The organism is Ruegeria sp. SAZD013 (assembly GCF_059612525.1).
The window spans coordinates 173,014-230,684 of the sequence record NZ_JBXWQT010000038.1; the positions used below are offsets into that span (position 1 = coordinate 173,014).

50 protein-coding genes (2 of these 50 only partly in view) are annotated in these 57,671 nt (G+C 57.8%); 33 read left to right on the forward strand and 17 right to left on the reverse strand.

Going from position 1 to position 57,671, the window contains the following annotated elements:
• The 4 genes in view from AC2FLU_RS19340 to AC2FLU_RS19355 are tightly spaced (at most 1 nt apart) and all read left to right on the forward strand, a layout consistent with a single transcriptional unit that may run on beyond the window.
• Positions 1-374 carry the 3' portion of a tripartite tricarboxylate transporter TctB family protein gene (locus tag AC2FLU_RS19340; protein ID WP_496809425.1) on the forward strand. 109 nt of this gene lie to the left of the window's left edge, so only the last 374 of its 483 coding nucleotides appear in the window; the start codon falls outside the window, past its left edge; its stop codon occupies positions 372-374.
• 1 nt (position 375) lies between these two features.
• On the forward strand, positions 376-1,887 hold the full coding sequence (locus AC2FLU_RS19345; RefSeq protein WP_480477308.1) for a tripartite tricarboxylate transporter permease: 1,512 nt from the start codon (positions 376-378) through the stop codon (positions 1,885-1,887).
• Positions 1,880-3,064, forward strand: a complete 1,185-nt coding sequence (locus AC2FLU_RS19350) for a CaiB/BaiF CoA transferase family protein (RefSeq protein WP_480520536.1) — start codon at positions 1,880-1,882, stop codon at positions 3,062-3,064. The genes AC2FLU_RS19345 and AC2FLU_RS19350 overlap by 8 nt, the downstream gene beginning before the upstream one ends.
• Positions 3,061-3,828 (forward strand): citryl-CoA lyase, encoded by a 768-nt coding sequence (locus tag AC2FLU_RS19355; protein ID WP_496809426.1) that lies wholly within the window; start codon positions 3,061-3,063, stop codon positions 3,826-3,828. The genes AC2FLU_RS19350 and AC2FLU_RS19355 overlap by 4 nt, the downstream gene beginning before the upstream one ends.
• Here the strand turns inward: AC2FLU_RS19355 and AC2FLU_RS19360 are convergent.
• The 5 genes from AC2FLU_RS19360 to AC2FLU_RS19380 all read right to left on the reverse strand — a co-directional run bounded on the left by AC2FLU_RS19360 (position 3,825) and on the right by AC2FLU_RS19380 (position 11,716).
• On the reverse strand, positions 3,825-5,021 hold the full coding sequence (locus AC2FLU_RS19360) for an acetate/propionate family kinase (RefSeq protein ID WP_480520532.1): 1,197 nt from the start codon (positions 5,019-5,021) through the stop codon (positions 3,825-3,827). The genes AC2FLU_RS19355 and AC2FLU_RS19360 overlap by 4 nt on opposite strands.
• A gap of 304 nt (positions 5,022-5,325) precedes the next feature.
• Positions 5,326-7,503, reverse strand: a complete 2,178-nt coding sequence (locus AC2FLU_RS19365) for a Tex family protein (protein ID WP_496809427.1) — start codon at positions 7,501-7,503, stop codon at positions 5,326-5,328.
• Positions 7,504-7,603: 100 nt separating this feature from the next.
• Positions 7,604-9,817, reverse strand: a complete 2,214-nt coding sequence (locus AC2FLU_RS19370) for a hybrid sensor histidine kinase/response regulator (protein ID WP_496809428.1) — start codon at positions 9,815-9,817, stop codon at positions 7,604-7,606.
• A 3-nt stretch (positions 9,818-9,820) separates the two neighbouring features.
• The gene (locus tag AC2FLU_RS19375) at positions 9,821-10,990 is read right to left on the reverse strand and encodes an FIST N-terminal domain-containing protein (RefSeq protein ID WP_480520526.1); all 1,170 of its coding nucleotides are present in this window, start codon (positions 10,988-10,990) and stop codon (positions 9,821-9,823) included.
• Between the two features lie 45 nt (positions 10,991-11,035).
• Positions 11,036-11,716: a response regulator gene (locus AC2FLU_RS19380; protein ID WP_480484332.1), complete on the reverse strand. Its 681-nt coding sequence runs from the start codon at positions 11,714-11,716 to the stop codon at positions 11,036-11,038.
• Positions 11,717-11,897: 181 nt separating this feature from the next.
• On the opposite strand from AC2FLU_RS19380, the gene AC2FLU_RS19385 reads away from it, so the two are divergent.
• The 4 genes from AC2FLU_RS19385 to AC2FLU_RS19400 all read left to right on the forward strand — a co-directional run bounded on the left by AC2FLU_RS19385 (position 11,898) and on the right by AC2FLU_RS19400 (position 16,285).
• Complete coding sequence (locus tag AC2FLU_RS19385; RefSeq protein WP_480520524.1) at positions 11,898-12,446, forward strand: SRPBCC family protein; 549 nt, start codon at positions 11,898-11,900, stop codon at positions 12,444-12,446.
• Between the two features lie 28 nt (positions 12,447-12,474).
• A complete protein-coding gene (locus AC2FLU_RS19390) occupies positions 12,475-12,957 on the forward strand; it encodes a (2Fe-2S)-binding protein (RefSeq protein ID WP_496809429.1) in 483 nt (160 codons plus the stop codon).
• 80 nt (positions 12,958-13,037) lie between these two features.
• Positions 13,038-15,398, forward strand: coding sequence for a xanthine dehydrogenase family protein molybdopterin-binding subunit (locus tag AC2FLU_RS19395; protein WP_496812082.1), 2,361 nt, complete (start codon positions 13,038-13,040; stop codon positions 15,396-15,398).
• 95 nt (positions 15,399-15,493) lie between these two features.
• Positions 15,494-16,285: an FAD binding domain-containing protein gene (locus tag AC2FLU_RS19400; protein ID WP_496812083.1), complete on the forward strand. Its 792-nt coding sequence runs from the start codon at positions 15,494-15,496 to the stop codon at positions 16,283-16,285.
• A gap of 195 nt (positions 16,286-16,480) precedes the next feature.
• On the opposite strand, the gene AC2FLU_RS19405 is transcribed toward AC2FLU_RS19400, so the two are convergent.
• A complete protein-coding gene (locus tag AC2FLU_RS19405) occupies positions 16,481-18,307 on the reverse strand; it encodes a BCCT family transporter (protein WP_480606824.1) in 1,827 nt (608 codons plus the stop codon).
• Positions 18,308-18,723: 416 nt separating this feature from the next.
• Positions 18,724-19,668 (reverse strand): PDR/VanB family oxidoreductase, encoded by a 945-nt coding sequence (locus tag AC2FLU_RS19410; protein WP_496812084.1) that lies wholly within the window; start codon positions 19,666-19,668, stop codon positions 18,724-18,726.
• A gap of 140 nt (positions 19,669-19,808) precedes the next feature.
• Here AC2FLU_RS19410 and AC2FLU_RS19415 point away from each other — a divergent pair, with 140 nt between their 5' ends.
• The 4 genes from AC2FLU_RS19415 to AC2FLU_RS19430 all read left to right on the forward strand — a co-directional run bounded on the left by AC2FLU_RS19415 (position 19,809) and on the right by AC2FLU_RS19430 (position 24,921).
• A complete protein-coding gene (locus AC2FLU_RS19415; RefSeq protein ID WP_496715853.1) occupies positions 19,809-20,714 on the forward strand; it encodes a LysR substrate-binding domain-containing protein in 906 nt (301 codons plus the stop codon).
• A gap of 102 nt (positions 20,715-20,816) precedes the next feature.
• Positions 20,817-21,974 carry an aromatic ring-hydroxylating oxygenase subunit alpha gene (locus tag AC2FLU_RS19420; protein WP_480477339.1) on the forward strand — a complete coding sequence of 386 codons (1,158 nt, stop codon included), beginning with the start codon at positions 20,817-20,819 and terminating at the stop codon, positions 21,972-21,974.
• Positions 21,975-22,109: 135 nt separating this feature from the next.
• Complete coding sequence (locus AC2FLU_RS19425; RefSeq protein WP_209597175.1) at positions 22,110-22,349, forward strand: hypothetical protein; 240 nt, start codon at positions 22,110-22,112, stop codon at positions 22,347-22,349.
• Positions 22,350-22,500: 151 nt separating this feature from the next.
• Positions 22,501-24,921: a GcvT family protein gene (locus tag AC2FLU_RS19430; RefSeq protein ID WP_496812085.1), complete on the forward strand. Its 2,421-nt coding sequence runs from the start codon at positions 22,501-22,503 to the stop codon at positions 24,919-24,921.
• Here the strand turns inward: AC2FLU_RS19430 and AC2FLU_RS19435 are convergent.
• The 3 genes from AC2FLU_RS19435 to AC2FLU_RS19445 all read right to left on the reverse strand — a co-directional run bounded on the left by AC2FLU_RS19435 (position 24,918) and on the right by AC2FLU_RS19445 (position 28,189).
• Positions 24,918-26,162 (reverse strand): molybdopterin molybdotransferase MoeA, encoded by a 1,245-nt coding sequence (locus tag AC2FLU_RS19435; protein WP_496809434.1) that lies wholly within the window; start codon positions 26,160-26,162, stop codon positions 24,918-24,920. The genes AC2FLU_RS19430 and AC2FLU_RS19435 overlap by 4 nt on opposite strands.
• Positions 26,163-26,346: 184 nt before the next feature.
• Positions 26,347-27,357 carry a D-cysteine desulfhydrase family protein gene (locus AC2FLU_RS19440; RefSeq protein ID WP_480555366.1) on the reverse strand — a complete coding sequence of 337 codons (1,011 nt, stop codon included), beginning with the start codon at positions 27,355-27,357 and terminating at the stop codon, positions 26,347-26,349.
• A 139-nt stretch (positions 27,358-27,496) separates the two neighbouring features.
• Positions 27,497-28,189 carry a Crp/Fnr family transcriptional regulator gene (locus AC2FLU_RS19445; protein ID WP_480477349.1) on the reverse strand — a complete coding sequence of 231 codons (693 nt, stop codon included), beginning with the start codon at positions 28,187-28,189 and terminating at the stop codon, positions 27,497-27,499.
• A gap of 185 nt (positions 28,190-28,374) precedes the next feature.
• Here AC2FLU_RS19445 and hemA point away from each other — a divergent pair, with 185 nt between their 5' ends.
• A complete protein-coding gene (gene hemA, locus AC2FLU_RS19450; protein WP_496716505.1) occupies positions 28,375-29,598 on the forward strand; it encodes a 5-aminolevulinate synthase in 1,224 nt (407 codons plus the stop codon).
• A 52-nt stretch (positions 29,599-29,650) separates the two neighbouring features.
• Here hemA and AC2FLU_RS19455 read toward each other — a convergent pair whose 3' ends face one another.
• From AC2FLU_RS19455 to AC2FLU_RS19480, 6 genes are read right to left on the reverse strand one after another with little or no spacing between them, the layout of a single operon-like run.
• Positions 29,651-29,938: a cytochrome C oxidase subunit IV family protein gene (locus AC2FLU_RS19455; protein ID WP_496809435.1), complete on the reverse strand. Its 288-nt coding sequence runs from the start codon at positions 29,936-29,938 to the stop codon at positions 29,651-29,653.
• Positions 29,939-29,943: 5 nt separating this feature from the next.
• A complete protein-coding gene (locus tag AC2FLU_RS19460; protein ID WP_480477355.1) occupies positions 29,944-30,492 on the reverse strand; it encodes a cytochrome c oxidase subunit 3 in 549 nt (182 codons plus the stop codon).
• Positions 30,489-32,411 (reverse strand): nitric oxide reductase activation protein NorD, encoded by a 1,923-nt coding sequence (locus tag AC2FLU_RS19465; protein ID WP_496809436.1) that lies wholly within the window; start codon positions 32,409-32,411, stop codon positions 30,489-30,491. The genes AC2FLU_RS19460 and AC2FLU_RS19465 overlap by 4 nt, the downstream gene beginning before the upstream one ends.
• A 9-nt stretch (positions 32,412-32,420) precedes the next feature.
• Positions 32,421-33,230, reverse strand: a complete 810-nt coding sequence (locus AC2FLU_RS19470) for a CbbQ/NirQ/NorQ/GpvN family protein (protein WP_480477359.1) — start codon at positions 33,228-33,230, stop codon at positions 32,421-32,423.
• A 5-nt stretch (positions 33,231-33,235) separates the two neighbouring features.
• The gene (locus AC2FLU_RS19475) at positions 33,236-34,603 is read right to left on the reverse strand and encodes a cbb3-type cytochrome c oxidase subunit I (protein ID WP_480477361.1); all 1,368 of its coding nucleotides are present in this window, start codon (positions 34,601-34,603) and stop codon (positions 33,236-33,238) included.
• Between the two features lie 16 nt (positions 34,604-34,619).
• The gene (locus AC2FLU_RS19480) at positions 34,620-35,069 is read right to left on the reverse strand and encodes a c-type cytochrome (protein ID WP_209597154.1); all 450 of its coding nucleotides are present in this window, start codon (positions 35,067-35,069) and stop codon (positions 34,620-34,622) included.
• A 266-nt stretch (positions 35,070-35,335) separates the two neighbouring features.
• Here AC2FLU_RS19480 and AC2FLU_RS19485 point away from each other — a divergent pair, with 266 nt between their 5' ends.
• A complete protein-coding gene (locus AC2FLU_RS19485; RefSeq protein ID WP_496812086.1) occupies positions 35,336-36,442 on the forward strand; it encodes a Hint domain-containing protein in 1,107 nt (368 codons plus the stop codon).
• 27 nt (positions 36,443-36,469) lie between these two features.
• Here the strand turns inward: AC2FLU_RS19485 and AC2FLU_RS19490 are convergent, their stop codons facing one another.
• Positions 36,470-37,666: an NnrS family protein gene (locus AC2FLU_RS19490; protein WP_496812087.1), complete on the reverse strand. Its 1,197-nt coding sequence runs from the start codon at positions 37,664-37,666 to the stop codon at positions 36,470-36,472.
• Positions 37,667-37,909: 243 nt separating this feature from the next.
• Here AC2FLU_RS19490 and AC2FLU_RS19495 point away from each other — a divergent pair, with 243 nt between their 5' ends.
• The 19 genes from AC2FLU_RS19495 to AC2FLU_RS19585 all read left to right on the forward strand — a co-directional run.
• A complete protein-coding gene (locus AC2FLU_RS19495; protein WP_480477367.1) occupies positions 37,910-39,586 on the forward strand; it encodes a cytochrome D1 domain-containing protein in 1,677 nt (558 codons plus the stop codon).
• A 124-nt stretch (positions 39,587-39,710) separates the two neighbouring features.
• Positions 39,711-41,498 carry a NapC/NirT family cytochrome c gene (locus AC2FLU_RS19500; RefSeq protein WP_496809438.1) on the forward strand — a complete coding sequence of 596 codons (1,788 nt, stop codon included), beginning with the start codon at positions 39,711-39,713 and terminating at the stop codon, positions 41,496-41,498.
• 54 nt (positions 41,499-41,552) lie between these two features.
• Positions 41,553-41,954 (forward strand): cupredoxin domain-containing protein, encoded by a 402-nt coding sequence (locus AC2FLU_RS19505; protein ID WP_496812088.1) that lies wholly within the window; start codon positions 41,553-41,555, stop codon positions 41,952-41,954.
• 200 nt (positions 41,955-42,154) lie between these two features.
• Positions 42,155-42,916, forward strand: a complete 762-nt coding sequence (gene cobA, locus AC2FLU_RS19510; RefSeq protein ID WP_480520492.1) for a uroporphyrinogen-III C-methyltransferase — start codon at positions 42,155-42,157, stop codon at positions 42,914-42,916.
• Positions 42,917-42,962: 46 nt separating this feature from the next.
• Entirely contained in the window at positions 42,963-43,292 is a 330-nt protein-coding gene (locus AC2FLU_RS19515) for a c-type cytochrome (protein WP_480477375.1), read from the forward strand.
• Positions 43,289-44,434 carry a cytochrome D1 domain-containing protein gene (locus AC2FLU_RS19520; protein ID WP_480555372.1) on the forward strand — a complete coding sequence of 382 codons (1,146 nt, stop codon included), beginning with the start codon at positions 43,289-43,291 and terminating at the stop codon, positions 44,432-44,434. Before AC2FLU_RS19515 ends, AC2FLU_RS19520 begins: the two co-directional genes overlap by 4 nt.
• Before the next feature lie 3 nt (positions 44,435-44,437).
• Positions 44,438-45,427, forward strand: coding sequence for a siroheme decarboxylase subunit beta (gene ahbB / locus AC2FLU_RS19525; protein ID WP_480520490.1), 990 nt, complete (start codon positions 44,438-44,440; stop codon positions 45,425-45,427).
• Complete coding sequence (locus tag AC2FLU_RS19530; protein WP_480520488.1) at positions 45,424-45,873, forward strand: Lrp/AsnC family transcriptional regulator; 450 nt, start codon at positions 45,424-45,426, stop codon at positions 45,871-45,873. The genes ahbB (AC2FLU_RS19525) and AC2FLU_RS19530 overlap by 4 nt, the downstream gene beginning before the upstream one ends.
• Positions 45,870-46,352: a siroheme decarboxylase subunit beta gene (gene ahbB, locus AC2FLU_RS19535; protein WP_480494078.1), complete on the forward strand. Its 483-nt coding sequence runs from the start codon at positions 45,870-45,872 to the stop codon at positions 46,350-46,352. The genes AC2FLU_RS19530 and ahbB (AC2FLU_RS19535) overlap by 4 nt, the downstream gene beginning before the upstream one ends.
• 4 nt (positions 46,353-46,356) lie before the next feature.
• On the forward strand, positions 46,357-47,571 hold the full coding sequence (nirJ, locus tag AC2FLU_RS19540; protein WP_496715975.1) for a heme d1 biosynthesis radical SAM protein NirJ: 1,215 nt from the start codon (positions 46,357-46,359) through the stop codon (positions 47,569-47,571).
• A gap of 76 nt (positions 47,572-47,647) precedes the next feature.
• Positions 47,648-49,171: a cytochrome D1 domain-containing protein gene (locus AC2FLU_RS19545; protein ID WP_480520481.1), complete on the forward strand. Its 1,524-nt coding sequence runs from the start codon at positions 47,648-47,650 to the stop codon at positions 49,169-49,171.
• Entirely contained in the window at positions 49,128-49,391 is a 264-nt protein-coding gene (locus tag AC2FLU_RS19550) for a hypothetical protein (RefSeq protein ID WP_480494072.1), read from the forward strand. The genes AC2FLU_RS19545 and AC2FLU_RS19550 overlap by 44 nt, the downstream gene beginning before the upstream one ends.
• 544 nt (positions 49,392-49,935) lie before the next feature.
• The gene (locus tag AC2FLU_RS19555) at positions 49,936-52,113 is read left to right on the forward strand and encodes a 4Fe-4S binding protein (protein ID WP_496809439.1); all 2,178 of its coding nucleotides are present in this window, start codon (positions 49,936-49,938) and stop codon (positions 52,111-52,113) included.
• Positions 52,114-52,127: 14 nt separating this feature from the next.
• A complete protein-coding gene (gene nosZ, locus AC2FLU_RS19560; RefSeq protein WP_480484303.1) occupies positions 52,128-54,035 on the forward strand; it encodes a TAT-dependent nitrous-oxide reductase in 1,908 nt (635 codons plus the stop codon).
• Positions 54,036-54,037: 2 nt separating this feature from the next.
• Positions 54,038-55,294 (forward strand): nitrous oxide reductase family maturation protein NosD, encoded by a 1,257-nt coding sequence (locus tag AC2FLU_RS19565; RefSeq protein ID WP_496809440.1) that lies wholly within the window; start codon positions 54,038-54,040, stop codon positions 55,292-55,294.
• Entirely contained in the window at positions 55,284-56,177 is an 894-nt protein-coding gene (locus AC2FLU_RS19570) for an ABC transporter ATP-binding protein (protein WP_480559916.1), read from the forward strand. The genes AC2FLU_RS19565 and AC2FLU_RS19570 overlap by 11 nt, the downstream gene beginning before the upstream one ends.
• Positions 56,174-56,995 carry an ABC transporter permease gene (locus AC2FLU_RS19575; RefSeq protein ID WP_480625442.1) on the forward strand — a complete coding sequence of 274 codons (822 nt, stop codon included), beginning with the start codon at positions 56,174-56,176 and terminating at the stop codon, positions 56,993-56,995. The genes AC2FLU_RS19570 and AC2FLU_RS19575 overlap by 4 nt, the downstream gene beginning before the upstream one ends.
• Complete coding sequence (locus AC2FLU_RS19580; protein WP_480625443.1) at positions 56,992-57,507, forward strand: nitrous oxide reductase accessory protein NosL; 516 nt, start codon at positions 56,992-56,994, stop codon at positions 57,505-57,507. The genes AC2FLU_RS19575 and AC2FLU_RS19580 overlap by 4 nt, the downstream gene beginning before the upstream one ends.
• Positions 57,504-57,671 carry the 5' end (the start) of an FAD:protein FMN transferase gene (locus AC2FLU_RS19585; protein ID WP_496715861.1) on the forward strand. The gene runs 726 nt beyond the window's last position, so only the first 168 of its 894 coding nucleotides appear in the window; the start codon lies at positions 57,504-57,506; its stop codon lies beyond the right edge, outside the window. The genes AC2FLU_RS19580 and AC2FLU_RS19585 overlap by 4 nt, the downstream gene beginning before the upstream one ends.

Genomic DNA, 57,671 nt, shown 5'->3' on the forward strand with positions numbered 1-57,671 from the left:
ATCCCATCTGGCCAAGCACTTTTCCCAAAGTGCTGTCGATTCTGGGCATCATCACGGCCACGATCATTCTGCTGGGCTTTGAAAAGGCTGAACCCAGCGAACCTGAAATCGATTATCGGCGGTTGGGCGATTACCATCTTGGTCAGGCGATCATGCTGCTGGTTCTGATGGTCGTCTACGCATTGTGCCTGCGCCCTGTTGGGTTTCTGATCTCAACCTCGGCCTTCCTAATCTTAGGATCATTTATATTGGGCGAACGCAAATGGCATCTCATGTTTCTCGTCGCCCTGATTGCCACCGGTACAGTCTGGTATCTGGTTCAGGAAGTCCTTGGCATTTACATGCGCCCCTTGCCCGGCATTTTCGGAGGCTGACATGCTTGAAGGACTTCTGATTGGCCTGCAAACGGCATTCTCACTGCAAAACCTGCTGATGGTCGTCGCAGGCTGTCTGATCGGCACATTCATCGGAATGCTTCCGGGTCTGGGCCCGATGTCGATCATCGCCATCATGATCCCGGTGGCAATTTCCATGGGTGACCCGTCGGCCGCGCTGATCCTGCTGGCCGGCGTGTATTATGGCGCCATTTTTGGTGGCTCGACCTCTTCTATTCTGCTGAATGCCCCGGGGGTCGCGGGTACCGTCGCGTCCAGCTTTGACGGCTACCCGATGGCCCGTCAGGGCAAAGCGGGCAAAGCCTTGACCATTGCCGCAATTGCGAGCTTTGCAGGTGGCACGTTCGGTGCGTTGCTGTTGATGGTCTTCGCTCCTGCCCTGTCCTCTGTTGCGTTGCTTTTCCACTCGGCCGAGTATTTCGCGCTGATGGTTGTCGGCTTGTCCGCCATTGCCGCTTTCGCGGGAACAGGTCAGGTTGCCAAGGCTATCATAATGACAATCCTTGGATTGATTATGGCAACCGTCGGCGAAGGCGCGCTGTTCAACATGCCCCGCTTCACAATGGGCATCATGGATTTGCAGTCGGGTTTTGGCTTTATCACACTTGCAATGGCCATGTTCGCCTTACCCGAAGCTCTGTTTCTTGTTCTCAAACCCAAGGACCTTAAGGGCGAAGAAGGCGAAATCAAGGACCTGCGCATAAGCAGGGAGGAAGCCAAAGCCATTGCTCCGGTGATTGGCCGCCAGTCTATCCAAGGGTTTTTCATCGGCGTTCTGCCGGGTGCCGGTGCAACGATTGCCAGTTTTCTGGGCTATGCGGTCGAGCGTAACATCGCCCCAAAAGCCGAGCAGGACGAATTCGGCAAAGGGTCAATCAAAGGGCTGGCCGCGCCTGAAACAGCAAACAACGCCGCCTGTACCGGCTCGTTCGTACCGCTGCTGACCCTGGGCATTCCCGGATCGGGTACGACGGCGATCCTGCTTGGCGCATTGATTGCGCTGAACGTGACGCCGGGCCCACGCCTTATGCTGGACGAGCCGCAGATCTTTTGGGCGGTCATCATGTCCATGTTCATTGGCAATCTGGTGCTTCTGATCCTGAATCTGCCGCTGATCCCCTACATTGCCAAAGTTCTCTCGGTGCCGCGCAACTATCTGATCCCCTTTATTTTGTTCTTTACTCTGATGGGGGCCTATATCGGGCAGAACAATGCAACCGAACTGCTGATACTGGTAGGTTTTGGGGTATGCGCAACGGCGTTGAAATTCGCTGATTACCCATTGGCACCACTGCTGATTGGTTTCATCCTCGGCGGCATGATGGAAGACAACTTCTCACGGTCCATGCAGTTGTACGATGGCATCGCCTTTATCTGGGAACGCCCGATGACGCTGGGTCTGCTGGTTATCGCGGCGCTTCTGGTGCTCCTGCCCAGCTACCGCGCGCGCCGTGCACAGGCCCGGGCGGAAGGGGTTGCCGAAGGTGACTGACCCGCTGGCGGGAATACGGGTTCTCGATCTGACCAATGTCCTCGCGGGTCCGTATTGCTGCTACCAACTGGCATTGATGGGTGCCGACGTGATCAAGGTCGAACGCCCCGATGGTGGCGACCTTGCTCGCGTTCTGGGAGCCGATCCTGCCAGAAACAAGGCGGGGATGGGGATCAGTTTTCTGGCGCAGAATGCCGGGAAAAAATCTGTCACGCTGGACATGAAATCGGAAAAGGGCAAGGCGCTGCTGAAACGCCTTGTCCAGTCAGCCGATGTTCTGGTGGAAAACTTCCGGCCCGGAGTAATGGATCGTCTTGGTCTTGGTTACGAAGTTCTGCGCAACGTCAATTCCAACCTGATCTATTGCGCCATCAGCGGGTTCGGGCAGGATGGCCCCCGGCGCGGCGATCCGGCTTATGACCAGATTGTGCAGGGTATCAGCGGCGTGATGTCAATCACCGGCGCCCCCGACACGGCACCTTATCGCGTCGGCTATCCGTTGGCAGACACGGTCGGGGGGATGACGGCTGCCTTTGCAGTCGCGGCGGCATTGAACGCCAACCCGCGCGGCGCGTATCTGGATGTTGCGATGTCCGAAGCCGTAATTTCGACGATGGGCTGGGTTGTTTCAAATTATCTTGTGGGCGGCGTAACACCCGGAGCACACGGGAATGAGAACACAACCTCGGCCCCCTCAGGGACATTTGCCACGCTGGACAGCCCGATCAACATCGCGGCCAATCGGGACGAGCAATGGCAGGCACTTGCCCGCTGTCTGGGGCGGGATGATCTTCTGGACAACGCTGATTACGCAACGCGCGAAGACCGCAAAAGAAACCGCCACGCCTTACGTACAAAACTGGAACGAACCCTGAAAACGAAGGCTGCGGCCGAATGGGTGAGTGAATTAAACGCTTTGGGTGTTCCAGCTGGGCAAGTTCTGACCGTACCAGAGGCCCTTGCAGACCCGCAACTTTACGATCGCGGTCTGATTGGCTCTTTACAGGTTCACGGCGAACAGATGCAGCTTGCAGGTAGTCCCGTCGTAATGGATGGCACCCGGCGAATGCCGCAAATCGCGCCACCAAAACTTGGGGCCGACAACAAGGCAGTGTGGTCTGAAATCGGATTGACCGACGCGGAAATCGACGCGCTGCGCAGAGAGGGGATCATATGAACGATGTGTCAGATTGGTGGGCAACATCCATCATCGATATGGAACCTGGCCGGATCGACCTGCGCGGAGAGCCGATTCAAAACCTGATCGGACGCCTGGGTTTCGCGGAGATGATCTGGTTCATGGTACGCGGCGACCACCCATCAAAAGCGCAGGCCCAATTGTTCGAAGCCGCGCTGGTCGCGGCAGTCGACCACGGTCCGCAGGCCCCATCGATTGCGACCGCGCGCATGGCGGTGACCTGTGGCCTGCCTCTCAACAACGCGATGGCGAGCGCCGTGAACATGTTGGGCGACATTCATGGAGGGGCTGGCGAGCAAACCGTGGAACTCTACCACTTTGTGGGCCTTTACCCTGGCACTTTGGAGCAGGCAATCAATGCGAGGATCGAAAGCCACGGAAAGATACTTCCGGGTTTTGGTCACAGGTTTCACACACCCACAGACCCTCGTGCGCCGCGCCTGATGGAACTGGTCGCCGAAGCGGTGAAAACCGGTGCTTGCGATGGGCAGGTCATGCGCATTGCGCAGCAGATCGAGGCAGAGCTTGCGCGGCGTAAGGGTAAACCCGTCCCGATGAACATCGATGGCGCAACCGCAGTTATTTATGCCGAGCTTGGGTTTACGCCACCATTGGCGCGCGGCCTTTTCTGCCTGTCCCGATCAGTGGGTATTCTGGCACATGCCTGGGAGCAGATGCAGCAAGGTGGTCGCAACAAAGGGCCGACCCCACCCTCGTATCGCTGGACGTACCAGCCGGGCTAAGCACTTTTCCGATGGGATCGATTTGTCAACAGATCTGCGGCAGCACGGGCAATAACCAGCTCTTCGTTTGTCGGAATAACCATGGCCACCACACGGGACAGATTTGTCGAGATTATCCGATCATTGTCCGCGTTGGCATCGGGATCCAGTTCAATCCCCAGCCACCCCATTCCGGAACATACCCTGTCGCGTACAAGACGCGAGTTTTCTCCGATACCACCAGTGAAGATCAGGGCATCAATACCGCCCAATATTGCGGCCATTGCCCCAAGTTCGCGGCGGATGCGGAAAGTGAAATAGCTGATGGCCTGTCGGCTTTCACGGGTATCTGCTTTTTCAAGAGTGCGCATGTCGCTTGAAAGTCCGGACAGACCCAGCAAACCTGATTTGCGAAACAGAAGGTCGGAAATCTCTGAGGCGCTCAACCCTTCCTGATCCATCAGATACAACAAAACACCTGGATCGAGCTGACCGCAACGTGATCCCATCGGCAGCCCGTCCAACGACGAAAACCCCATGGTCGAACCGACGGATCGCCCCCCGATCATGGCACACATCGACGCACCGTTACCCAAATGCGCGACCACAACCCGCCCCGCGTGCAAAAGTGGCGCGGTTTTGGCCAAATGGTCCGAGATGTACTCATAACTAAGCCCGTGAAAACCATAGCGGCGGACGCCTTTGTCGTAATACTCGCGCGGCAGGGCGAATACGTCGTTCTCCCAGGGGTGATTGCGATGAAAGGCCGTGTCAAAACAGGCAATCTGGGCGGCATTTGGAAAGCGTTCCATAGCTGCCTTGACGCCAGCCAGGTTGTGCGGCTGGTGCAGAGGTGCATACGGAGAGAGCTTGTCCAACTCCTCCAAAGCAGCGGCGGTCAACGGCAATGGCGTATCGATCTCAGGTCCGCCGTGAACAATACGATGCCCAACCGCGGTGACCTCGCAACTGGGGAAGGCACGTGACAACAGGTTCAGTACCCAGTCCAGGGCGGCGGCATGATCGTGAATATCTCCTGCCGTGCCATTCGCCAGAACTCCGCCGCCAGATGACCGCGCCTTGACGGTTGGCTCAGGCTCGCCGATCCGTTCGACCACACCGGTGCACACCATGATTGGATCGTCTTCTGTCAGTTCGAACAGGCCGAACTTCATCGAAGACGATCCGGCATTCAGTGTCACGACATGTGTCATGCATACCCTCTGGTTTACGAAAAGGTGAAGCTCAGGAAGTTTACAGATCCGCATTGGGCCAAGGTTGTGCTTCAGACGTTATACAAGAGACTACGAACCAGCCCACCGCGACAACCCCGGTCTTTTCGAACTTTCAAGAAAGAAAAGATCAATTAGCACAGCCGTTTCTGTAGCGCCAACATCACCTTCATTCCGGTCGTCCCAGTCGTAATCATGGATTGAACCACGTGCAAGATACTAAGCTGACGCCCCTCAAAACGCGGTTTCAAGAAGGCAGCGCACTTCATCACGCGTCGTTTTGCGATCACGCGCGACGATGTCCGCCGCCACTTTGTTTTCGCATGGTCAACCCAATGCGCTTTCTCGGGACATCAACATCGACAACACGTACTTTAACCACCTGCCCGGTCTTAACCACGTCATGCGGATCTTTGACAAACCGGTCCGCCAGCTGGCTGACATGAACAAGCCCATCCTGATGCACACCGATATCCACAAAAGCGCCAAAAGCCGCGACGTTGGTGACTGTGCCTTCCAAAACCATTCCGGGTTTCAGATCGGTGATTTCTTCGATACCGTCGGTGAATGATGCGGTGACGAAACTGGGTCTGGGGTCGCGTCCGGGCTTTTCAAGTTCGGCAAAGATGTCCCGAACCGTCGGCAGGCCGAAATCCTGAGTTACAAATTGTTCCGCCCGCAACCCCTTTAAAGCGCCATTATGGCCCATGATGTTTCGGATATCACGGCCGCAGGCGGCAACAACCCGGCGCGCAACGTCATAGGCTTCGGGGTGTACCGAAGACGCATCCAGCGGCTCGGAACCGTCCCTGATGCGCAGGAAGCCGGCGCATTGTTCGAACGCGCGCGGTCCAAGGCGGGCGACGGACAGCAAATCCTTCCGCGATAGGAAGGGCCCATTCAGATCGCGGTGGGTGACAATCGCTTCGGCTTGCGCTGGCCCCAGACCTGATACGCGTGACAGCAAAGGGGCGGACGCTGTGTTCAGATCGACCCCGACAGCATTCACCACATCCTCGATCGCGGAATCCAGCGACTGTGACAGGCGATGCTGATCCACATCATGCTGATACTGGCCGACACCAATGGATTTCGGTTCGATTTTTACAAGCTCGGCCAAAGGGTCCTGCAATCGGCGCGCAATCGAGACCGCACCACGTAGCGAGACATCCAGATCCGGAAACTCGCGCGCAGCCAGTTCAGAGGCGGAATAGACCGAAGCCCCAGCTTCTGACACCACCACTTTTGTTGGTGCTTTCACCGTCTTGGGTAGTAGCGCAAGAGTGTCTGCAACCAATTTTTCGGTTTCACGGCTGGCAGTCCCGTTCCCGATTGCGATCAGTTCGATCTGATGAGCAGATATCAGATTGAGGATACTGGCCTGTGCGCCACGCAAATCATTCTTCGGCTGAAATGGGTACAAGGTGTCAGTGGCAACGACCTTGCCGGTCGCATCAACGACAGCAGCCTTTACGCCCGTACGAATGCCCGGATCCAGACCCAATGTCGCCTTGGCACCTGCCGGCGCGGCAAACAGCAGGTCCTTGAGGTTTCGCGAGAAGACCTGAATGGCTTCGTCCTGCGCCCGGCTGCGCAGATCGGCCATCAGTTCGACCATCATGGACAGCGAAAGCTTTACCCGCCATGTCCAGCCCGCGACTTTGCGCAACCATGCGTCTGCCGGCCCCGTGCCACGTGTCTGTAGATGAGCGGCAACAATCGTCTCGGCCCGCGCGGCACCAAATTCCGGTTCAGGCGCGATATCCAGCGTGACGATGCCCTCTTTGGATGCCCGCAGCATCGCCAATGCCCGATGCGACGGCACGTCTGCCCACAATTCGGCATGGTCAAAGTAGTCGCTGAACTTTGCGCCGTCCTTTTCCTTGCCTTCGATGACCTTTGCGCTGAGCAGGGCCTCGCGCTGCATGAAGCTGCGCAATTCGCCCAGCAGTGCGGCGTTTTCCGTCAGCCGCTCGGTCAAAATGTCCCGCGCGCCGTTCAATGCATCCCGGGTCGTCGTTACCGCCTCGGTGAGGTACGCCGCGGCCAATGTTTCAGGGTCGCAGTTGCGGTCCGCCAGAATAGCGTCAACCAAAGGTTCAAGCCCATTTTCGCGCGCAATCATAGCCTTGGTGCGCCGTTTTGGCTTGTATGGCAGATAAATGTCTTCCAACTGCGCTTTGGTTTCGGCACGCGCTATGGATTGGCTCAGATCTTCTGTCAGTTTGCCCTGATCCTTGATCGAGTTCAGGATGGTCTCACGCCGCGCTTCAAGCTCGCGCAGATAGGTCAGCCGCTCGGACAGCAGACGCAACTGGGTGTCGTCCAATCCTCCGGTTGCTTCTTTTCGATACCGGGCGACAAAAGGCACGGTTGCTCCGTCGTCCAGTAGCTTGATCGCGGCACCGACCTGCTCGGATCGTGCATTAATCTCGGTGGCGATGGTGCGGGCGATACGGTCCAATGGGGCCTCCTGAAACGACGCTGGAAGAACTTCTTAACCAGCTGTTTCGGCAAGGGGAAGACCCTTGGTTCAATCTGAACCGGTCACAGATTGACGCCGCTCAGTTGCGGCGTGCAATCGACGATTCCAGCGTTGAGCGCAGTAGTTGCGCATCTAGCGGTTTGTAGAGCAAAGGCAGATTGGCGCGCTTGCAACGCTCGGCCAGTTCAGGTGATCGGTTGGCCGAGATAATGCAGCCGGGCAGAGGGCCAAACTCGTGCGTCAGGGCATGTATCGCGTCAACACCGGTTCTATCGTGATTTAACTGAAAATCGGCAACTATTGCGTCAGGCAGAATGTCAATTTCACGAAGTAGATTGATTGCTTCGTCTTCGCTTTCGCTCTCCAGAACCTCAACCCCCCAGGATTCGATGGTCATGGTCAGTGCACTACGGAGGTTTTCATCATTCTCAATCAACAATACGACCGTGTTACCAAGGACCTTGGAGCCCGGATCGCGGGCCGCAGGGGCGCTGCTGCAAATGGTCTGCTCTTCCTGCGCCAACGGCACTTCGACCGAGAATCCAGTTCCTTTGCCTACTTCGGAATACAGCTGGATTGGATGTTGCAACAGCCCACAGGCGCGCTCCACGATTGCAAGGCCCAATCCCATACCCTCTGCGGCGCTGGCATCAGAATGCAGGCGCTGAAATTCCTGAAAGACGAGGTCTCTTTGGTCTGACGCGATACCGATACCTGTATCCCAGACCTGCAAGGCAATTGCGCCTTTGCGACGCCGCACACCGACCAGAACCTTTCCGACCTCGGTATACCTGATCGCGTTCGAAAGCAGGTTCTGCAAAATCCGACGCAAATAGCTGGCGTCGCTGGTCACGCGCGCGTTCGTGTCAACAAAAGACAGCTCAAGCCCTTTTGCCTGCGCCACCGGGCGAAACGCATCTTCCATCTGCGAAAACAGCGTACTCACTGTTATGGTCGACAAATGCGCGGTGGCCCGCCCTGAATCAAGTTTCGAGATATCCAGCAGCGCTTCCAGAATGTGTTCAACACTGTTCAGCGCACTTTCAGCCTTTCCTGCAACGGTTCTTGCGTCGTCTTTGTCCAGACCGCTGCCCAGCGATGCAACATAAAGCTTTGCCGCTGACAGAGGTTGCAACAGGTCGTGACTGGCCGCTGCCACAAATCGCGACTTGGATGCGTTTGCACGCTCGGCCTCGTTCAAAGCGTCAGCCAGTTCCATCGTGCGCGATGTTACGCGCTGTTCCAGCAATTCTTTGGCCTCATATAAGGCCTGGGCGGATTTTCGTTCTGCGGTTACATCGGTGAAGGATATCACAAAACCGCGGTCGGGCATTTCCTGCGCAAAAACAGAAAGTATCTTCGACCTTCCACGGTGCATCTGAAATTGCAGAGGACGGCGATAGGTTTGCCGCGTCACCCAGTTCAGAAGATCGGCTTCCGTTACCCCCTTCTGGAACCTGATGTTCGCGCCAAGGCGATTGGACAGCGATTCAAACCGGGTTCCCGTCTGAAACTGTGCGATTGGAATGGCCAGCAACTCGCTAGCGCGGTTGTTCCACCCGATCAGACGGTGTTTGTTGTCAAAAATGCAAACGCCCTGTTCAATATGTTCAAGCGTTGCGCGGATCAGCCTGGCCTTGTCATCCAGTATCCGGTCACGCTCCCGCCGTTCGATCCGCATGATATCGGTCACATCGGTTTGCAGAATAACAGTGCCGCCATCCGGCGTGCGGTGTTCGGACACTTGTGACCACCGATTGCCAACAAGCCGGACGTTGAACACCACATGATCGTCCGTGTGCCGATCCAGGCGGCTTTTGGCCCAGTCTGTCGGTGTCATTGTTTCAGGCAGGGACAGAAACCCTGATCGGCTGACCAGTTCGACATATTCGGCAAAGCTCAATCCCGGGCTCAGCCGCTCCTGAATGTCGGGCATATGCAGACCAAAACGGCTGTTACACAGCACCAGTTTTTCGTCGCGATTGAAAAGGGCAAACCCCTCTTGCACCGTTTCGATTGCATTGGCCAGATCCGCGCGTGCGGCTTCGGTGTCCTTGTTCGCCTGTGCCAATCTGGCATTGGAATCGTTCAGCAATTCAAGGGCACGTTCCAGATCATTCGTCCGGGCGCGGACCTCTTGTTCAAGCACGGCCGCACGCTGAAACTGCGCATAAGCTGCGCCTGACGCATCGGTGGATTCTTCTACCCGACGCATCAGCGCTTCGGCGATCTTGCGAAGTTTCTCGTTCTGGCGGTCAACCGAGTCCGACGGGTCAGTAAGATGCTCGATCATGCGTTACTCTTTCTCGGGCGGATAAATCGCAACACCCGTCAGAGTTTGGTTCACATGGATAGAGTTGTACTGCTCTCCGTAAGTTGAAAATCCGACAACGTGATTGCGGGCCAGAATGTCCGAGATTTCGCGTGTCTTTTGCTTTTCCTGCGCTTCCAGTCGGCGGAGAATGCAATCACAGCCCAGAATTGTGTCGGGTTGCCGTTTCTCGGTCAGAAGGCCGATTTCTTCCTCAAGGTGCTCTACCATGTCCCTTGGTTCGGCCAGCGTCAGCACAAGCCCTTCATCAATGGCCGAGAAAAAGACAAGGTCCCCGTTGCCCGCCACCTGCTGAATGGCGCGGACGTGATGCTGCCCACCAATCTGCACAACAACGGGGTGCGCCGCAAAGGTGAATGTCGTCAGTTGTTCCGGATCCTTGCCAAGGATACGGGCGTACTCGCGGGCGGCGGGCTCGGCATTGATCTCCTGAACGATGCGTTTTGCCGGATCCGCCTTGGTTACGACCATACGCCGGGTCGTTGGAACCAGATGATCCGTTTTGAACACCTTGATCGGGCACCGCGTACGAACCTGAGTCAGTATGGCAGCATTGCTCAGTGCCTTGCCCTGATGCAGCACATAGGTACGCCCGAACCGGGTTCCATCACCGGCCGATCCGCCAAACAATGGCACCGGCCCCAAGCCGACGGCCAACTCGGAGGTCAACGCATCCTCTTTGGTCGACAATCCGTCGATCATCAGGAACGTAAACTCATGGCTCCAGTCGGGCGCCGTGACCATCATGGCATTTCGGTTGTGGATCATCTCGTTGATGATGCTTTCCGCCTCAAAATCGTTCAGATCGGAAACTAGGACCGTACGCGTGTCGAAATGGGATTGCGGGAGGCCGATTGCGACGATCTGGTCTTCGCAATAACCGCTATCCGCAAGTTCTCCGGCGGTGGTGCAGCCAACCACCGGCGTAGGCGCAAACACCTGCTCGGCTTTGGCAATGACCGCAGCGGCGTCCGCGTTCGGACTGACGAACAATATCACCAGCGCAAGTGGCTCAGCCCCGATTTGACGTTCGAGCACCCCAAGCGCCTGCCCGGTGTCGTAACGCACGAAAGCCGTTTTGACGATGCCTGTTGCACCGGTCCGGGCTGTCGCCCACCCGACTGCTTGGTCCATCGAGCCTCCTCCCTAAAGCGCGACGATGTGGTGAGAGTATGACGCTTAGCCTTGGTCTTGCAAGACGCTGGCAAACGAAGCTTTCTTTGCAATCAGAACGGCTTGCGTCCGGCTTTGCACACCCAGTTTCCGCATGATTGCCGTGACATGCGCTTTGACCGTGGGTTCCGCAATGGACAGGTCATAGGCAATCTGCTTGTTCAGTTTACCTTCGCAGATCAGTTGCAGGATGCGGGCTTGCTGATTTGTCAGTGTCGCAAGCCGATTGACCGCGTCGGCGTGTTCATCCTCTTCAACATTGATCAGAACGCATCCTTCGGGCACAAAAACTTTGCCGGAATGCACTGTCTCGAATGCCAGGCGAAACACATCGCGTTGGCTATGCTTGGGTACATAACCCGATGCACCCGCCTGAATCACCTGACTGACAACGCGATTATCCGTCATCGAGGACACCACAATAACCGGGGCATTCGCAGCAGCCTTCAGACGGACAAGGCCGTCCAGCCCTTCCACATCCGGCAGGTTGAGGTCCAGCATGACCGCGTCCGGTTTCAGCCCCCCTGATAGAAGTTCCATCGCGCCTTCCAGTCGGTCTGCGGTATGGATTTCGCCGATCTGCGCCACGCTTTGCAAGGTCATCGACAGCGCGTCGCAAAACAGGGGGTGGTCATCGACGATCAGCACTTTCTCGAAGCCAGACCTTACAACGGAGTCAGCAAGCATTTGGTATTGCCTTTTTTCAATCAGATTGTCCCCAGCTTACCCAATCCTAACAACGAAAGTAATCTGCGCCTACTGGCCCAAAGTCGTACATAAGACCGGCTCGGCGTCACCTACACCCAAGGTCTAATAGGCAGGGCGAAAAACACCACGTAGCGTAAGAAAAAACACCTGGAGAAGAGAAATGGAGCTTAGCGACAGCCGCGTCATCGCCGCGCCGCGATCCAAGGTCTGGGATGCGCTTTTGTCGGTTGAGGTTCTGAAAGAATGCGTTCCGGGATGTCAGGAAATGACGGGCTCGGTCGATGACGGGTTCGAAGCGACGGTGGTGCAGAAAGTTGGCCCCGTCAAAGCGACCTTCAAAGGGGCCGTTACCCTTTCTGATATCGTAACGCTTGAAAGCGTGAAGCTCTCGGGTGAAGGTAAGGGTGGGGCTGCGGGTTTTGCCAAGGGTGCGGCCGATGTCAGTTTGTCTGATGTGCCCGAAGGTACTCTGCTGACCTATACCGTCGACGCACGTGTCGGTGGCAAGCTGGCCCAGCTTGGCAGCCGGGTCATTGATGGAGTCGCCAGAAAAATGGCCGACCGGTTCTTTGAAAACTTTCAGAACGCGGTCGAACCGGAAAAAACGCCCGATCCGGAAACCTCGGATCAGGTTCAAGCCGAACCTTCGGCCGAAGATGAAGAAGGCGAAGCAAAAAAAGGTTGGTTCAAGCGCGTATTGGGCGGTTGAACCGTTGGAATTCAGGGAGGAGAAAGTCATGAAAATTTCCATGACCGTGAACGGCAAGGCCGTAAGCGGCGAGGTCGAGGGCCGGACATTACTGTCCGGCTTTCTGCGCGAGCAACTGTCATTGACGGGCACGCATGTCGGCTGTGATACGGCCCAGTGCGGCGCTTGCGTTGTAAATGTGAATGGTCAGGCCGTGAAGTCGTGCAATATGCTGGCGGTCGAAGCCGACGGCGCTGATGTTGGCACCATCGAAGGTCAGGCAAATGCGGACGGTTCGCTGAACGTGATCCAGCAAGCCTTTCAGGATCATCACGGCCTTCAATGCGGGTTCTGTACTCCGGGTATGGTGATGAGCGCCGCAGCGCTGCTGAAAGACAACCCGCGCCCATCTGAGGCCGAAATCCGGAAATACCTGGAAGGCAACCTGTGCCGCTGCACAGGGTACCACAATATCGTCAAGGCGATCATGGCCGCCTCTGGCCAGGACGTCGGCAGTATCGCCGCGGAATGATGCCGCTGCGGGCGTAAATGTTGCGCCCGTGGGACAAGTGAAGGGTGCAACAGCATCCGTTTATGGGAGGAGAACAAGCAATGCCCAAAGACAGTGGCATCGGAGCCAGCTCCAAGCGGCGCGAGGACGTCCGCTTTCTGACCGGAGCAGGCAACTACACCGACGACATCAATGTACGTGGCCAGGCTTACGTATATTTCCTGCGGTCCGACATCGCGCATGGGCGGATCAATTCTGTGGATACATCAACGGCCGAGGGTATGCCCGGCGTGGTCAGGATATTCACCGGCAAAGACTTTGAAGGCGTGGGCGGAATGCCCTGTGGCTGGGAAGTGACCGACAAGCACGGCGCACCGATGCAGGAACCGCCACATCCCATTCTAGCACAGGGCAAGGTGCGCCACGTGGGCGATCCCATTGCCGCCGTGGTGGCTGACAGTCTGGAACAGGCCCGTGACGCGGTTGAGGCTATTGATCTGGATATCGAGGAACTGCCCGCCGTGATCGACATGAAATCCGCCGCGCAGGAAGGCGCGACGCTGGTTCATGACGATCTGAAAAACAACATCTGCTACGACTGGCAGCTGGGTGAGGCCGACGACGCAAAGGTGAACGACGTCTTTACCAACGCGGCGCACGTTACCAAGCTGGATCTGGTGAACAACCGGCTGGTCGCCAACCCGATGGAACCGCGCGTGGCCGTGGCGGAATACAGCCGGGGCACGGATGAATATACGCTCTATACCACTTCGCAGAACCCGCATGTCATCCGCTTGTTGATGTGCGCCTTCGTTCTGGGTTTGCCGGAACATAAAGTCCGCGTCGTGGCCCCGGATGTGGGTGGTGGATTTGGCACCAAGATATTCCACTATGCGGAAGAAGCGTTCTGCACCTTTGCCGCCAAAGCCTGCAACCGCCCAGTCAAGTGGACCGCCAGCCGGTCCGAGGCGTTCATGTCGGATGCGCAGGGTCGTGACCATGTCAGCACGATTGAACTGGCTCTGGATGCGGATAACAACTTTATCGGGCTGCGGACCAACACCTATGCCAATCTGGGCGCTTATCTTTCGACCTTCTCCAGCTCGGTGCCGACATGGCTGCACGGGACGCTGATGGCAGGCAACTATAAGACCCCGGTCATTCAGGTAAATGTGAAGGCGATGTTTACAAACACGGTGCCGGTGGACGCCTATCGCGGCGCTGGCCGCCCCGAAGCAACCTTCCAGCTGGAGCGTGTCATCGACAAGGCCGCCCGCGAGTTGGGTGTGGATCCGATCGCCCTGCGTCGCCAGAACTTTGTCACGCAGTTCCCCTATGACACGCCAGTGGCGCTGACTTACGACACCGGGGACTACAACGGGACAATGGACAAGCTTGAGGCTGCTGCCGATCTGGCAGGCTTTGCCGCCCGCCGTGCAAAAAGCGAGGCCAACGGCAAGCTGCGGGGCCTGGGTGTCAACTGCTATATCGAGGCCTGCGGTATCGCGCCGTCGAACATCGTTGGCATGCTGGGGGCCCGGGCGGGTCTTTATGATGCCGCGACCGTTCGGGTTAATGCCACCGGTTCGATCAGCGTCATGGTCGGCGCGCACAGCCATGGTCAGGGGCATGAGACGGCCTTCCCGCAGGTTGTGGCCGACATGATCGGCATCGACGAGTCGATGGTCGAGATCGTGCATGGTGACACCTCGAAGATCCCGTTTGGCATGGGCACCTATGGCTCACGCTCGCTGGCGGTTTGTGGATCGGCGATGGTCAAGGCGACCGAAAAAGTGATCGACAAGGCCAAGAAGATCGCCGCCCACCTGTTGGAAGCGTCCGAGGCGGATATCGAGCTGAAGGACGGTCAGTTCAGTGTTGCGGGGACCGACAAGTCGGTGGCATGGGGGGATGTGACCCTCACGGCTTATGTCCCGCACAACTATCCGCTGGAAGTTGAACCGGGACTGGAAGAAACCGCGTTTTATGACCCGGCCAACTTTACTTTCCCGGCAGGGGCTTATGCATGTGAGGTCGAGGTTGATCCGGACACAGGTCAGGTCACGATTGAGAAGTTCACGGCTGCGGATGACTTCGGCAATATCGTCAATCCGATGATCGTTGATGGACAAGTGCATGGCGGTATTGGTCAGGGCATCGGTCAGGCCTTGCTTGAAAACTGTGCCTATGACGAGAATGGCCAACTGCTGAGCGCGTCCTTCATGGACTACGCGATGCCACGCGCTGATGACGTCCCGTTCTACAGCGTCGATCATTCAAGCCAGACGCCCTGTACACACAATCCGCTTGGTGTGAAGGGTTGCGGCGAGGCCGGAGCGATCGGCTCACCGCCTGCGGTGGTCAACGCGGTGCTGGATGCGTTGAACTCGGGTGGAAGGGCTGTTGATCATATCGACATGCCGATGAGCCCGTCACGCGTTTGGACGGCGATGCATGGTTGAGAGGTTGGGGTGCGAGGGGTTAGCCCCTCGCGCTCCCCGGGATATTTATAGCCAGATGAAGGGCGGATCAGCGCCTTTCGGAAAGGAAGAACGAAATGTACAATTTCGAGTTTGAGAAGCCCTCGACCATTGCTGACGCGGTTGCAGCATTGGCAGCAGAGGATGCGCAGGCGTTGGGAGGCGGACAAACGCTGATCCCGACATTGAAGCAACGGTTGGCGGCACCGTCCAAACTGGTGTCGGTGAGCGGCATTGCCGAGATGCAAGGCGTCTGCGTTGATGATGACGGCTCGGTCTCTGTTGGGGGTGCAACACCTCACGCTGTCGTTGCTCGCGACGTTGCGGGGTCTTATCCCGCGCTGGCGGCATTGGCTGGACAAATTGGCGACCCGGCAGTGCGCAATCGTGGAACCATCGGTGGTTCGGTTGCGAACAATGACCCGGCAGCCTGTTATCCGGCGGGTGTGCTGGGATCGGGCGCAACCGTGGTGACCAACGCGCGTCAAATTGCGGCAGATGACTTTTTTCAAGGCATGTTCACCACAGCCCTGGATGAAGGAGAGATCATCACCTCGATCCGCTTTCCGGTTCCGCAGGCGGCAAGCTATCAAAAATTCCTGCAACCAGCATCGCGGTTTGCACTTGTTGGGGTATATTTGGCCCGTTTCACGGACGGCGTGCGCGTGGCGGTGACCGGGGCAAGTGAGGATGGCGTCTTCCGTTGGAGCGAAGCCGAGCAGGCGCTGAACAAGGAGTTTCGCCCGGACGCCTTGATGGACCTTCGGATTAACCCCGCCAACATGATAGCTGATTTACATGGCAGCAAGGAATACCGGGCGCATCTTGTGTCGATCATGACCAAACGCGCCGTTGAAGCCTGCATGTAGGAATTTCACGAAATGATGCTCAAAAGCCCCGGTTTTTACCGGGGCTTTTTCGTTGAGATATGGTTTTGGTGTCTCGCCACAGTCGGGCTGGCCAGCACCTTTTCGTTGTTTGAGGGTCGTGGCCAGTGTCTACGCAAAAAAAATCAGGCCGCCCAATTCCAGACGGCCTGATCACGTCATAAGCTAAGCATTTGCTTATTCGGCGGCTTGTGCACCTGTAGCGGCATGTTTGTCACGCTGACTGTCTCGGAACAAAGCTTTGGCCAATGCAATACACATCAAACCCATTACAGCAGTAAAGGGCAGTGCTCCGATGATCATTGCGTTTCGCAAAGCATCCATCGGGTTGTTTTCGCCCGCTGCGAGGACCAGCGCGCCAATCACAGCCGTCAGGATGACACCCCAGATGATGCGGTGCTTGATGCCCGTCTCCTGGCTGCCGCCCGACATGATGGTGTTCATCACCAGAATGCCCGAGTCTGCCGACGTGACGAGGAATGTCATGATCAGGATCACGCACATCACGTTCAGCAATGACAACAGACCTCCGTCAATCATGTAAGACAGGGTCACGAACAGCTTGTTGGTGTTTGATGCTCCGACGATCGCACCTTCTGCAGCGCCTGCCAGTTCCAGGTCGATCGCGGTGCCGCCCAAAACCGTCATCCAAGCAAAGCACACCAACGCCGGAGCGAACACGCAACCCACGATGAACTCGCGGACAGACCGTCCTTTCGAAATACGGGCAAGGAACAAGCCCACAAAGGGCGAGAACGCGATCCACCAGGCCCAGTAGAACGTGGTCCAGCCCGACTGCCAGCCGAACTGACGCCCCTGCTCACCCGCCGCATAAACGGCCGCCAGCGTTGCTTCATCCAACTCGGCTGCTGCCCCTTCCAGGCCGCTCTTGAAACCGTCAAAGCTGCCCCACGCATTGGTAGCTCCGCCCATCAGATCATTGGCATGGGCTTGTGCTTCGGCGGGCAGAGCCGCAGCGAAGGCTTCAACTGACAGTGGACCATAGGCGTTAAAGCTGAGCGACAGGATATGCAGAATATAGTCGACCATTGCTGTGCCATAAGTGGTCATGGCAAAGACGAACGAGCCGAAGACGATAAATGTGCCCAACAGGATGATCGACAATACGAGGTTCAGGTTCGACAGGTATTTAACACCACGACCAACGCCTGATACGGCCGAAATAATCGACAGACTCATGATGATGACCAGACCGGCGATCAGACCCACTTTGCTTGGGGTTGGAACTTCGCCACCCAGATCCATGACCCATTCCATACCGGTGATGGCATAAAGCCCGTCGATGAATTGGCTGACACCATAGCCGATGGTGACAGAAACACCGAGGATCGTTGCAACAACGCCCAAAACGTCAACCACATGGCCGAAGAAGCCATTGACGAAGCGGCCAAACAGGGGCGTCAGCGCCGAGCGGATGGTGAGAGGCATGTCGCGGGTATAAGCGTAATATGCCAGCGACAACCCGGTAACCACATAGATGGCCCAAGCGTGAAACCCGTAGTGCAAGAAGGTATATCGGTAAGCCGACTGCAGTGCTTCGGGTGTATTTCCCACGACCGCCTCGGACACGACTTCGGGGTTCGAACCCCACAGCCCCAACGGTTCTGCGGTTGCAAAAACCATCAGACCAACACCCAGGCCGGCGCCGAACATCATGGAGAACCATGAGAAGTTCGAAAACTCGGGCTTTTCACCGGGTGTTCCCATCACACGGCGACCCGTGGATGGAATAGCGGCGACAACGGCCAGAAAAACGAGGAACAACCCGACAATGACAATGTAGAAGCTGTTGAAAAGCTCAAGCAACCGCCCGTTCAGGCTGCCAAGCGTACCGTTTGCGTTTGCTGGGAAGATCAGTGCCCACAAAACCAGCGCGACCATGATGGACTTGCTGATCAGGGCAATTGGGACGCTGTAATTTTCGTAAAAACCGGCATCCGCCGTCTTTATCTCAACGTCCGTGAATGGATCGGGTATCGACATATTGCGTTTTCCTCCGTGTGTTCGCCATTTCTTGTTCTTCTGATTTTGGCTTGGGGTGCACCGCGCGGGACGGCGAAAATAACATGCCCAATGCACCAAACGATCAGCGAGTTGACTGCAACTCAGCTGAGACTTACGGGGAAGACCACACACCATGTGGGATCGCCCACCGCTCTTTTCCTCCCGGATTGTTCTCGCTTGCAAAAGCTGTTGGCTCGAAGTGGCAAGTCTGTCTGCCGTTGAACCTGGTTGCAGCTTCGCAAGAAGTGGTTGCGCCCTTCAATTCGGGGAAACCTATGACAGAGGTTAGGGCAGCTCACCCAAGATTCCGACCCTTATGCTACTCGAAACGACGCTCTCGGTTACTCGAAACACGTGTTAGCGAGAACAAGTAAAGGGCGTGATTGTGGTTCCTTCTACAGTTTCAATACCAGTTTGTCCGACTTGGCTCGCGAAACGCATGTGCACAGGAACTCATGCGTTTCCTGCTCTTGCGGAGTAAGTATACCGTCGCGATGATCGACTTCGCCGGAAACGACATCAATGATACAGGTTCCGCAAAGCCCTTCGGAGCAGCCGAAATCAACCTGCACACCATTGGCCTGCAAAACCTCCAGAATGGATTGGTCCTTGCCAACGGGATAGATCGCACCAGTCGACTGGATCTCGATCTGGAAATCGGCGTTCGGGGCATGTTCAATGTCCGACGCGGCGGCGAACCGTTCAAAGTGTATCGCGCCGCCGCGCAGCAAGGCACCAGCCTCCAGTACCGCATTCAGCATCGGTTCAGGGCCGCAGGTATATACGTCTGCGCCCATCGGCATCGATTGCATGACAGATCTCAGATCGAACACCCCGTCTGTGTTATCACAATGCAAATGATACCATTCATCAAGTCCAAGCGCCCGGAATTGTGCATCCATCGCCGCGTATTCTTTTGATCGAACAAGATAATAGACACGAAAATCCTGCCCTCGGTTCAGCAGCTCACGTGCCATTGCAACCAGTGGAGTGGCCCCGATGCCGCCAGCGATCAAAGTGACGTGCCGATCATGGCTTTCAAGTTTGAAGTGGTTGCGGGGGCCGCCGATTTCCACGGTCGCGCCCTCTTGCAGGTCATGCATCGCCAGTGACCCGCCTCGCCCCTTGTCTTCGCGTTTGACGGCCACGTTGATCAGGCGTCCATCCTGGCTCCAGCTCCACAGCGAGTATTGCCGTATCAGACCGTCTTCAAGATGGATGTCCACATGCGCTCCGGGCTCGAGGCTGGTGAAGCGCCCGCTTTCGATCTCGAAACAGAAGTCAGAGGTGTCGGGGCTGAGCGGCGTTTTTCGCACAAGGCGGGCGACTTGAGTATCCATCACTTGTCCTGTTCGGTCTCACGTGGCGTACATTCTGCGTCGTTCAGCAAACAACAGGAAAAAAGATAGATTTCAATTGCAAAATTTCTAACATTCGGGTGAATTGAGCTCACCCAGAGTTCAAAAGCCGACAAACCTCCATGTCTCGACGCCACTACAACCTTCCCCCTCTTACGACTTTATCGGCCTTTGAAGCCGCCGCTCGGCATCTCAGCTTCAAGGAAGCCGCGAGTGAGCTTTCCGTGACGCCGGGTGCCGTCAGTCATCAGATTAAGGCGCTGGAAGGTGAGCTGGGCGCGGCACTTTTTGTCCGAAAGCACCGCGGTGTGGAACTGACCGAGGATGGGCAAGACCTGTTTGAGGCACTCGGCGCTTCGTTCAGGCAGATTTCAAAGGTACTTGAAAAGATTCGCAGCAACGATGTCGAGAACCACGTAACCGTTGGGTCAACCACTGCCGTCGCCGCACTTTGGCTGTCACCGTCTGTCATCCGGTTCTGGCAAGATTATCCGCACGTGAAAGTGAACCAGATGGCGCAGGACAAGGCGTTCACGGACCGGCCGGATATCGACTTGTTCATCCGCTATGGCCGGGACGCGAACGCGCAACTCACGCACACGAAACTGTATCGCGATATCCTGACACCCGTTTGCAGCCCCCAGATGGCCGCGGACCTTAAAGGGGCCAGCCTTGAAGACCTCGTGCAGCGGCGGCTGATCCATCTTGAAACGCAGGACAGTACCTGGACGACCTGGTCATCCTGGTTCCACGACCTCGGGTTTTCTGGGGTTGTTCCCGTGGAATCGCGGGTGAACAGCTATGCGCTTGCCCTTCAGGTGGCGCGTAAAGGGGCGGGTCTTGCGCTGGGGTGGAAACGTCTGGTCCAGCCCATGCTCGCATCAGGGAAACTCGTCGCATTAGAGGAATTCAGCCTGCCCGCCCCGGATAATTTCTATCTTGTCGGTCGTCCGGACGATCAGCTTTCGGAAGGGGCGCTGGCTCTCAAGAATTGGTTGCTTAACGAACTGTCTGAAGGTTCGGTTTAGCCTGCCTCAATTTGCCATTAGGTTTTTTAGTATTGAACGTGGGCGGCCTCGGCCGCCAATGGATGCAGCGATAAACTCATTCAAATCACTCAGGAGTGGCCGATGAACAAGCACGCACCGCTTTCGTCTGTTCTGACACCGGTAAACACCGCAAAGGGTCTGCCGAACGAGCATTATATTGATCCCGCAGTTTTTGCCGAAGAACGGGATGCGGTCTTGTTTGCGAACTGGTCCGGCATCGGCTTTGGCAAAGACATTCCAGAGGCGGGAGATGCGTATCCGATCGATTTCCTGGGTGTGCCGCTGTTGATGGTACGCGATCGCGACGGTCAGATCGGCGTGTTCCAGAACACCTGTCGCCACCGCGGCATGATTTTGGTCGACAAGCCGCAAAAAATCCGCGGCGCGATCCGCTGCCCCTATCACAGCTGGTGCTATGGCTTGAATGGTGAACTGCGGACTGCCCCTCATGTCGGGGGCCCTGGGCAAAACACCCATGAGGATCTAGATTTCGCCGAGTTGGGCCTTATCCGCATCCGCTCGTATGTCTGGCGGGATGTTGTCTTTGTCAATGTCAGCGGCGATGCTCCGGAATTCGAAAATGTCCATGGCGAGTTGATGGAACGCTGGAAAGAATTCGATCAACCAATGTATCACGGTGGCGCTGGCGCATCGGTTTATCTTGAGTTGAACTCGAACTGGAAACTGGCTGTTGAAAACTACTGCGAAAGCTATCACCTGCCTTGGGTTCACCCCGGCCTGAACAGCTATTCGCGTCTGGAAGATCACTACAACATCAACGAACTGGGCAAGTATTCGGGTCAGGGCACCTATGTCTACCGCCAGTTCGAGGGTCACGATGGCGAAAAGCTGGATGATTTCGAGAACCTGAGTGAGCAGTGGACTGACGGCGCGGAATATATCGTCGTTTACCCGAATACCCTGCTGGGTGTTCAGCGTGACCACGGCTTTGCTTTCCTCATCGATCCGATCACGCATGAGCGTTCGAACGAACGGATTGAGCTCTACTACGCCAAAAAACCCGAAGACGCGCCCGAACACGAAGCACTGCGTGCCAAGAACGCGCAACTGTGGAAGACGGTGTTCGAGGAAGACGTCTTTGTGGTTGAAGGCATGCAGAAAGGCCGTCACGGCGTGAAATTCGATGGCGGTCGTTTCTCGCCCGCGATGGACGGCCCGACCCATTGTTTTCACCATTGGGTGGCCACGCAGATCGAAAAAGCCCGCGCTGAAGCGTAAGCAATCCTGAAAAGTCGATCTGGTCAGGCCTGACTGACCAGATCGCGGGTCGGTTGCAAACACTATAGACGGGACGGCGTTGCCGTCTTTTCTTTAGTATTGGGCAGCCGGTGTGAATTCACCGAAAGGGTCACAGTGGATCTGGACGAACTCGACAAACAACTCTTGCGGGCCCATGCGGAAAAAGATGTACCCGCATTGATCCGGCTGTATCACCAAGCGGCGATTCTGGCCGAAGAGCGCCAGCATCATGAAGCCTCGTGTTTCTACCTGACCCACGCATTTGTGTTTGCGTTGGAATATGGCGCGCCGGAAGCAGATGAGTTGAACCTAAAGCTGTTTGAACGTGGCCGCGCACACCGATTGACGTTCTGACGAATTCGTTTGCTTAAGCGTATTGCGCCGTCAGGCATTCTCCAAATTTGAGTTTAGCTGACTTCATTCGATCTCGAATTTTGTCGACATTGTCGATGGGCCAGTCTTCATGGAAGAACAAGCGCGAACGAAAACGCGCGAGATAGCCAAAATGCGAAACGAAGCTCAGGCCGTGGTCATCGGCGGAGGAGTGATCGGGTGCTCGATCCTGTATCATTTGACCAAACTGGGATGGTCCGATGTAGTTCTGTTGGAGCGGGACGAGCTGACCTCGGGGTCAACATGGCACGCAGCCGCCAACATTCACGGATTGCACGACAGTACCAATATCAGCCGCATCCAGCATTACACGATGAGCCTGTATAAAGCGCTGGAAGCTGAAACCGGTCAAAGCTGCGGCGTATTCCAGCCCGGCTCGCTATACCTGGCCCAGACAGAAGAGCGCGAACATCAGCTGAAGCTACAGGCCGCAAAGGCCAGACTGTATGGCATGAACTTCTATGAGATCAGCATCGAAGAAGCCCAAAAGCTGAACCCGCTGGTCAATTACGACGGCATCCGTTGCGTGATGTTCGAACCCGATGGCGGCAATGTGGACCCGTCGGGTGTGACCAACGCCTATGCGGTCGGCGCACGTCAACGCGGGGCGCAGATTCACCGTTTCACGCCGGTCACTGCAACCGAGCGGCAGGAGGATGGCAGCTGGATCGTCAGAACGCCAAAAGGTGACATCAGGACACGCTGGGTGGTGAACGCAGCGGGCCTGTGGGGGCGCGAGGTTGCGGCACTGGCCGGAATCGAACTGCCGCTGCAACCTACAGAGCACCAGTATTTCGTAACCGAATCCATGGCTGATGTGAAAAGCCACGGCACCCGTCTGCCATCTGTATCAGACCGGGATGGCGAGTATTACCTGCGTCAGGAAGGCAACGGCCTGCTGGTCGGCGCTTATGAGAAAGATATGAGGTTCTGGGCCGAAGAAGGCACGCCGCTGGATTTTGCCCACGACCTGTTCCCTGATGATCTGGAGCGGATCGAAGAGAACATGATGAACGCCATCGAACGCTTGCCTGCGGTTGGTGAAGCCGGGATCAAGCGTGTCATCAACGGCCCGATGATCTGGTCACCGGATTCAAATGTTCTGATGGGGCCGGTGCCTGAGGTCGACGGCTATTTCTGCTGCAACGGTATCATCCCCGGCTTCTCGCAATCGGGCGGCATGGGCCTGATGGCGGCGCAGTGGATCATCGAGGGTGAAACGGAATACGATATGTTCGCCTGGGATTTGGCGCGTTTTGACAACTGGGCCACCAAGGCGTTCACCAAAGCGCGCGTGGCAGATCAGTACAGTCATCGGTTCGCGATCCATTTCCCCAATGAAGAACGCAGCGCCGGTCGTCCGGCACGGGTTCGCCCGATCTACGAGGCGCAGAAGGCCATGGGTGCGGTTTTTGGCCTGAACGCCGGTTGGGAACATCCGCTGTGGTTTGCCGCAACGCCCGGCACCAAAGATACCAATGGCTTTACCCGTCAGAACTGGTGGGGACCGGTGGGTGAGGAATGCAGGATGTTGCGCGACCGTGCCGGGATCATCGATATCTCGAACTTCGCCAAGTATCTCTGCAAGGGTCCGGGTGCGGCAGACTGGTTGAACGCCGTCTTTGCCAATACCATGCCCAAAACCGTCGGCAGATCCTGCCTGACCCCGCTGATCTCGAAACGCGGCGGTATTGCAGGCGACTTTACAGTTACCCGCGTAGCTGATGACGAGTTCTGGGTGATTGGCTCGGGCATGGCAGAGCGGTATCACAAGCGCTTCTTCAAACAGGTTCCGCTGCCTGAGGGAACCACTTTCGAAAGCAAAACCGAAACGATGTGCGGCTTTAACGTGGCCGGCCCTAGGTCCCGCGACATCCTGCAACTTCTGACCAACACATCGCTCGCAACCGAAGATTTCCCGTTCATGCGGTCCGCCAAGATTGAGCTGGCGGGAGTTCAGGTTCTTGCCCTGCGCGTCTCCTTTACTGGCGACCTGGGGTGGGAGCTGCATTGCGCCACCCAAGATCAAGCACGACTGTACAATGCCTTGATTGAGGCAGGCAAAGAGTTCGGGGCTGGCCCTGTTGGCAGCCGGGCACTGATGTCTATGCGGGTCGAAAAGGGCTATGGGTCTTGGAGCCGCGAATACAGCCCGGAGTACTGGCCGCATGAAGTGGGTCTTGATCGCCTCTGCAAATTCGAAAAGGACTTCCTCAACAAAGCGGCTGCGCAGAAAGTGTTGCAGAACCCGGCCCGGGAACACCTGGTGGTTCTACACCTGAACGAAGCGGATGTGACAGCATCTAACGCGGATGCAACAGGTGGTGAGCCGATCTTCAAGAACGGTGAAGGGATCGGCCGAGTGACCTCGGGCACCTATGGCTACACTGTCGGAATGTCGTTGGCCTTGGGATATGTAAAAAACGCCCAGCCAGGTGATGAGGTCGAGGTTATGGTTCTGGGGCGACCGCACAGGGCCACGATCCTGCATGAACCGCCCTTTGATGCCGCGGGAAAAGCGCTTAGGGCTTAAAACCGCAATAGCTCAAGGCCTTGTCCTTCGGGGTATTCCGTCACCTCTGCCGGGATGATCGCCAATCCATCCGCTTGTGCAAGCAAAGCAACACGACCACTGTAGGACGGTTCCATCAGACGCAATCGGGGCCGTCCGTCCGGTGTGTGACCGTCAATCTGAACCGGGCGATATTCCTGACGGCCCGCGGTGCGGTGCAAGGGTTCCGACAGAACTGCCTGTACGGCTGCCTGCGGGGTGTGGTGCAGACCGGCGCGGCGCGCCATCATCTGCGATCCGATTATCTGCCAGGTCACAAAAGCAGAAACCGGGTTGCCTGGAAGGCCGATGTAAAGTGCACCGCCACGCCGACCAAACATGATCGGCTTGCCCGGTTTCATTGCGACTTTCATCACATCCGTCACGCCACCGATCTCAGTGAACAGACGCGGCATATGATCCTCATCGCCGACAGAAACACCACCGGTCGTGATGATCAGGTCAGAGGTTTCAGTCGCGTCCAGCAAGACCTGTTTCAAAAGCGCGGGGTCATCTTCAACCGACCCCCGGTCCGTGAGTTCAATCCAGGGCTTCTGCAACAGCGCAAGCAGCATGTAACGGTTCGAGTTATAGATCTGCCCCGGGCCAAGGGGCTCACCCGGTTGGCGCAACTCACTGCCGGTTGAAAAGATCGCAACCTTCAGCTTGCGGAGAACCACGACCTCGCCATACCCGGCGGATGCAAGGGCTGCCACCTCGCGCGGGCCAATCTCGCAGCCGCGCCGCAGGATCGACGCTCCGGCATGAAGGTCTTCACCGGCACGCCGGATATGTTGCCCGGGCTTTGGACGGCGGCTGAAGCGAATTTGCCCCTCTACAACATCACAATCTTCCTGCATGACGATGGCGTCGTAATCAGAAGGAACAGGCGCTCCGGTAAAAATCCTCACCGCGCTGCCGACAGGTGCAGCATGAGACCCGCTGTCCCCCGCCGCGATGCGACCCTCCACCGGCATCTGGAACAGGTCGTCATCGCCAAGATCTGCGGTTCGAACCGCATAACCATCCATTGCCGAATTGTCGAAAGCGGGCATATCGACCTTGCTGAAACAGTCGCGGGCCAATATTCGCCCTATTGCAGCGGCCAAAGGCAGCGTTTCCGTTTCTGTGATCGGATCAGCAGCGGACAGGCCACGGTGCAGGGCCTCATCCACGCTCAGATACATATGCACGTGTCGATCACAGCCGCATCCATCAGCCATATCCAGCCTCCAACTCTGCGAACATATCTTCCACCCATTCTAAGGTGGGCTAGGTTCGCTCAACCGACACGACATCCGCGGTACTGTCATTGACATAGGTCACGTGTCACCGTGTGGCGCGCTTCGAAACCACGGGTTGGCTGGCTAATCGCGACTTAGTATACAGTGGCTTCTCGGATGGCTCTCAGGCCGGGATCAGCTCTTCCTGATATGCAAACAGCGCCGGTTGCCCACCCGTATGCAACAGCACAACCTTCTGACCCTGTTGAATGGTGCCGTTTTCACGTAATTCCAACAAACCCGCAAATGTTTTGGCCGAGTAGACCGGATCCAGAAAAATACCCTCGGCGCGCGCCATCAGTGCAAGCGCCTTCCGTGTGGACGGGCCTATCCGCCCATATCCAGGAGGTAATGCGCCGTCCCATGTGAGGATGTCTTTCATGACCAGAGCCGGGTCAAACTCCATCATACCCGCCAACCGTTCCAATACCTTTTGCAACCGCGCATGTTGCTGGCGACGGTCGCGGCGAACGCAGATGCCGTAAACAGGTGCCGTGTTGCCAGTCAGACGCAGCCCGGCCAGAAACCCGCCGTGGGTCGAACCGCTGCCGGATGGCACCACTGCGACGTCGAAATCGGCGATCTGATCCAGTAGTTCGGCAGCCCCGGCCACATAACCCAACGCCCCCAAGGGCGGATGATCGATGCCCAAGTGAATTACATATGGCTTTCGGCCTTCAGCGATCAGCTGATCTGCCCGCACGTGAAGGGCATTGTCGGCCCCGGCCTCGTCTTCTCCGGTATGGTAGTGCATGTGCTCGGCACCCAGAATCCGGGCCAGAAGAACATTCCCCGAGGAATAATAGTGCTCTCCCATATCGGGCACACGCTCTTCCAATTGAAGCACGGCCTCCATCCCAAGCTTCGACGCAGCCATGGCAGCCGTGCGCACGAAATTGGACTGCACAGCTCCGGTGATCAGAATGGTGTCTGCCCCCTGTTTCTGTGCCTCACCCATATAGAACTCAAGCTGCCGGGTTTTGTTGCCGCCAAAGCTCAACCCTGTCAGATCATCCCGTTTGATCCACAGTTCCAGACCAAGCTGGTCGGACAGACGATCAAGCCGTTCGACCGGCGTGGCAGCTGTCATCAGTCTCGCGCGGGGATAACCGGCTAGTTTCTGTTCAATCGTCATGTCTGCGTTCCATCACCTCACCCATTCAGGATCGCGCCGAATAGGGCATATCCAGCAAGAATAGTAAGGATAGTGATTGCCGGAAAGATCGCAGACCGGAAATGGCCAGTTTACTGCCCAGAGAAACAGCCACACGGCTCTATTTCTCGCTCGGGTCGCTTTCCGCGTAATTCCGTAATACATCCATGTCTGCAATTTCCGCGTGGTTTCGGTTGATCTTCACCCCGACTGGTTTCAACCTCGAAAACGCTCGGCTCAGGCTTTCGGGTTTCATCCCCAGACGTCCGGCGATCAGCATCTTGTCATACGGCAGTTCAACTTCGCACTGGCCGGCATCGCTATCACACAGATTCAGCAGGAATTCCGCGACACGCTGCGCACCTGTCTGGGCCTTGAGCTGTTCGAGCTGCGCCACAAGGGAATGCAGGTGCGTGAATGTGGCCGCCAGAATCGACACGCAGATTTCCGGATCTTGCTTCATCAGCGACAGCAGCACCGGACTTGGAATGTGCATGATCTCGCAGGGAGATACCGCCTCGGCCGAAACGGGATAGGGCACATTGCGCAGCGCAACGGCTTCACCAAAGCTTTCACCGCGCGTGAAAACACTCACCACGGCTTCGGCACCGGTCGGGGAAATGCGAAACAGCTTGACCCAACCAGCCAGTACAACATGTACGGCCCTGGCTTCTTCCTCTTGCAGAAAGATTGTCTCGCCCCGGTCGTATTGCCGCCAGACGGCCTGACGCAGCAGAGTATCGACGTGTTGCTCTGGCAGGCTTCGCAAGAGCAGTGACTGCCGTGCAACTATCTTTTGTGCCTCGTGTGACAAGAAGGCAGCCCCTTATTCGTCCGTTCCGGGAACACCCCCGGATGATCAACCCCGTGACATGCTATGCCAAAGCCAGCGCGGGGGTGCCACCCTTTTCTCGGTCTCCAACTTGACTATTGTCATGTAAGGGCGCGAACCACTGGCATAGGTTCAACGAAATTTCAGTTATCCGGGGAGCACGCCAGATGGACTTCGAGCAATTTTTTAGCCACAGCCTCGACACTTTGAAAGACGAAGGCAACTACCGGATTTTCATCGACCTGCAACGCCGCTGTGGCGCGTTTCCGAACGCGCGCCAAACCGACGGACCGGTCCAGCGGGATGTGCGGATCTGGTGCTCCAATGACTATCTGGGCATGGGGCAGCACCCTTCGGTGGTCTCTGCCATGCACGACGCACTGGAACGCTGTGGAGCAGGCGCTGGCGGTACGCGCAATATCTCGGGCACCACGCATGATCACGTTCTGCTTGAGGCTGAGCTGGCCGATCTGCATGGGAAAGAAGCGGCATTGCTGTTCACTTCGGGATATGTGTCGAACTGGGCTGCTTTGGGGACATTGGCCGCGCGAATTCCCGGGCTGATCGTGTTTTCTGATGCGCTCAACCACGCCTCGATGATCGAAGGTATCCGGCATTCGCGTGCCCAGAAGGTGATTTGGAAACATAACGACCTGGCGGATTTGGACGCCAAACTGGCCGCAGCTGATCCCAACGCACCCAAGATGATCGCCTTTGAATCGGTTTATTCCATGGATGGCGATATCGCCCCCATCAAGGAAATCTGCGATCTGGCGGACAAGTACGGCGCGATGACCTATCTGGACGAGGTTCATGCCGTCGGCCTTTACGGCCCGCACGGGGGCGGAATTGCCGAACGCGAAGGATTGATGGATCGCCTGACGGTCATCGAAGGCACGTTGGGCAAAGCGTTCGGCGTGGTTGGTGGGTATATCGCGGCCTCAGCCGCGCTGTGTGATTTTGTCCGCAGCTTTGCCAGTGGTTTCATCTTCACCACTGCCCTACCCCCATCGATTGCAGCGGGTGCCGCCGCATCGATCCGGCATTTGAAGCATTCGAGTGCCGAGCGTGATTTGCAAAAAACCCGTGTTGCGCAGGTACGCGCCCGATTGGATGCCGAGGGCATTCCGCATTTGCCCAACCCCAGCCATATCATCCCGGTAATGGTCGGCGACCCGGTGAAGTGCAAGTTCATTTCAGACACCCTGCTTGAGGAGTTTGGCATCTACATTCAGCCGATCAACTATCCCACAGTTCCAAAAGGAACCGAGCGCCTGCGGATCACACCGTCACCCGTTCATACGGACGAGGATATCGATCATCTGGTGGGCGCATTGTCGGCGCTGTGGCAGCGCTGTCAGATCGCGCGGATGCCAATGGCCGCACAATAACCTAAGCGTCCCTTTGCTTGGTAACCTGCCGCCCCTTTTGGGGCGGCTTTTTTCAGATCAGGTAAAGTGCGAAGATCACAGCAGAGAACCCCGTCAAAACCATGGTGAAACCCCGCAGCCAGCCCGGGCTTTCAGCCAGGTCCAGATATCGGGCCAGGATCACACGGGCTTTGATCAGGGCAAGGAGCAGGATACCACCTGCAATGAGTCCGCCAAGCGTTTTCATCAGGGTCAAAAGCGTTGAGGCTAGACTGAGTGCCAGAAGCACCAGCCATGCGCTGGTGAGCGAGTTCGGACGCCTCCGGCGGGAGTATTTAGCAAAAGATGAAATTGCCGACATCTTGGTTATCCCAGAAGATAAATCACGGGAAACAGCAGGATCCAGACCAGATCGACCATGTGCCAGAACTGTGCGCCCGCTTCGATGTTACGAGGATCATCGCGCCACGCGACCAGCAACAGGATACCCACCCCGGCCAGAACATGCGCCGCGTGAAACCCCGTCAACAGGTAGTAGAACATGAAAAACGGGTGGGTTTCATAGGTAATGCCTTGCCCCGCCTTTCCAGCGTATTCCACGCTTTTGACAACCAGGAATGCAATCCCAAGTACAGCCGCACCTGTCAGGGCCAGCCTGGCCTTGAACCGGAATGCTGCGCGGCGCCAGTTCAGGGCCTGTGCGGCCAGATAACCAGATGTGACCAGTATTGCAGTATTGAAGGCTGCCCCTGTTCGATAAAGATGCGACTGCGCCTCGGCAAAGCCTGCGGGGTCGGTCAGGCGAACGCCCATGAACGCGATCAGCCCGGCACCAAAAACCAGCAGCTCACTGATAATCAGAACCCACATCAGCAATTCGCCCGGAAGCTCGTCGATGAAAGAGGTTTCGCTCATGCTCCGACCAGTTGGCGGTAGATCTGCGGTAGGGCCATGGTCAGGCGGTGTGGGTCAGGGATAACCGCAAACCCACCCTGTCCGAACATGCGCGGGAACCAGCTTTTGCCAGTTTTGTCGATGGTAACGCCAAAAACCGATTGCCCGGCGCGGCGTGCTTCGCGCACGGCCATGCAGGTGTCTTCAATACCGTGGCGCCCTTCGTAATGGTCAAGGTCATTGGGTTTGCCATCGGTGATCACCAGCAACAGGCGGCGTTTGCGGGTCTGGCTTGCCAGATCCTTTGAACAGTGGCGGATCGCGGCCCCAAGTCGTGTGTAATGACCGGGTCGCAGCGATGCGATACGTTGTTCAACTTTGGCACCCATCGGTTCATCAAACCGTTTGCATCGCTGGATATAGACGCGCTGACGTTTCAGCGAACTGAAGGCATGAATGGCGAAATCGTCGCCGCAGGCGTTCAGGCCCCAGGCCAAAGCGGCCAGAGCTTCACGTTCAATGTCGATCACGGCGCGACCGGTTACGGCACTTTCAGTGGAACGGCTGACATCCAGCAGGATCGAGACTGCCAGGTCGCGCGCCTCGGGGCGGGATTGTTGCCAAATGCGGTCGTTGCTTTCGCCACTGGCCATGCGGTCAGTTTCGGCACGCACGGCGGCTTCGATATCCAGCTGGTCACCATCAAGATGGCCGCGTGTCATCACACGACCGGGGCGCAGCGCCTCGAACTGGCGTTTGACCGCGCGGATGCGGCGAGCGGTGGCTAGGTCCTTGCCAAACGCGGCAGCATCGTCGCGGATATCTGCATCCGACAGCAGGACGTTGACGTGATCTGGCAGATACCGGCCCGAGCGCACGTCCCATTCGGGATAGAGGATGCGGCCGGACAGACGCTCGCGGTTCACATCCTCGGGTGCCAGATCAAGGTGCAGCTTCAGCCGCGTTGGGGGGGCTTTTGATATCTGACCCAGGCCAATCTCTTCCTGATCATCGGCCGCTTTCTTGGCGTTGTCGGGATCGTCATCGTCGATGCGGCGGTTGATGTTCAGGAACTCGGCCCAGCTGAGGATGGCTTCGAACTTGTGCAGGATGAAACTGTCGCTGCGCTCGGCTTGATCCGATTTGCGACGGCGGGCGCGGTGGGTTTTCTCGCCGGATTCCTCGGGCGGACCTTCGGTTTCGGGGTTTTCCACCTCGTTATGTTCGGAAAAGCCAACCGCGCGCAGTTCGGGCCATAGGGGAACCGGGCGCATAGGCTGATAGCCGCGGGGGGCGATCAGGTCCTCGTCCAGTGTCAGAAGCTGCTCGGCTTTCGCCGACAGCGGTTGAGGGTCACCCAGCCTATGTTGGATAAGTTCTTCGACTGCCGCCTCAACCGGTGGCAAGTTGGGGATATCGCGCTGATGCAGCACGCCCTTGCAAAGCTCGGTATATAGCGGGCGCAGGCCGGGGGCGTCGTCCAGGGTCGCATCAACCATGCTCTGCGCGGCGATCAGCGCGCGCAAGTCGGCGCGCAGCGGATCGTCTTCATCAATTCGCGTTCCGGCATGGGCAGCCGCAGCGGCCAGCCAGACATACAGCGCGCCGTTTGCTTCGCGGGCTGGAAAAACCGCCAGCCGGTCCGGTAGGCGCAGAACTTCACCGTCGAACGAGGCGCGTGGCATCAGTTCTGCCTCTGTCGCCAGACGACGACGCCAACCCAGACGGTGGTGTGAAACCTCGGGCGAGACCGGGCGCAATTCTACGCCCGGACCACCGCCCAGCCCTCGAAAGAGGACGGCCAGCCGCCCCGCGACCTCAGAGAGGTCGACCGCGGCTCCATCGTGCACCAGGGGTGCATCGAGGCGGCTGGCAAGGGTGTGCCACAGTTTCCCGATCGTTTCTTCGGGTTCCCATGGCTCAAAATCGATCTTGACCATCGGCCGGCCTCACCCAAAGACAGCCGTAACAAGATCGAGGAGCCCGCGTTTGATATCCTCGTCATCTGTCAGAGGTTCGATCATGGCGGCAAGGATGGCACGGTCGGTGGACATGCCTTGTGCGATCAGTGTCGCGGCATAAACAACCAGTCGGGTGGAAACGCCTTCCTCAAGATCCTGACCCTTGAGCCCGCGCAACTTACCCGCCAGCCGCACCAGCGGCTTGCAACGTTCCAGCGGCAGACCGCTTTCCTGTGCAACCACTTCGGCTTCCATCTGCGCGGACGGGAAATCGAACTCCAAAGAGATGAAGCGTTGCCGAGTCGAAGGTTTCAGGGTTTTCAGGATATTCTGGTAACCGGGGTTGTACGACGCCACCAGCATGAAGCCAGGTGCGGCCTCAAGCTCTTCGCCGGTGCGGTCGATTGGCAGGATGCGCCGGTCATCGGTCAGCGGGTGCAGAACGACAGTGACGTCTTTACGGGCCTCGACCACCTCGTCGAGGTAGCAAATCGCCCCTTCGCGCACTGCGCGGGTGAGCGGGCCATCGACCCAGACGGTTTCCCCGCCTTTCAGCAGATAACGGCCAATCAGGTCGGCAGCCGCCAGATCATCATGGCAGGCGACGGTATAAAGCGGGCGGCCAAGTTTTGCGGCCATGTGGGCCACAAAGCGGGTCTTTCCGCAGCCCGTCGGACCTTTCAGCAGAACTGGCAAGTCGTTGTTATAAGCCGCGGTGAACACATCGCATTCATCGCCTTGGGGCAGGTAGAAGGGGGCGTTTGCCGCCCCCTCTTTCAGTTTTATGGAGCCATCCATATCCATTACTCCGCGGGGGTTTCAGCGGCGCCGGGTTCAATAACTTCTTTCCGGGGAACCCAGATCGAATAGATGAACAGCAGCGCACCAAGGACCACGACGATACCGGAACCCAGACGCATCCAGTAGAAGATTGCGATCTGGTCTTGTACGTCCATGAAGTAATCTCCGACCACACGTTGCATGTGCGTCTGCACGGTTCCGCCGAAGGTCAGCACGAAGGTCATAAAGACCATACCGCTGGTCATCAGCCAGAACGATCCCATGTTCAGCACCTGATTGTAAGGATCACGGTTCTTGAGGATCGGCATCGCATAGCTGAAGATCGCCAGGTTGAGGCAGACATAGGCACCGTAGAAGGCCAGGTGACCGTGGGCCGCAGTGATCTGTGTGCCGTGGGTATAATAGTTCACCCCGTGCAGCGTATGCAGGAAGCCCCAGACGCCGGCACCAAAGAAGGCAAGCGTTGCACATCCCAGAGACCATAGCAGAGCGGCCTTGTTGGGATGGTCACGACGGCCCTTCCAGACCATGACGAAGGCAAAGGCCATCATTGCGAAGAACGGGATCACCTCGAGGCTTGAGAAGATCGACCCAATCCACTGCCAGTAACCGGGGGTACCGATCCAATAGTAGTGGTGACCTGTTCCAAGAATGCCCGAGAACAGCGCGGCGGCGACAATGACATAGAGCCATTTTTCAACCACCTCACGGTCCACACCAGTCAGCTTCAGCATCAGGTAGGCCAGAATTGAGGCCATGATCAGTTCCCACACACCTTCGACCCACAGGTGGACAACATACCACCAGTATTGCTTGTCCAGGGACAGGTTGCCCGGGTTGTAGAAGGCAAACAGGAACAGCAGCGCCAGACCCCACAGGCCCAACAACAGGATATTGGTGATTGCAGTCTTCTTGCCCTTCAGAACGGTCATCGACACGTTGTAAAGGAACATCAGCGCGGCGACGACGATACCGGCCTTGACCCATTTGGGTTGCTCAAGGAACTCGCGCCCTTCTTTGCCCAGCAGCCAGTTGCCTTCGAACAGGTTGAAGACATAGGTCAGAACCACGCCCAACGTACCGACCACAAGGATGATCAGCTGCAGATAAGCCAACTTGGGCGAATGGATTTCACGCTCGGCTTCTTCCGGAATAAGGAAGTAGGCTGCACCGAAGAAGCCCAGTATCAACCAGACGATCAGCGCGTTGGTGTGCAGCATCCGCACGATGTTGAACGGCAGAAGCTCGCTCAGGAAGTTCGGGAATACATAGATGAAGCCGGCCAGCAGGCCGCCGATCACCTGTATCGCGAACAGTGCCATGGCTACCGCAAAGTAGGCATAGGCGATTTTTTGGGATTCGTATTTCATTGCTCCATTCCCCTTCTCAGCCAGCCTCGTTGGGCGGCCAGTCCTGAGCGTCGATATTGTCCGTCCAGATCAGGAAGTTGGTCAGATCCCGGATCTCTTCGTCGCTGAGGTTGAATTGCGGCATCTGCCGACGACCGGGAATGCCGGTGGGTTGTGCCTCCATCCAGCCCTTGAGGGATTCAAAGGCCGATTCCGGGTCGTCCAACACGCCCCAACGTGTCATCACATTGCCGACCTCAGGGGCAAAGTACGCCCCTTCACCAAGGATCGTGTGACAGTTGATACAGGCGTGTTTTTCCCAAACATGTTTACCCCGAACCACACTTTCGTCGAGCTTCGCGGCATTTTCAGAATTGACGATATACAGGTGTGAATGGGCTGATAGAGCCAGAAAGATGAGGATGAAGAACAGTGACCCGCCATAGAAAATATTGCGAGCCATGCTCTTTGTCATGACTTCTCGCATCGCGCTCTCCTTTGCGCAGATTAGCTAGTGCAGGCAACATGACGTGCAGGTCACAGGGCTGCCTTAACGAAAGTCAAGACTTCTAAAGTATCCTCAGGAACGAGATCAGACATCCGCAAACAGCGAAAATAACGAAATGACCTTGGGATTGCCTTTAAATCTGAGGCAATTGTGAACACTTTCGCGTCGACTTTTTGACATGAAGGACCTATTCAACCACCTGAGAAAAAGGTGAAAAATTCCGTTTCAATGATTGATGGGTGAAAATGGCGAACTATTCCTATATCGGTTATACCCCTGGTGTAATCACGGTGAATACGATTGGGCCGGACACGGTTACGTTGGATGTCAATTTTGATCCCGACACGGATCGTCGTTTGTTTAGTGTGACTGACGCAGCTGGTGGTTTTATTCAAAACGGAGGTGGAGCACCTGTTGTCGATACAGGGGATGTTTTCAACGGTGACCGCTTTGACGACGAAGACGGCGATGACCTGACGCAGACCGGTACTATCACCACCCTCGATGGTTCGACCACCTTTTTGAGTGGCTCAATATACCTGGAAGAATCCTACATTCTGTCCAAACCAGGCGGAGGCACAATTACTGTATATCGCGTCGAAGTTGACGGCGTATTGGGCGGCTATATTACCTCTGAACCTCTTGTGCCCGGTACGACCTACTCGATGAACATCGTGAATGTCACGCCGACCAATGCGCCCGACACAACTGACCCTGCTGCCATTATTGACGTGCCGTGCTTTGCTGCCGGAACACTTATCATGACGCCAGAAGGTCCGATACCCATCGAGGATCTGAAGGTGGGTGACATGGTCGTCACTGCCGACAATGGACCGCAACACATACGTTGGATCGGAACGCGAAACCTATCGCATGAAGAGCTGGTGAAAAAACCCAAGCTGCTTCCAATCCTCATCAAGGCCGGGGCCTTGGGGTGTGACTTGCCAAAACGCGACCTGCTTGTTTCGCCACAGCACCGCATGCTGGTTCGATCCCGAATCGCCGTCAGAATGTTCGACGCAGAGGAAATCCTGGTTCCCGCTCGTATTCTTGCCGCCAGCCCTGGTATCAGCGTTGCAGATGACACCGTGACAGTCACATATTTCCATCTTTTGTTCGACCGCCATGAAATCATCTACGCAGAAGGTGCCCAGTCAGAAAGCCTTTTTGTCGGCGCACAGGCTCTGTCCAGCGTTCCCCCAGAAGCAAGGGCGGAAATCTTCGACTTGTTTCCGGAACTTGAGACCCCAAGGTACGTTCCTCAAGCTGTGCGGCACATACCTGAAAACGGAAGACGCGCTCGTGCGCTCGTGTCCCGCCATGTAAAAAACGAACGCCCCTTGATATTCTGAATAGCAATACGCGGTTAAGGTTCCGTGTCAGCCGTGCTTCGCTGCGCGCGGGCCTGTCAGCGCGGGCCACATGGCAAACAGGTACAACCCGATTGCGGCAATCCATAACCCGTCAGCCGTCAGCATGGCCGTCATATATCCACCTGCCAGCCCGGACCCCAACCAGCGGACCAAAGCCGCCGCCGCCATCAGCCCGTATCCGACCGCCATTGGCGACGGTGCAACAAGGGGCCGGCCGCTGTGACCAAGGGCGGCGCGGCTCATGACGGCAAGGGTCATGCCACCAACGCACCCGATCCCCAAAATGTGAAGCGCGCCGATCTCATTACCATATCCGATGACGGCAGACCCCCACAGCAACAACCCAAGGGCCAGCATCATCAGGCCCAGGTGCAAAGCAATCAGGATCGGCTGCCGCAGCGCCCAACCCGCTCTCCACCGTGCCATGCGCATCAGCTGGGCGCCGCCCAGCAACAACGCGCAGATACCCGCCAAGGAAACACTGCCCAAGCTCAGCACCAACAACGGCAGCACAAGGGCAAGCGCCATCACGGCCTTTTCCAGCGCCGCGTTTGAAGCCGGCCACAGGGCTTCGGGCACACCGTCGCGTTTCATTGCATTGCGCGTAAAGGCTGGAGTGATACGCCCCCCCAGTATCGCTATCATTGAACACAAGGTCAGCAGCCCTGCGCGCACCCCGGTATTCAACGTGTCTGTGGTGAGTCCAATCCATTCCAGATGAACCATCAGGTTGGCCACCCATACCAAACTCAGAAGATAAATAAATATCATGTTCTGTGGCTTGGGCCTGCGTACCAGCTGGCTGGCAATTTTCAGGACAAGAATTGGAACAAAGCTCAGGTCGATAATTGCGACGGTAGTCGGAGAGAGCGACCCTGATAACCACACAGCCAGCCGCCCCGCCATCCAGATCAGCGCTACGACCGTGACAAAACGCGCCCGCACTTCGGGCGTCCCGGTCCAGTTCGGAACTGCCGTCAGAAAGAACCCACCCAGCGCTGCTGTTGCATAGCCAAAAATCATCTCATGGGCATGCCACATAACCGGGGGCATTCCATAACTTTGCTCGTCATAAGGTAAAAGCCCATCCAGTGAGGCCAGCCAAATACCCCAGGCGACACCAGCAAATACGCCATAAAGACCGGCGGAAAGGAAAAATACCCGAAATCCTTCGCTGAAAATGCGCGATATTGCAGATGACATGCCTGCTCTCCATGGCCCATCTCGTCCTTCAACAAGCAGTACTGTCCGACGGGATTGGGGCACTTAACCGAAATCAAGACGTCAAAAACATGTGCGAAAAAAACAGGTTTTATTGCTGAAATCTGCACCTGGTTTTTGTCCAAAGAACGAAGTTAGCGCCGCGCCCGTTGACTTTGGTCAAGGATGACAATCCCGTGATGGATCAGTCTCCGCATTGCCTCACCACGCAAATGGAGAGTGATCATGTCACTTGGAATCAGCTACAACAAGACCGGCCGCGCTTTTGGGGTCGGATTGGCAATGTTGTTGGGCAGCGTCGCTGCTCCAGCTTTTGCCGACGAGCCAACACTTAGCGACGAAGCCTTTGAAGCTTCGAAACAACTGTACTTTGAACAATGTGCAGGCTGCCACGGGGTTTTGCGCAAAGGCGCTACCGGTAAAAACCTGGAACCGCATTGGAAGAAGACCGCAGCCGACGGCACCGTAACCGAAGGCGGCACCCTGAAACTGGGTCAGGAACGCCTTGAGAAAATCATCGCCTGGGGAACTGAAGGCGGGATGAACAACTTCTCGGACATCATGTCTGAGCAGGAAATCAAGGATATGGCGACATACATCATGATGGAGGCCCCAAAGCCGCCTGAAATGTCGCTGGAACAGATGAAGGCAACCCGCAAGGTCTACGTCGAAGAAGCGGACTATCCGACCGAACCGCTGCACGGCCGCAACTGGGAAAACTTCTTTGTCGTCATCGAACGTGACGTCGGCAAGGTTGCAGTCATTGACGGCGACACGAAAGAAGTGCTGACGCATATTCCGACCGGCTATGCCGTGCACGTCCTGAAGGCTTCGGAGCATCACAACATCACCGAACCCGAAACGCCGGGCCGTTTCTGGTATACAATGGGCCGTGACGGCAAGATGACCAAGATCGACCTCTGGCAGACGCCGGACAAGATGCTGGTTTCGGAAGTCAAGATCGCCTATGACGCGCGCGATGTCGCCGTGTCCGGTGACGGCAAATACGTCATCGGCGGTGGGTACTGGCCGCCTCACTTTGCAATCGTTGACGCGCAGACCATGGAGCCGGTCAAAGTCGTATCGACCCGTGGCACCAACGTAGATGGCGAGTATGTGGAAGAAGCCCGTGTGGCCGCTATCTACACCACGCCGAACGAACCCACCTGGATCGTTGCCGTGAAAGAGCTGGGGCAGCTCTGGCAGGTTGACTACACCGACCTCGACAACTTGCGGATCGACAAGATCAACTCGGCCAAATTCCTGCATGACGGGTTCTTCGACCCGACAGGCCGGTACTTCCAAATCGCGGCTAACGCATCGAACAAGATGGTCGTTGTCGATACTGAAACGCACAAGCTTGAGGCTATGATCGACACCGCTGCCCTGCCGCACCCCGGCCCGGGCGCGAACTGGATTGACCCAAACTGCGGACCTGTGGCGGGCACAACCCACCTGGGTGTCGGTACCGTGACAGTCTGGGGCAACGACCCAGAAGGCCACCCGGATCAGGCGTGGAAAACCTGTTACGAGGTGGAAACCGACGGCCCCGGCCTGTTTGTCCGCACCCACCCGAACTCGGATTACATCTGGGCTGACCAGACCAAACACCCCGAGCCGGAAATTCAACAATCGGTTCAGGTCATCTCGAAAGAGACCGGCGAGATCGTGAAAACGATCCAGATCACCGAAGACGAAGGCAGTGCCGCTGTTCACTTCGAATTCAACGCCGATGGTACCGAGGTCTGGGTTTCCAAGTGGAACCTGTCGGACTCGAAGGAACCCAACGGTCAGATTGTGATCTTCGACGCCAAGACATTGGAAGAGATCGGTCGGATTGACGGACTTTACGCCCCGACCGGCAAATTCAATGTCTACAACCGGTCGAACCACGTCACCTGACGGGTTCGCAACCTAAACCGGAAAGGGCGGGCCCCTCGCCCGCCCTTTCCTCGTTTGACAGATCCGCCAAACTCACCGGCCTGCCACCTAAGGCCAGAAAAGACAGCCAAAACGGAGCCCGGATATGACTTCCGAACCGGATAAGAAAAAACCGATCTGGCGCCGGTATTTCCTGTGGGGAATGCCCGTGGCCGGTATTGCTGCGGCTTTCGCCGCCGGCATCATCTTCTGGGGTGGGTTCAACACCGCCATGGAAGCCACGAATACCAAGGAATTCTGTGTCTCGTGCCACGAGATGCGAGATTTTGTTTATGCGGAATACCAGGGCACGATCCACGACGTGAACCGGTCGGGCGTTGGTGCGGTCTGCTCGGACTGTCACGTGCCCAAGGACTGGACCCACAAAATCATCCGCAAAATAAAAGCCTCGAAAGAGCTTTATGGAAAGATGGTCGGCACCATCAACACCCGCGAGAAATTTGAAGCCAAGCGCATTCATCTTGCCATGAATGAGTGGGAGAGGATGAAATCGACGGACTCGCGTGAATGTCGAAACTGCCATGACTTTGAATCGATGATGCCCGAATTCCAGCGTCCCCGTGCGCGTCAGCAGCACCTGAACGCAATGGAAACCGGTCAGACCTGTATCGACTGCCACAAGGGCATTGCCCACTCGAACATCCGAGACCGCGCAACCGACGAGTATCTGGAGGAGCTTGAGGCGCCAAATCCGGCCTTCATCCGACAAATACCGCCAGAATACCTTGCCAGTCTTGAGCGGATCGAAGCCAAGGAAGCTGCCGAGGCCGAGGCTGAGAAAGCTGCAAAGAAAGCCCAGCAGGAGGCCGTTCAGGCCCAGATTGCGGCAGCAGTTGACGCGGCTGTCGCGGAAGAGCGGGCAACGGCTGCAACCGATGGTTCGACAACACCTGCCGGCAGTGAAAGCGGCGATGTCGGTGGCAACATCGAATGGAATGCGGTGGCCAGTGCGGAACTGAAACTGTTCTATCCAGGCCAGGCGTCCTTTGAATGGGTGCAGAACGGAAAAACCCATGGCGGGGCCCGTCCGCTGACCAAAGGTGGCGATCAATGTTCGACCTGTCATGCCAAGGAACTGGATGCGATTGGTAACAAGATCGTTGCTGGTGGCGAGCTGGAACCCACTCCGATCCCCGGCAAACGCGGTGTGATCGACGCAACCGTTCAGGCGGCACATGATGACGAAAACCTGTACATCCGTCTGCAATGGCCGGATTCAGGGCACAACCCTGCTCCGTTTGTTGATGGCGGCAAAATGGACCCCGAAAACCAAATCAAGGTCGCTATGATGATCACCGGAACCGGCATTGAGCTGGGCGATCAGGTCGGGTGCTGGGCGTCGTGCCACGCCGACAACACCTATATGCCCTTTGCGCCTGAGGCGGATGCAATAGCCGCAAACGGGGATGTTTCCGGTCGCCTGACCGCTCAGGACACCGTGACCAAGTACCTCAGCGAAAGCCGCACCGAGATCGAAATCAAAGGCAGGGGCGGCAAGGCTTTGGGCGGTTGGGACAAGTTGCAGGCCGCAGAACAGATCGAACAGTATCTGGCTGATGGCACCTATCTTGACCTGATGCGTGTCTACGCGGACGGCAGCGCCACAAATGGCTATCTGCTGGAACAGCGTGTGGTCAATGATGGTGAGATCGCGGCCTCGGCAAACCTGTCAGGTGGCGTGTGGACTGTTGTCTTCACACGTCCGCTGAACTCGGGCGCGCCGGGCGACATTCCACTGGAGGCAGGCCGGACCTATACCGTCGGTTTTGCCATTCATGACGATTTCGCCAACGCAAGGTTCCATCACGTGACGCTGAACACCAGCCTTGCGCTGGATGATGACAGCGCGCTTATCAACGTGGTCAAGCAATAACAGTTTGGGGCCGGTTCACCCGGCCCCAAACACCTTGGAAAGGAGACATGGACCATGAAACCCCACCGCCTTCTTCCCGCGCTGCTGCTTCTTGCCGCGCCAGCCTGGTCAGATAAAACCGCCGAAATCTGTGCTGAAGCTGAAGAGCGTTATGTCGAGCTGTTCGGACACCCCTCGGCCTCGGTCGAGGACGCCAAGGTGGTTTTGATGTACAACTACAATTTCTGCCCGTTCGAACTGACCGTAAAGGCAGGTACAACTGTCCGATGGGTGAACGTCGACAAGCGCACCAGCCACAGTGTGTTGCTCAAAGATGGCAGCGAACCCGAAAGCGACCGGCTGTTCCCGGAAGAAACGGTTGAAATAACCTTCCTGACACCGGGACCTCAGGATTATCTCTGCGGGCCCCATTGGGAGACACAGAACATGATCGGGATGATCACTGTCGAGCCCTGATCTGAGCTATTCCTACAGGCTGAAAACGGAGCGCGGGCGCAAATCCCGCGCTCCTTAACTTATGTCAAGGAGGTTGGTTTTCGATTGCGCCAATCTGCCCTCATGACACGCCCGGCCTACCCAGCAACGTCCCGCAAAAGCATTGGACTCGCGCAGGAAACCCCGGGTTTCGAAGACATTCAGACCCAGCGAGTTTGAACATGAGCGGTAAGGTTTTTCTGATAGGTGCAGGCCCCGGCGACCCTGAACTAATGACGCTGCGTGCCCTGCGAATGCTGCAGGAAGCAGATGTGGTGGTCTATGACAGACTGGTGTCTGCCGACATCCTGAATCTGCACGCCGAAGGCGCGCGGCTGATCCCTGTTGGGAAAGCGCCCAAATGCCACACCGTCCCACAGGACCGGATCAACGAAATCCTTCTGGAAGAGGCCAGCGCAGGTCACACGGTCGCCCGTCTGAAAGGTGGCGATCCGATGATCTTTGGCCGCGGCTCGGAAGAAGCCGCTTATCTGATGGCCCATGGCGTGGCGGTCGAATACGCACCGGGGATAACGGCGGCGCAGGGCGCGTCCTGCTCGACCGGCGTGCCGCTGACCCATCGCGGTCTGGCCACCTCGGTTCAATATGTCACCGGACACCGGCAGGCAGACAAAGTGCTGGATCTGGACTGGAAACGCCTGGCCGACCCAGACACGACGCTGGTGGTCTATATGGGAGTGGCCAACATCGGCCAGATCGCCATGGGGCTGATGACCGAAAACCTGCCGGGATCGACGCCGGTTCTGGCCATCGGAAATGCAACGACACCTGATGAACGCCGGCTGGTGTCACGGCTGGACCAATTGGCCAACGACGTGCGCACCTCCGGGCTGAAGGCGCCAACGCTTTTCATCATCGGCAAGGTTGTTTCACTTTATGCCGAACAGCCCGTGGCGGACATTCTGGAACGGGCCCATGGCTAAGCTGGGGTGCAGAAAACATGTGCCGTGCCCCGCGCCGAACAGAAATGTGCCTGGCCGCACGGGGTGGGTCGCCCGAACCTTTCTGACAACTGCGGTTCTGGCTGCAACGTCCGCCTTTGCTGCCGATGTTATTGATCCCAACGCACTGAAAAGACTTGTGCATCAGGATTGCGGTTCGTGCCATGGGCTGTCGCTGAAAGGCGGCCTGGGGCCCGATCTGCGCTCGAAAACACTGGAGCATTATGACGCCGAGGTTTTGACCGGCGTCATCCTTGACGGCATCCCCGATACGGCGATGCCCCCGTGGCGGCCTCTGATCAGCGAAGAAGAGGCCGAATGGATTGCCCGATACCTGCTGGAACAGGAGGCACGATGAAATACCTTATCCTCAGCCTTGCGGCGACATTGATGATGACCGCGGCCCAGGCCGAGCCGATGGCGACAGGAGACCTTGGGCTGGTGATCGAACGTGCCAGCGGATCGGTCCTGTTGGTGGACCAGTCCGACCGTGCCGCTCTGGCCCGGATAGAAGGATTGGGCGACTTGTCCCACGCCTCGTTGGTCTATTCACCGGATGAACGTTTTGCTTATGTCTTTGGCCGCGACGGTGGCCTGACCAAGGTTGACATTGTCACCCGCCAGATCGTGAACCGCGTTGTGCAGTCCGGAAACGCCATTGGCGGCGCGATCTCGGACGACGGTACGCTTGTGGCGGTATCGAATTACGAACCCGGCGGTGTGCGCGTGTTTGATGCGCAAACGCTGGAGATGGTGGCTGACATTCCCACTGGCAGCAAAACGATTGGTCTGGTCGACGCGCCGGGCCGCCGCTTCGTTTTCACCATGTGGGACACGGGCGAAACATGGATCGCGGATTTTGCACAGGGGGCGCCTGAGATCACCAGGATCACCGATATCGGCAAGAACCCCTATGACGCGCTAATCACTGCCAATGGCCGCACCTATATCGCCGGCCTGTTTGGCGAGGATGGCCTGACCGCGCTTGACCTGTGGTCCGACAACCCGGAACCGATCCGCGTTCTGCCCGGCTATGGCCGTGGTCAGGAGGAAATGCCGGTCTACAAGATGCCCCATCTGGAAGGTTGGGCGCTGACAGGGTCCGAATTCGTCTTGCCCGCCGTTGGCCACCATGAGGTTTTGTGGGTAGACGCCGCCACTCTGACCGAGACCGGACGCACACAAACCCACGGACAGCCGGTCTTTGCCATGGCCCGCCCGGACGGGCGACAGGTCTGGGTTAACTTTGCCCACCCGCTGAACGATACCATTCAGGTCATCGATACTGTCAGCAAACAGATAATTCACGAGTTCAAGCCCGGCCCGGCCGTTTTGCACATGGAGTTCACACCACGCGGGCACGAAGTCTGGATCAGTGTGCGCGATGCGAACAAGGTCATGGTTTATGACACGCGTAGTTTCGAAAAACTGCGTGAGATCGAGGCCGAAAGCCCGTCAGGCATCTTCTTTACCGCGCGTGCGCACAAAACGGGTCTGTAAGTCATGCAACACATTACAGACCCGATCGACCGCCGCTTGCTGGATGAATTTCAGCGCGATTTCCCGGTAATCGAACGCCCGTTTCAGGTTCTTGGAAACGCAGTTGGGCTTGACGAAAGCGAAGTCATCCACCGCCTGACCAGAATGCGCACCACGGGCCGCATCACGCGGGTTGGCGCAACCATTACACCCGGCGTGGTGACGGCCAGTACTCTGGCGGCAGTCTCCGTCCCGGAGGAGCGGCTGGAGGAGGTCGCCGCCCTGATCGACGCCGAACCGGGTGTAAACCACAATTATCAGCGCGAGGACGCCTGGAACCTCTGGTTCGTCGCAACCGGCCCTGATCGGGCACATGTGGATGATACCCTCACACGGATCAGCCGGGTCACCGGGCTGCGTGTTCTGGATTTGCGGCTGGTGCGCCCTTTCAACGTTGATCTCGGGTTCCGCATGATCGGCGGGGTCAAAACCGTGCCCACAGCACGTCAGGTGGATGCGTCTGCGATGCGCGAGGGTGATCGGTGTCTGCTGCAGACGCTGAGCTCGGGTTTGTCTCTGGTCGCCGAACCTTATGCAGATTTGGCACATTCACTGAACCGGGACGTTGATGATGTGATGGCGCGAGTCATCGCGTTGCATACTGCCGGTATCATTTCGCGGCTGGGCGTCATCGTACGTCACCGGGCTCTTGGCTGGTCCGCCAATGCGATGGTTGTCTGGGACTTGCCAGCAGAGCAGATCGACACAGCCGGCCCCGCTTTGGCGGCTTTCCCCGGTGTGACATTGTGTTACGAGCGCAACCCGGTGCCCGGTGTGTGGCCATATCGCCTGTATTCCATGATCCACGCGCGGTCCCGCAGCGAAGCATTGGACGTACTGGCCCGTGCGACGGCCTTGCCCGAACTGACGGGTGCACGGAACAAGGTTCTGTTCTCAACCCGCTGCTTCAAGCAGACCGGTGCGCTGATTCAAACCAAGGAGGTCGCCGCATGACGCTGGACCAAACCGACCGTGCGATTCTGAACCGTATGCAGGACGATCTGCCACTGGTTTCACATCCTTACGCAACAGTCGCCAAAGAACTTGGACTGACCGAGGCCGAATTACTGGCACGCCTGACGCGCATGAAAGAGTCCCGTGTCATCACACGTTTTGGGCCGTTTTTCGATGCCGCAGCAATGGGCGGTGCCTTTTGCCTCTGTGCGATGGCCGTTCCGGCTGGGGAATTCGAAGCGGTCCTGACCAAAGTCAATGCACATCCCGAGGTCGCCCATAATTATGAACGTACGCACCGGCTGAACATGTGGTTCGTTTTGGCCACGGAAACGCCCGAAGGGATCGAGGCCGCAGCCGATGCAATCGAACGGGAAACGGGGATCGAGGTTCTTTGTTTCCCCAAACTTCAGGAATTCTACATCGGCTTTCGGGTGGCGGCATGATCGACGCAACAGACAGACAGATTATCCAAGCACTGCAGGGCGGATTGCCGCTGGTTACCGCCCCATATGCTCAGGTTGCTGATGATCTGGGGATGCAGGAAGCCGACCTGCTTGAGAGGCTGTCAGCCCTCAAAGCACGCGGCGTAATCCGCCGCATCGCAGCCGCCCCTAACCACTACAAGCTGGGAATGACCTCGAACGGCATGACTGTCTGGGATGTCGAAGATGACCGCATCGCCGAATTGGGCGCTCAGATCGGTGCTCTACCCTTTGTCACCCATTGCTATGAACGCCCGCGCGCCTTGCCCGACTGGCCCTATAACCTGTTTGCCATGGTTCACGGTTCGGATCGGGATGAAGTCGAGGAAAAACGCGCCCAGATCACTGCGATCTTGGGTGACGCCTGCCGGGCCAAGGATATCCTCTATTCCACGCGCATCCTGAAAAAGACCGGTTTGCGCCTGAAAAAGAAAGGCTGAGACGATGTTTCGCCTGACCGAATACATGCACCAGCTGGTCAAACCGACCCCGGTGCGAAAACGCCGCCCCGGCCCTGTGAAGCCGGTGGTGATCTGGAACCTGACGCGGCGCTGCAATCTGAAGTGCCGTCATTGCTATACCGTCTCGGCGGATGTTGCGTTCCCGGGCGAGCTCAGCCACGAGCAAGCCATGGTAACCCTTGAGGATCTGGGCCAGTTTCGCGTCCCGGCCCTGATCCTCTCGGGTGGGGAACCACTGGACAGGTTCGATTTCTTCGACATTGCCAAACGTGCCCGAAACCTTGTGCCGATGCTGGCGCTGTCGACCAACGGGACACGAATTCATGATGAGACCGCCGACATGATTGCCGATGTCGGATTCAACTATGTTGGCATCTCGTTGGATGGGATCGGGGCCACGAATGACTGGTTCCGCGGTGTTGAAGGGGCTTTTGCAGACGCCCTGCGCGGTGTGCGTGAATGCAAGAGGCGCGGCATCAAGGTTGGCTTGCGGTTTTGCCTGACCGAAGGCACGCAGCATCACCTGCCGGACCTGCTTCAGCTATGCGACGACGAGGGCGTCGACAAGTTCTACCTTTCGCATCTGGTTTATGCCGGGCGCGGTGACAAGAACCGCGGCGAGGATGCCGAACATCAGCGCACCCGCAAGGGAATGGATCTGCTGTTGGAGCGCGCGTGGGAGGCTGCCTCGGGCGGTCGCCCGCTGGACATCGTGACCGGCAACAATGACGCAGATGCGGGGTATTTCCTGAACTGGATTCGTACGCATTTCGACGCTGACAAGGCCGCGCATGTCCGCGAGCATCTGGCCGCTTGGGGAGGAAATTCCAGCGGTTTGGGCGTGGCCAATATCGATAATCTGGGCCGGGTCCATCCTGACACGTACTGGTCCGATTACACAGTAGGCAACGTTAAGACGACATCGTTTTCCGAGCTTTGGACCAGCGACGATCCGATGCTGGCTATGCTGCGCACGCGTCCGCGCCCCCTTAAAGGGCGCTGTGGGGCTTGCGAGCTAAAGGATGTCTGCGGTGGCAACACCCGCATCCGAGCCCTGCAACTGACCGGTGATCCCTGGGCCGAAGATCCGGCCTGTTACCTGACAAACGAAGAAATCGGTGTTGACGACGCAGGCGAGCGTCTGCAGGTTACGCCGTTCCGGGGGAAAAGCCATGATCCGGCGCATCAATTCTTTTAGTTCCGTCTGCTCTGAGCCTTCGACATGGGCGCCAGAGACACCTAAGGGGGCCTCCGGCGGGAGTATTTTTGAAAAGATGAAGCTCGTGTTGATGTGTTCTGTGCTGGGCGCTAGTGGTGCCTGGGCGGATGCACCAACGGATTATGCTGAACATTGTGCGTCCTGCCACGGTGAAAACCGCTTGGGCGGCGTCGGCCCGGCCTTGATCCCCGAGACGCTCCAGCGCATGCGCGGGCCCCGCATCGCAGCGGTAATAGCCGAAGGGCGCGCGGCGACGCAAATGCCTGCTTTCTCGCACGAACTTGACGCTTTGCAGATTGAAGAGCTGGCCGGCTGGCTAAAATCACCGCTGGAAACCGACCCCGAATGGGGCGAGGCCCATATCATGAACAGCCGCACGCTGGATGACGGTTACATCCCCGTTGAGGCGCCAGTGTGGTCAAGTGACCCGATGAACATCACCCTGGTGGTCGAAACCGGGGATCATCATGTCAGTGTGCTGGACGGTGACACGTTTGAGGTTCTGGACCGGTTCGAGACACCCTTCGCGGTTCACGGCGGGCCGAAGTTCAGCCCGGACGGGCGTTACGTATTCATCATGTCCCGGGATGGCTGGGTTCAGAAATACGACATCTGGGCCCTGCAACAGGTGGGGCGCGTACGGGCAGGGCTTAACAGCCGTAACATCGCAATGTCCGGCGACGGCAAGTGGCTGGCCGTTGCGAATTATTTGCCCAACAGTCTGACCTTGCTGTCGACCGAAGACCTGTCGGTGGCAAAAGTCATTGCGATCAAAGGAAAAGCGGGAAAATCCAGCCGCGTATCCGCAGTGTATCAGGCCCCCCCGCGTGAGAGCTTTGTTCTGGCGCTCAAGGATGTTCCCGAGATCTGGGAGGTCTTCTACGGAGCCAACCCGCCGCAATCCGGGCTGGGTCACGACTTTCGCATCGAAGGGCAGTTCAAGAACCCCGATCCTTTCCCGGTGCGCAAGATCACAACGCCCGACTATCTGGACGATTTCTTTTTCGATCAGAGCTATGAATACGTCATGGGTGCCGCGCGCGATGGCAAGGGCGGACAGGTGATCGACCTTGTTATTGGGCACAAGGTGGCCGATCTGGACTTGCCGGGGATGCCGCATCTAGGCTCGGGGATTACGTGGAAGCATGGCGATACGACCGTTATGGCCACGCCGCATCTGACTGACGGCACGGTGTCGGTGATCGACATGGGGACTTGGGAAACCGTCAAGCGGATCAAGACCGAAGGGCCGGGATTCTTCATGCGGAGCCACGAGAATTCGCCTTACGTCTGGGCCGATGTCTTCTTTGGCCCCAACAAGGATGCCATGCATGTGATCGACAAGCAAAGCCTTGAAATCATAAAGACTTTGCGCCCTGCCCCGGGCAAGACCGTGGCACATGTAGAGTTCACAAAGGATGGCCGCCACGCGCTTGTGTCGATCTGGGAAGATGACGGCGCGGTGATCGTTTATGACGCGCAGACGCTGGAAGAAGTGCGCCGCCTGCCGATGCGTAAACCATCTGGGAAGTACAATGTCTGGAACAAAATCACCTTCTCGGAAGGCACCAGCCACTGAGGGCAAATGGCCGGTCTGGAAACTGGCCATTCTGCTTTATCCGGCCACCATGTTGACCGTGGCTATCAACCTGTTTCTGGCCGGGCTGATCCTGCACAGTGCCGGATTCTCAGCGATAAAACCGGTTCCGGCGATCCTGTGGTCAATCCCGTTGGGCATTCCGGCGACATGGTTGGCCGGGCGCTGGGTTCGAGGGTTGATGGATGAAGCTGACGGGTAGCTGCAAATTCGCGAGCACCTGATCTAAGTCAAGTCTCCGCCTAACAGAATCCCATAGGGTTCGGGAAAGAACGCCGAGTTGGATTCTCAATGCCCACCTTCCACCCCTCGCATAGCTTGTTTGATCGCGTGTCCCGTGCGGTGTGTGGTTTGGTGGGCATTTTCCTGTTGCTTTTGCAAATGCTTGGTCCGGTGCTGGCGAGTCCCGGTGAGAGCATGTGGGTGGAGATCTGCTCGGAGGCGGGCGCGGTCTGGGTCCAAGTTGACCTTGAAGAAGGGCACGACGATCCAACCGCGCCCTGCCCGAAATGCGCGGACTGTGCGCTTTGTGCGGTGAAGGCGTCAGCACCGATGCCGGGCGCTTTGCTGTCCGCAAGCGTCGGAAATGTTCAAAATGTACGCATTGAACATGGGGAGCAGTGCATTTTGTACAGCCCCAAACACCTGTGGCCCGAAACCCGAGGGCCACCGTTTGCGACCCGAGAAGAATCTGAACGCGCCCCGCGCGCGTCCATGGCGTCCACCCAATTGATCGGAGGTGCGCCGTGGTCGTAAGTCGCGCAATCCATTTCCTTCTGGCCCTCGTTCTGTCCTGCAGTGTTGCAATCAGTGCACGCGCCGACAGTCTTGCCAGCTTTCTTCCTGATATCGATCCGGCTGACCTGGCCCCAGGCGCCGACGCGTTTGGCCCGGTACGCAGCGACGTGAAGGTTGCCCCTGTCCTTCGGGGTGGCGAGACGATCGCATGGGCTTTTCTGACTTCGGACTTTGTCGGCACGACCGGCTATTCCGGCAAACCCATTCACGTGGTTGCCGCCATTGATGCGGACGCTGTTCTGACCGGCGTTCAGCTGGTCAAGCATTCCGAACCCATCGTGTTGATCGGCATTCCCAATTCCCGCATGGTCGAACTGACCGAAGGCTATGCGGGCCTTGACCTGAAACGAGAGGCCGAGACCGGGGGTGAGGGGCATGACCTCGACATTATCTCGGGCGCGACCGTGACGATCATGGTGATCGATGACAGCCTTGTGCGCGGCGGGATCAAAGTGGCCCGCGCGCTGGGGCTGGGTGGATTGTCTCCGGTACAAGCTGGAGGTCCGCAGCGCGAAGTCGACATGGCGCAGGATGCCATGTACGACTGGACCACATTGTCGGGAGACGGCTCGGTCCGGCGGATGACGCTGGATGTCGGGCAGGTCAATGCCGCCTTTGAAGCCACAGGGGATCAGCGCGCGATCAAGCGACCCGAACCGGGCGAGCCGGATGACACCTTCATCGACATGCACATGGCGCTTGTTTCGGTCCCGTCGATCGGCAAGTCACTGCTGGGTGAGGCTGAATACCGGAACCTGACCAACTGGCTGGATGAGGGCGAACAGGCCATTCTGGTTCTGGGCCGGGGGGCCTATAGCTTCAAGGGATCGGGCTATGTCCGGGGTGGAATCTTTGACCGGATTCAGCTGATCCAGGGCGACAGCTCGGTGCGGTTCTTTGACAAGCAGCAGCGCCGTCTGGGTGAGGTTGCCGCGCCAGATGCTCCCAGCTTTACCGAACTGGATATCTTCAAGATCCCGGCTGATGCCGAGTTTGACCCGGCCGAGCCGTTCCGCCTGCAATTGCTGGTGCAGCGTGCCGTCGGGGCGGTTGAAAAGACCTTTCTGACCTTCGATCTGGGATACAAACTGCCTGAACAGTACCTGTTGCCCGTCACCGCGCCATCGGTCGTGGATGATGCAACGGGCGAAGCGGCCGCCAAGGCCGCCCTGTGGCAGCGCATCTGGAAGGATCGCACTGTCGAGATCGCCGGGCTTGGTGTCATGCTGCTGGTGTTGACGGCGACGTTCTTCTTCCAGTTCCACGCCACGATGAATGCGCGCGTCTTTTACTGGTTCCGCATCGGGTACCTGACGATGACCCTGTTCTTCATCGGCTGGTATGCCAACGCGCAGCTGAGCGTGGTGAACCTGATGGCGCTGGCGGGCAGTTTACGCACGGGGTTCTCGTGGGACGCGTTCCTGCTGGATCCGCTGGTCTTTATCCAGTGGTTTGCCGTGGCCGCCGCCCTGTTGTTCTGGGGTCGTGGAGCCTATTGCGGCTGGCTGTGCCCGTTTGGCGCGCTTCAGGAGCTGACCAATAAGATCGCACGGGCGTTTAAAGTGCCGCAATGGACTTTGCCCTGGGGTCTGAACGAGCGGCTCTGGCCTGCGAAATACATGATCTTTTTGGGTCTTTTTGGTCTGAGTTTCGTGTCGATCCCGCTGGCCGAGCAATATGCCGAGATCGAGCCGTTCAAGACCGCGATCATTCTGAAATTCATGCGCGACTGGCCGTTTGTGGTCTTTGCGCTGGTCCTGCTGGGGATCGGGCTGTTCATCGAACGGTTCTATTGCCGCTATCTTTGCCCGCTGGGCGGAGCGCTGGCGATCCCTGCCCGTATCCGCATGTTCGACTGGCTGCGCCGCTACAACGATTGTGGCACGCCCTGTCAGACCTGCGCCAATGAATGCCCCGTTCAGGCGATCCACCCCACCGGTGAGATCAATCCGAACGAGTGCGTCACCTGCCTGCATTGTCAGGTGCTCTATCAGTCCGAGGACAAATGTCCCGTCGTTATCCGCCAACTGAAACGGCGGGCCAAGACCGGGTCGGTCACACCTAAGACCCCCCTCGGGCAACCACCGGCGAACCATCCAAACGCCAAACCGAAAACCGTTTCCTAAAAGGAGGAACGACCATGTCGGACCAAGAAAACAAACTGAACATCACGCGCCGCGGTATGCTGGGGGCCACTGCCACCGGTGCCGTCATCGCCGGGACCGGTCTGGGATCGACCCTGATGACCGCGAAAGAGGCCAGCGCTGCCGCCAAGCAGCATCTGGAGCCGGGCGAGCTGGACGAATATTACGGCTTCTGGTCGTCGGGCCAGACCGGCGAACTGCGCATTCTAGGCGTGCCGTCCATGCGCGAGCTGATGCGGGTGCCGGTGTTCAACCGCTGCTCGGCCACGGGCTGGGGCCAGACCAACGAGTCGCTGAAGGTTCTGACCGAGGGCCTGCTGCCTGAAACCAAGGAGTTCCTGGCTGCAAACGGCAAGGTCACCTATGACAACGGCGACCTGCACCACCCGCATATGTCGTTCACCGACGGCACCTATGATGGCCGTTATCTGTTCATGAACGACAAGGCCAACACCCGCGTGGCCCGTGTGCGCTGTGACGTGATGAAATGCGACAAGATCATCGAGATCCCGAACGCGCATGACATCCACGGCCTGCGTCCGCAGAAATTCCCGCGCACCGGCTATGTCTTTGCCAACGGTGAGCACGAGGCCCCGCTGGTCAATGACGGCCAGATCCTTGATGATCCGTCACAATATGTGAACATCTTTACTGCCATCGACGGCGACACCATGGAAGTTGCATGGCAGGTGATGGTGTCGGGTAACCTCGATAACACCGACTGCGACTATCAGGGCAAATACGCCTTCTCGACCTCGTATAACTCGGAAATGGGTATGAACCTGGCCGAGATGACCGAGAACGAGCTGGACCATGTGGTCGTGTTCAACCTCAAAGGTATCGAAGAGGCCGTAGCGGCCGGGAACTATCAGGAACTGAACGGCGTCAAGGTCGTGGACGGGCGTAAAGAGGCGGGTGGAAACCTGACCCGGTACATCCCGATCCCGAACTCGCCACACGGTGTGAACGCAGCGCCTGACAAGAAACACATCATGATCAACGGCAAGCTGTCGCCGACCGTGTCCGTGATCGATGTGGAAAAGGTCGATGCGCTGTTCAGCGAAAACGCCGATCCGCGTTCCGCTGTTGTCGCCGAGCCGCAGCTGGGTCTTGGCCCGCTTCACACGGCGTTCGACGGCAAGGGCAACGCTTATACCACCCTGTTCCTGGACAGCCAGGTGGTGAAGTGGGACATCGCCAAGGCGATCGAGGCCTATGCGGGTGCTGATGTTGACCCGATCGTCGACAAGGTCGACGTGCATTACCAGCCGGGCCACAACTCGACCTCGATGGGTGAAACTGCCGAAGCCGATGGCAAGTGGCTGATTTCGATGAACAAGTTTTCGAAAGACCGCTTCCTGAACGTAGGCCCGCTGAAGCCCGAAAATGAGCAGCTGATCGATATTTCCGGCGACAAGATGAAGGTGGTCCATGACGGCCCGACCTTTGCCGAGCCGCATGACTCGATCATTGTTCACCGGTCCAAGGTGAACCCGGTGAATGTCTGGGACCGCAACGACCCAATGTGGGAAGAGGCGCGCGCGCAGGCTGCCGCTGACGGCGTCGATCTGGACGAAGGTGCCGAGGAACCGATCCGGGACGGCAACAAGGTGCGGGTCTACATGACCTCGACCGCGCCCGTGTTCAGCATGGAGAAGTTCACCGTCAAACAGGGTGACGAAGTGACCGTTTATGTCACCAACCTGGATGACGTGGACGATGTGACCCACGGCTTCTGCCTGTCGAACTTCGGTATCGCGATGGAAGTTGCACCGCAGGCCACGGCCTCGGTCACGTTCATTGCCGACCGTCCGGGCGTGCACTGGTTCTATTGCCAGTGGTTCTGCCACGCGCTGCACATGGAGATGCGCGGCCGGATGTTTGTTGAGCCGCGGAGCGCATAAACATGCGTTGGCCCCTGCTCATACCGCTCCTGCTCGGCTCGCGCCTTTGGGCGGCGGACTGGGATGTGCCCAACCGGGCGGGGGCCATCAACGAGATACTGGCGCAGGCGGCGGATGGGGACACCCTTCGCCTGAGCCCCGGCGATTACGTCGAGCAGTTGGTTCTGGACCGGCCCGTGACCCTCGACGGGCTGGGACAGGCCACCATCGACGGACAAGGCCAAGGCAGCGTGATCACAGTGACCGGGCCGGGCGTGACCCTGCGCGGGCTTACGGTGATCGGATCAGGCTCGGATCATGACGGGATCGACAGCGGCATCCAGCTGACCAAGACGGCGCGCGCGCCGGTGGTCGAGGATAACGTGCTGCTGGGCAATCTTTACGGCATCGACATACACGGTGCGAAGGACAGCATCGTACGACGCAACCGGATTGAAGGGCGGCAGGATCGCCACATGAACGCGCGTGGCAATGGTGTCTATGTCTGGAACGCGCCGGGTGCGGTGGTTGAAGGCAATGACATCCGCTATGGCCGCGACGGGATCTTTGTGAACTCGTCCAAGAAGAATACCTTTACCGGCAACCTGTTCCGCGATCTGCGGTTTGCCGTTCACTACATGTATGCCGACGACTCGGTCGTCAGCGACAATGTCTCGATCGGCAACGATCTGGGCTATGCGGTGATGTTCACGACCAATGTGCGGGTCGCCAACAATGTCTCGATCGGGGACCGCGAACATGGCGTGATGCTGAATTACGCCAACAAGAGCGTCATCACCGGCAATGTGGTGAAAGGTGCCAAGGAAAAATGCACCTTCCTCTATAACTCGAACAAGAACGAATTCACCGACAACTGGTTTGAGGGATGCGGCATCGGCATCCATTTTACCGCTGGCAGTGAACGCAACCGCATCGTTGGCAATTCATTCATCGGCAACCGGACGCAGGTGAAATATGTCTCGACCAAGTGGGTCGAGTGGTCCGAAGACGGGCGCGGCAACTACTGGTCCGATTTTGCCGCCTATGATGTGGATGGCAATGGCATCGCCGATGTCCCCTATCGACCCAATGACAGTATGGACCATGTGCTGTGGACCCAACCCGCAGCCAAATTGCTGCTCGGCTCGCCTGCCGTGCAGCTGGTGCGCTGGTCGCAATCAGCCTTCCCGGCTTTGTTGCCGGGGGGTGTGATGGACAGCAACCCATTGATGCAAGCCCCTGAACCCCCAGCTATGAAAAAGGTGCCTCATGACGGATAAGGCCCTGTCAATTGACCATGTCAGCAAGAACCGGGGGAAAACCTGCGTTCTTGACGATATCACCCTATCCCTTGCCCCCGGTCAGCGCGTGGCGCTGCTGGGCCATAACGGCGCGGGAAAGTCGACCCTGATCAAGTCCATCCTTGGCCTGACGCCCATTCGGGACGGGGCCATTCGGATCGGGGACGCCACCCCTGGCAGCGCGCAGGCGCGACAGGATACGGCGTATCTGCCCGAGGCGGTCTCGTTTCACCCGGCGTTGACCGGGCGCGAGCAGCTGACACTGTTTGCGAAACTGTCCGGGTCAAAAGCCGATGTGCCCGGCCTGTTGGAGCGCGTTGGTCTGAGCGATGCATTGGATCGCAGGATCGGGGCTTATTCCAAGGGGATGCGGCAACGTCTGGGGCTGGCGCAGGTGCTGCTGGGACAGCCGAAAGTGGCGCTGCTAGACGAGCCGACATCCGGCCTGGACCCGATCTCGCGGCAGGACCTTTATGCCATCATTGATGAATTGGCCGCGCAGGGTACCGCCGTGCTGATTGCCAGCCATGCTTTGACCGAGGTTGAGGCGCGCACCGACCGGATCGCCATCATGCGCAAGGGTCGGATGGTCGCCGATGACACGCTGAACAACCTCTCGGCGCTGGCCGGGCTGCCGATCCGCCTGAAGGTGCGTGCCAGCGCCAATGCGGATGCCTTGGCCGCCGAACTGGGCGGCAACCGGATCAACGGCGCGTCCGTTGAGCTGCTCTGCACACCCGAAGACAAGATGGAGGCCCTGCGCCGGATCGCCGGGTTGGGCGATGCGGTGGCGGATGTGGAAATGACACCGCCCAAGCTGGAGGACCTTTATCGCCACTATGCACAGGAGGAGAGGACATGACCCGCTTCCTTGCCATCACCCGAACTGAAATGCTGATCCTGCGTCGCAACCGCTGGCTGTTGGTTGCCACGCTGATCATGGTGCTGTTCGCCTTGGCGCTGACCTTTGCGGGCAGTGCGCCCACCGGCACATTGGGTGTCGATATGCTGACCGTATCTGTCGCGTCGATGACCACGTTGTCGGTCTATCTTGCGCCTTTGCTGGCGCTGATGATTTCCTTCGATGCCATCGCGGGCGATGTGGACCGGGGCAGCCTGTCGCTGCTGCTGTCCTATCCGGCCGGGCGCGGGGAAATCCTGTTGGGCAAGTTCTGCGCCCATCTGGCCGCGCTGGCCTTTGCCATGACCGTCGGTTTTGGCACCGCAGGTGCGGTAGCCGCGTACTTTGGTGGTGCGGGGCCGGAAAGCCTGATGGCGCTGGTGCGACTTGTCCTGACCTCGATCCTGCTGGGCGCCGTGTTTCTGGCGCTTGGATACCTGCTGTCCGCTTTGGCGAGGGGCGCCACGGCGGCGGCGGGTCTGTCGGCCGGGCTTTGGCTGGTTTTTGTCGTCCTTTATGATCTGGGCCTGTTGGGGGCCGTCGTCATGGACAAGGGCGGCGCCTTCACCCAATCCGTCTTTCCATGGGTGATGGTGGCCAACCCGGCCGACGCTTTCCGTTTGTGGAACATCGCCGCGACGGAAGGCGTGGCCATGGCTTCGGGCATGACCGGGGCCGCACAGGCCCTGCCGGTCTGGGCCGCGCCCGCGTCGCTGATGATCTGGCCGGTGCTGGGCTTTGCCCTCGCCCGGCTGGCTTTCCGGAGGGTTGAGCCATGAGACGTCTTGCCCTGATCGCATTGCTCGCACTGGCGGCCTGCAAGGAAGAGCTGGCCGAGGCCCCCGACCCGGTCGATCTGACACCCGATGCGCTGAGCTATTTCTGCCAGATGAATGTCGCCGAACATGGCGGCCCCAAGGGGCAGGTTCATCTGGAAGGCTATCCGGCCCCGCTTTTCTTTGCACAGGTGCGGGACATGGTGGCCTATCTGAAAAGCCCCGAGCGCGATGCGGATATCACGGCCATCTATGTCAGCGATATGGGCGTTGCGCCAAGCTGGCGGCAGCCGGGGATTTCGAACTGGATCGCTGCGGATGGTGCGACTTTTGTGGTTGGTGCCGATGTGGCCGGCGGCATGGGCGCGCGCGAAGTGGTGCCTTTTGCCGATCCTGCCGATGCCCAGGTTTTCGCGGATACCTATGGCGGGACCGCGATGCGCCTGCCCGACATTCCTGATGCCGAAGTGCTTGGACCGGTCGATCTTGATCTGAAGTTGGAGACCCCCGTATGACCGCCCTGTCCCGTCGCCGATTTCTAATCATTTCGGCCGCCTGTGCGGCCTCCCCGGCCATGGCCTTTGACACGCACTGGCGCGGCACCGCCCTTGGGGCTGCCGCCAGCCTGCGGCTGGTCGGGCTGACAGATGCCGAGGCCGTACCAATCATTGCCGCCGTC

Excerpts from the sequence above, each read along its gene's own strand:
- AC2FLU_RS19485 (WP_496812086.1), top strand. The coding sequence starts at position 35,336 with ATGGCGAACTATTCCTATATCGGTTATACCCCTGGTGTAATCACGGTG.
- AC2FLU_RS19465 (WP_496809436.1), bottom strand. The coding sequence starts at position 32,411 with ATGGTCAAGATCGATTTTGAGCCATGGGAACCCGAAGAAACGATCGGG.
- AC2FLU_RS19430 (WP_496812085.1), top strand. The coding sequence starts at position 22,501 with ATGCGAAACGAAGCTCAGGCCGTGGTCATCGGCGGAGGAGTGATCGGG.
- AC2FLU_RS19395 (WP_496812082.1), top strand. The coding sequence starts at position 13,038 with ATGCCCAAAGACAGTGGCATCGGAGCCAGCTCCAAGCGGCGCGAGGAC.
- AC2FLU_RS19360 (WP_480520532.1), bottom strand. The coding sequence starts at position 5,021 with ATGACACATGTCGTGACACTGAATGCCGGATCGTCTTCGATGAAGTTC.
- AC2FLU_RS19570 (WP_480559916.1), top strand. The coding sequence starts at position 55,284 with ATGACGGATAAGGCCCTGTCAATTGACCATGTCAGCAAGAACCGGGGG.
- hemA (WP_496716505.1), top strand. The coding sequence starts at position 28,375 with ATGGACTTCGAGCAATTTTTTAGCCACAGCCTCGACACTTTGAAAGAC.
- AC2FLU_RS19355 (WP_496809426.1), top strand. The coding sequence starts at position 3,061 with ATGAACGATGTGTCAGATTGGTGGGCAACATCCATCATCGATATGGAA.
- AC2FLU_RS19405 (WP_480606824.1), bottom strand. The coding sequence starts at position 18,307 with ATGTCGATACCCGATCCATTCACGGACGTTGAGATAAAGACGGCGGAT.
- AC2FLU_RS19410 (WP_496812084.1), bottom strand. The coding sequence starts at position 19,668 with ATGGATACTCAAGTCGCCCGCCTTGTGCGAAAAACGCCGCTCAGCCCC.
- AC2FLU_RS19520 (WP_480555372.1), top strand. The coding sequence starts at position 43,289 with ATGAAATACCTTATCCTCAGCCTTGCGGCGACATTGATGATGACCGCG.
- AC2FLU_RS19505 (WP_496812088.1), top strand. The coding sequence starts at position 41,553 with ATGAAACCCCACCGCCTTCTTCCCGCGCTGCTGCTTCTTGCCGCGCCA.
- AC2FLU_RS19545 (WP_480520481.1), top strand. The coding sequence starts at position 47,648 with ATGAAGCTCGTGTTGATGTGTTCTGTGCTGGGCGCTAGTGGTGCCTGG.
- AC2FLU_RS19500 (WP_496809438.1), top strand. The coding sequence starts at position 39,711 with ATGACTTCCGAACCGGATAAGAAAAAACCGATCTGGCGCCGGTATTTC.
- AC2FLU_RS19390 (WP_496809429.1), top strand. The coding sequence starts at position 12,475 with ATGAAAATTTCCATGACCGTGAACGGCAAGGCCGTAAGCGGCGAGGTC.
- AC2FLU_RS19470 (WP_480477359.1), bottom strand. The coding sequence starts at position 33,230 with ATGGATGGCTCCATAAAACTGAAAGAGGGGGCGGCAAACGCCCCCTTC.
- AC2FLU_RS19440 (WP_480555366.1), bottom strand. The coding sequence starts at position 27,357 with ATGACGATTGAACAGAAACTAGCCGGTTATCCCCGCGCGAGACTGATG.
- AC2FLU_RS19475 (WP_480477361.1), bottom strand. The coding sequence starts at position 34,603 with ATGAAATACGAATCCCAAAAAATCGCCTATGCCTACTTTGCGGTAGCC.
- AC2FLU_RS19495 (WP_480477367.1), top strand. The coding sequence starts at position 37,910 with ATGTCACTTGGAATCAGCTACAACAAGACCGGCCGCGCTTTTGGGGTC.
- AC2FLU_RS19550 (WP_480494072.1), top strand. The coding sequence starts at position 49,128 with ATGTCTGGAACAAAATCACCTTCTCGGAAGGCACCAGCCACTGAGGGC.
- AC2FLU_RS19345 (WP_480477308.1), top strand. The coding sequence starts at position 376 with ATGCTTGAAGGACTTCTGATTGGCCTGCAAACGGCATTCTCACTGCAA.
- nirJ (WP_496715975.1), top strand. The coding sequence starts at position 46,357 with ATGTTTCGCCTGACCGAATACATGCACCAGCTGGTCAAACCGACCCCG.
- AC2FLU_RS19575 (WP_480625442.1), top strand. The coding sequence starts at position 56,174 with ATGACCCGCTTCCTTGCCATCACCCGAACTGAAATGCTGATCCTGCGT.
- AC2FLU_RS19420 (WP_480477339.1), top strand. The coding sequence starts at position 20,817 with ATGAACAAGCACGCACCGCTTTCGTCTGTTCTGACACCGGTAAACACC.
- AC2FLU_RS19460 (WP_480477355.1), bottom strand. The coding sequence starts at position 30,492 with ATGAGCGAAACCTCTTTCATCGACGAGCTTCCGGGCGAATTGCTGATG.
- AC2FLU_RS19375 (WP_480520526.1), bottom strand. The coding sequence starts at position 10,990 with ATGGACCAAGCAGTCGGGTGGGCGACAGCCCGGACCGGTGCAACAGGC.
- nosZ (WP_480484303.1), top strand. The coding sequence starts at position 52,128 with ATGTCGGACCAAGAAAACAAACTGAACATCACGCGCCGCGGTATGCTG.
- AC2FLU_RS19490 (WP_496812087.1), bottom strand. The coding sequence starts at position 37,666 with ATGTCATCTGCAATATCGCGCATTTTCAGCGAAGGATTTCGGGTATTT.
- AC2FLU_RS19530 (WP_480520488.1), top strand. The coding sequence starts at position 45,424 with ATGACGCTGGACCAAACCGACCGTGCGATTCTGAACCGTATGCAGGAC.
- AC2FLU_RS19435 (WP_496809434.1), bottom strand. The coding sequence starts at position 26,162 with ATGGCTGATGGATGCGGCTGTGATCGACACGTGCATATGTATCTGAGC.
- AC2FLU_RS19385 (WP_480520524.1), top strand. The coding sequence starts at position 11,898 with ATGGAGCTTAGCGACAGCCGCGTCATCGCCGCGCCGCGATCCAAGGTC.
- ahbB (WP_480520490.1), top strand. The coding sequence starts at position 44,438 with ATGCAACACATTACAGACCCGATCGACCGCCGCTTGCTGGATGAATTT.
- AC2FLU_RS19480 (WP_209597154.1), bottom strand. The coding sequence starts at position 35,069 with ATGCGAGAAGTCATGACAAAGAGCATGGCTCGCAATATTTTCTATGGC.
- AC2FLU_RS19370 (WP_496809428.1), bottom strand. The coding sequence starts at position 9,817 with ATGATCGAGCATCTTACTGACCCGTCGGACTCGGTTGACCGCCAGAAC.
- AC2FLU_RS19380 (WP_480484332.1), bottom strand. The coding sequence starts at position 11,716 with ATGCTTGCTGACTCCGTTGTAAGGTCTGGCTTCGAGAAAGTGCTGATC.
- AC2FLU_RS19415 (WP_496715853.1), top strand. The coding sequence starts at position 19,809 with ATGTCTCGACGCCACTACAACCTTCCCCCTCTTACGACTTTATCGGCC.
- AC2FLU_RS19400 (WP_496812083.1), top strand. The coding sequence starts at position 15,494 with ATGTACAATTTCGAGTTTGAGAAGCCCTCGACCATTGCTGACGCGGTT.
- ahbB (WP_480494078.1), top strand. The coding sequence starts at position 45,870 with ATGATCGACGCAACAGACAGACAGATTATCCAAGCACTGCAGGGCGGA.
- AC2FLU_RS19580 (WP_480625443.1), top strand. The coding sequence starts at position 56,992 with ATGAGACGTCTTGCCCTGATCGCATTGCTCGCACTGGCGGCCTGCAAG.
- AC2FLU_RS19565 (WP_496809440.1), top strand. The coding sequence starts at position 54,038 with ATGCGTTGGCCCCTGCTCATACCGCTCCTGCTCGGCTCGCGCCTTTGG.
- cobA (WP_480520492.1), top strand. The coding sequence starts at position 42,155 with ATGAGCGGTAAGGTTTTTCTGATAGGTGCAGGCCCCGGCGACCCTGAA.
- AC2FLU_RS19455 (WP_496809435.1), bottom strand. The coding sequence starts at position 29,938 with ATGTCGGCAATTTCATCTTTTGCTAAATACTCCCGCCGGAGGCGTCCG.